Consider the following 56,481-nt stretch of genomic DNA (forward strand, 5'->3'; position numbering starts at 1 on the left):
TCGGCGCAGCTGCATTAGTTTTCCTGCGTTCCGTTAGTGTCTCTGTGAGACCACTGTTCGGATTCGTCGTAACTCTGAAAAAGGAGAAAGAGAATGAAGGGTATTCAGGCAATCAAGCTGGCTGGTGGCGCACTGATCGTCGCCGCTTCGGTCAGCGCATGGGCGCAGGGGAACGATACAGGCACGGCGCCTGCCACTTCGCAAACGTCGAAGCAGGCCAACCACGCATTGGAAAAGAAAGTGCGTGCCGCACTGGATCACGCGAAGGACATCAAGCCGGAAAATATTGTGATTCGCGCTCGCGGTGGCGTGGTGACGTTGGAAGGCACCGTTCCGGATTCCTCGCAGGTCGACAAGGCCGCTCAAGTCGCACAGGGCGTTGCCGGCGTGACCTCGGTCAAGAACGCATTGACCATCAAGGAAGTGGGTCAGTAACCCTGGCCTTTGGCGGGCCGCCCTTTCGTTTGCGCGAGGGTGCGGCTTCGCCGTTCCCCCGATATGGCCGCCCCACGGGCGGCTGCTGGCTGCTGTCCAGGATCAGTGGTCATCCGCGCCTTCGCGGCAGGCGGCACGTCCGGAGAACTCAGCTGGACGAAGCCGCGCGCGACGTCGACCATGTCAGTGTGAATCGGACGCTGCCGCGGGTGGGAACATAGAGCGCGCGAGTCCGCTCCACGCCGTCGAATGTGGCAACGACGCGGTAGTGGCCAGGGGGCAGCCGCGCGAACAGGTAGGGGCCGGCCGATGTGCCGGCAAAGACGACCTTCCCGTTGGACCCGAATATCTGCACGGCGACACCCGACAGGTACTCGCCCGATGCGGTGGTGAATGTTGCCCGCATGCTATAGCCGGGCGCGAGCCTGCGAAGCGTAGTGGCTTCATCCTCGCCCACGCCGCCCGTGACATAGGCGATACCGCGGTCGTGTCCGACCGGTATGTCGCTGGCTGGGATCTCCTGAACAGGCGTCTTGCTGGGCGGCGCCTCAGTGGGGGGCGTCTTGTGGTCGGGTGCCTGCCGCGCAGGCGCGACGGCATGTGCGTGGGGTCTGCTGATACCCGATTCGCAATCCAGTCCGGGTATGACGCCATTGGGGCCGCCGAACCCGTTCATCGGACGTCCTTCCAGCAACCAGCGCGGGAGGGAGAGATCTTGCGCTTTTGCGCGGGGAATGAGCGTACTGCGCATGCGCTCCACGACCATCCGACGTTCGTCGAGCGTCGACGCGCGGTGCATCTCTGCGCAGTACTCAATGCGTTCGTCGTCGCTCAGTAACAGGGAGGAAATCGATTCTGGGGGCACCTCTGGCTGCCTCGCGTGCCTGGCAAAGGCTGCTGTCGATGCAGTGCACACAGCCACAACCAGGACGGTTCTCGACAGGCGGGAAAATGTCGTGAACATGATGAACCTCCGGGCCAATCTCGGGAGTGCGGCACCGGGTCCCTCCCGGAGGCGCCTGCGAGAGCCTCGACCTGCTTCAGACATTTCAGACGCTTCAGACGTTTCAGACGGGCAACGGCGATTGACGTGTCTTTTACGCGGTGAAATGCGCCAGGCGCAAGTACCACCGCAGTGTAGCAAGTCGGACGCGCAGAAGCCGGCCGGGTGGTCCCATCGAGTACGCGAGCGGTCGTGTGAGGCTGGACTCGATCCTGCGGCGAACTCTCGCAGAAAGCCAAATCCTGTGAACCGCGCAACAGAAGAAAGTATTGTTTCGCTTAATTCATTCTTTACACTATAGCTCCACTGCCGCAGCGTTGAATAGCTTGCCTCGTGCTCAAAGCGGCGCGGCGCATCGAGGCCCAACAGCCAGGTCGTTTTCCCGAACATAGAGTTATCAGACGATTTGCACCTACCTATCCCGGCACAGCAGATAAACAACACCCTGTAACGAATAGCTGTGCGGCAATGAAATGACACGCTACGCTCCCGTTCACGGCCTTTTGGTTCGAGCGCGAAAAGACTTTCCCAGTTACCCATCAATTACTGTGGATTGCCAATGAAAAAAATACTTATTTTTAGTGCCACTGGCGCGCTGTTCGCTGCAGCGGCGTCGTCGGCATTCGCACAAAGCTCGGTCACGCTGTACGGCATCGTCGATGAAGCCATTCGGTATCAGACGAATGCTGGCCCGGGTGGCAATGATCAGGTTGCGATGACGTCCGGCCCGGAAACCCACAGCCGCTGGGGCTTGAGGGGCAGTGAGGATCTGGGCGACAGCTGGTCCGCAATCTTCCGCCTCGAGAACGGCTTCGAAGCGTTCAATGGGCAGCTACACGTGCCCGGCACACTGTTCAGTCGGCAAGCTTTCGTGGGTCTGTCCAACAAAACGTGGGGCTCGCTGACCTTTGGCAGGCAATATGCGCCGGCCTACGACACCTTGGGCGATATCTTCGACCCGCTGACCGTTGGCAACTATTGGCAAAACAGCTGGATGTATAACGGCATCGGCCCTTACCTGGAAGTCAACAACTCGGTCAAGTACAAGGGCAGCTTCGATGGCCTGGATATCAATGCCCTTTACGGCTTTGGCAACCAGCCGGGCGCGCTCGGTCTCGGCGCCACCTATGCCGTGGAACTGACTTACACATACGGCCCAGCCATGCTCAACGCAGGCTTCCAGCAGGTCTCCGTTCCGACGTCTGCGACTGGCTCTTCGGTTGGCACCAGTGTCGGCAGCTCGATCAATGGCGCCAAGACCAACTTCCTGCACATCAGCGGCGCGTTTCAGATCACCCACGACATCCGCCTGCTGGCCGGCTGGCTGCGGGGGCAGGACCGGACTGGTTTGACTGATAGCTATATGCAGCAATCTGGCGCGCCGACACTGAAGGGTAGCGGCAGCCCCAACCGTATCGACGACACCTGGTACATCGGTGCGAACTGGCACGCCATGCCTGCGCTGCTGTTCACGTTCGCCTACTACTACGGGCAGACGCGCAACGCAGAACTGCTCGACGGCACCCTCGGCAGGGGGATAAACCAATCGGCTACCGTTCTCGCCGAATACTCGTTCACGAAGCGCACGGAAGTCTACGGGATCACGGACTTCGCGCGCGGCACAGGCGCCTTCTCCGCCGACTACCCGGGCGGGGTCAACGGCGAGGGCATTCCGACCAACACCATTGGCCGCACCAATCAGGTGGGCGTGGCAGTCGGACTTCGCACGATATTCTAGAGACGCGTGCATACCCTCCGACACGGGCTCGGGCCGGCGTAGCAGCGTCGGTCCGCTGTCGAGCGCGCAGCTGACGCTCCACCGTTCGTGCGCAAGCCATCGTGGACGGCTCAGGTGGTCGTCTCTCGTACCGGTTTTTCCGGCAGGCCCTGCGCCTCATGCGGGCAAAAGTCCAGCTTTTCGATAGCTTTCGATGAGTGCGTCATAGAGAGAGATATCAGAACGGCTCTTCGCAATGAGCTGAGCGCCGGCGATGGCAGCAAAGATAGCGCGAGCGCGCTGTTTGCTCTCCCGGGAACCGACCACCGCCGCTGCGGACAGAACCTTGCTCAGCCACGCGACGTTCACGTCGGCAAAGGTCAGGACTTCATTCATCACGACATCCGGCAAGTCGTCAGTTTCGGCGGCCATGAAGCTGCAAAGGCATATGCGATTGCCGGTCTCAAGCGCCTTGCGGAATGTGTCTGGATAGTGACGCAGGCAGTGCAGCGGATCCTGCGATCTGGCCAGCATGTCATCGAGAGCCGCCGCGGAATCCTCCCAGTAACGCCTCGCTACCGCGGCGCCGAGATCAGCCTTGCTTTCGAAGTGGTGGTAGATGCTCGCGGCCTTGATACCAACCTCGTCCGCAAGATCACGATAGTTCAAACCGCCATAGCCGTGCGCCTGCGCGAGCCTCGTGGCGGCCGCCAGGATTCTCTCCCTCGAGTTTGAGCTCGCGTCATTTCTCACTGCTTCAGCCTCCGCAAACAGGAAATGGGTGTTGACACCGCTCATTGTACCTTCTATTGTTAACCTAACAAACGTTAGGTAGGGGCGTGAGTGACGTGTCTTTACAAGGCCCAATCCAATGCAACCGACTATGGAGCGAACCGGCAATGACTTCCAGTACCGTCAATTTCGAAGCAACCCAGGTGCCAGTGATGAAGATTTACGAGTTCCCGACAGGGCCGTATCCGACACGCGTCCGCATCGCGCTGGCTGAAAAGCAGCTGCAATCATGCGTCGAGTTCGTGATGGTCGACCTTTACAAGGGGGAGCACAAAAAGCCCGGCTTCATCGCCGCCAAGAACTATTCGGGGACGCTGCCGGTGCTCGAACTCGATGACGGAACCTGTATCGCCGAGTACACCGCCATTACCGAATACCTCGACGCGCTCGACGGCGCGCCTACGCTCACCGGCAGCACACCGCGCGAAAAGGGCGTGATCCACATGATGAGCAAGCGCGCCGAGCTGGAGCTGCTCGACGCCGTCAGCGTCTATTTCCATCACGGCACGCCGGGACTGGGCCCCGACGTCGAGACGTATCAAAACCCGGAGTGGGGGTTCCGTCAACGCGACAAGGCGTTGAGGGGTATGCGCTACTTTGATGCCGTTCTGAAAAGCCAACCCTATGTCGCCGGCGAGGCTTTCTCGATGGCCGACATCACCGTCATCGGCGGTTTGGTCTTTGCGAAACTTGTGAAGCTACCGGTGCCTGTGGAGTGTGATGCGCTTCAAGCCTGGTACGCAAGAATGCTGGAGCGTCAGAGCGTCATGAATCAGCCGGTATTCGCTGCCCTGACCCGGGCGTCACAACCGGCCGGGACGGACCAGTGACGCAACGAAAGCGGTGACCGGTTAGAACGGCCACGCGCACGAATGCAGTAAGAGGTTAGGCGGTCACTCCAACGCGCTCCCGCGCCACGGCGCTTCGCGCAGGGCATCACCCTGATAGAACGCGGGGAAGCGTTCGAGCTGGCGAAGGGCATCCGCCATGGACACGTCAGCGCTCAACACGGCGCTCGAAAACCCTGTTCGCTCCATCTGGAGCAACTGATCGACGAGCACTTCGCCCGTCGCTCGCAGGTCGCCTTCGAAGCCGAGCCGTCGCCGGATCAGGTAGGCCTGGCTATAGGCGCGCCCATCGGTGAACGACGGGAATTGAAGCTCCACGCGCGACGCAGCTGCAATTTCGATGGCGTAGGCAAGCGGATCGGCATCGTTCGCGAGGATCAAGGTGGATGCCGAAACATCGCCGGCATGAGCCTCAGCGTCCAGAAGACGTATGCGTGAGGCGGTTTTCATGCCGTGCCCTCCGTCGTGGCTCGAACCCCATCGGCGGCCGCCTTGAACGGTTCGAGCCCCACGCGGCGCACCGTCTCGATGAATGTCTCGTTGCATTCGCCGTGCGGCTCGCGCAGCGCGACGTAAGCACCGATCAAGGCTTCGATGACCTCTGGCACTTCCTGCGCGGAGAAAGACGGGCCGATCACCTTGCCAGGACGCGCATCGCCGCTGCGTGCCGACCCGTCCGAGCCGCCGAGCGTCACCTGGTACCACTCCGCGCCGTCCTTGTCGACGCCGAGTATGCCGATGTGCCCGCTATGGTGGTGGCCGCACGAGTTGATGCAGCCGCTGATATGCAGGTCGATCTCGCCGATGTCGTTCAGTTCGTCGAGGTCCTGGTAACGTTCCATGATGCTCTGCGCGACCGGCAGCGACCGCGCGTTGGCGAGTGCGCAAAAATCGCCGCCGGGGCAGGCGATCATGTCGGTGAGCAGGTGCACGTTCGCGCTCGCGAGGCCGGCCGCGTTCGCCGCTTGCCACAGGGTGAGCAGATCGTCGGCGTGAACCCACGGTAAAACGACGTTCTGCGTGTGCGTGACACGCGCCTCGCCCGCGGAGAAGCGATCGACGAGATCCGCCACGCGTTCGAGCTGGTCGGCGGACGCATCGCCGGGCGCCTGCAGCACGCGCTTGAACGAGAGCGTGACGATGCGCAGCGACGGGTCCCTGTGCGGCGCGACGTTGCGCTCGAGCCAGCGCTGCAGCTGTGGCGTGCTCGTGGCTGCAGCCTCGAGCATGGCGGGGGCATGCGTATCGACGACACGTGCCGTATCGAGCTTCGGCGGTTCGATAAAGCAACGGCGAACCCGCTCGAACTCGGCCTGCTCGATCGTATGCGGACCGCCGTCGATGTCGACGATCTGCCGGAACTCTTCCTCGACTTCGTCCACGAAGCGCTGGCCCTCGGCCTTCACGAGGATCTTGATGCGCGCCTTGTACTTGTTGTCGCGGCGGCCGTACTGGTTGTACACACGTACCACGGCCTCGATGTAGTTCATGATGTGCCGCCACGGCAGGAACTCACGCATCAGCGTGCCGATCATCGGCGTTCGACCCATGCCTCCGCCCACGGTCACACGAAAGCCCAGTTCACCCTGTTCGTCGCGCACGAGGCGCAGGCCGACGTCATGCCAGCCCGTCGCCGCACGGTCTTCCGTCGCGCCGGTGATCGCAATCTTGAACTTGCGCGGCAGGAAGGCGAACTCAGGATGCAGCGTGGTCCACTGCCGCATGATTTCGGCGAACGGGCGCGGGTCTGCGATCTCGTCGGGAGCGACACCCGCACGCTCGTCGCAAGAGATATTGCGGATGCAGTTGCCGCTCGTCTGGATGCCGTGCATGTCGACCGTCGCAAGCAGGTCCATCACGTCCGCCGCTTTCGAAAGCGGTATCCAGTTAAACTGAACGTTGGTGCGTGTCGTGAAGTGGGCGTGATGCGTGGGCAACCGCCTCGTACCGAGCTTGCGTTGCGCATCGAGCGCGCTGCGGTATACCTCGGCCTCAGGTTCGTCGTACTCGCGGGCCACGCGAGCGAGCACGCGAAGCTGTGCGCTCGACAGTTCGCCGTACGGGACAGCTACGCGCAGCATGGGTGCGTGCCGCTGCACATACCAGCCGTTTTGCAGACGCAGCGGGCGAAACGCATCCTCGCTCAGGCTGCCTTGCTGCCAACGCTCGATCTGATCGCGGAACTGCGCCGCGCGGCTCGCCACGAAGGCCTTGTCGAATTCGTTATAGCGATACATGGTGAGTGCGGAAATGCCGTGATACGGCGGACAGAGAAAGGACGACGTTATCGCGTCCGCATCGGTGTCTCAAGAAGCAGATGCCGTAGAAATGAGCGCAGCAGAAGCGTTCCATTGGCGAAGCCCCGCACGACACGACAGTTGTCGTGTTGTTGTTCGATCACTTGCTTGATTTCCCGCGCTGCCGTAGCGTCTACGCCGAGGCGATGTAGCAGCACGTGTCGGGTCACCAGTACGTCGCGTTCATCAACACCGCAGGCGGCGCATCGTCAACGGTGAATCAGGTCGCGGCAACGGTGGGCATTCGCACGCGGTTCCAACCCCCTTTGGGCGCAGCGGTCCCGGCGCCGTTCAGACATCGGCAGGTCCACATCACATCGTTGCGCCGCCGCTGCCAGTACCGCCGGTGCCGGAAGAGGGGGTGGACGTCGCGGTGAGCGGATGCGCGGCGCCCGCCGCCGACAGCAGCGAGATGGCGGCCGGATCTGGCATGCCATTCGCGTCTATCGCGCCTGCTGCCGCCAGCGTGACTAGATCGCTATCGACACCTGCGTGGCCAACCGTAAAGGATGTCGTGAGAAATGCCGGTACCGTCAGCGTGACAGCATAGTGCTGCTGCAGATTCGTGACGACTGCGGATTGTGCAGCCTGCACGTCGGACGCGTTACCCAGTACCTGCTGGTACTGTGAGTTGGTCGGGAATCCCGCGATCAAACCACTCTCGCTCGTGCCGAGTTGTGAAGCGAGGTAGACGAGCATCAACTCGGTCTCCGGCGTCGTATTGAAGGTGCCCCCGGCAAACGCCACCGAATGCAGACTCACGCCGCCGGAGCTTACGCTGAGGATGCAGGCAGGCGTGGCATTGAACGTGATTGCGTAGTGTCCACCGCCATCGGACAGGGTGGACCCCGAGCCCTGAGCGCAACTGAGGTTGACCGTTGCGCTGGCGATCGCTGTGCCGGTCGCGGCCGTGCCGGAGATGGTGACATTCGGCGTCACGCTTGTGCCGCCGCAGCCATCGAGGCCAATGCATGCGTTTCCTCCGCAGGCGGCAAGCGTTGCTAGCGAAGCCGCGTACATTGCAGCCCGTGCCGTGCGAACGAAATACGCGCGCTGAGCGTTCATGGTAGCCACCGGTTCCGTCATTCACGCTCCGGATGGCGTAGTCGCGAATGATGCCGGCCATAAGACATATAGATCAGCATGCCGATCAGCAGCCAGACGATCAACCGTACCCAGGTGATGAGCGGCAGTCCCACCATCAGCAACACGCAAAACGCGATGCCGAGAATGGGGACAATCGGCACGCCGGGCGCGCGGAATGGACGGCTCGCGTCAGAGTCGCTGCGCCTCAGGTACATGACTGCGCCGCACACGAGCACGAACGCGAACAGCGTGCCGATGCTGACCATCTCGCCTAGTACGCCGATCGGCGTGAGGGCCGCCACGATGGCGACGACCGCGCCGATCATCATCTGGCTTCGATGCGGCGTGTGCAGGCGCGGATGGACGGTGGAGAACAGATGGGGAAGCAGTCTGTCCTCCGACATCGTGAAGAAGATCCGGCTTTGCCCGTAGAGCAGCACGAGAATCACGGTGGTCAGCCCGGTGAGCGCGCCGATCTTGATCAGTATGGAGAACCAGGTGAAACCAATGACGTCGACGCCCTTGGCGATCGGGTCTGGCACGTTCAGTTGTGCGTATGGAACGAGTCCGGTGAGCACGGCAGCCACGAGGATATAGAGCAAGGTGCAGATGACCAGCGAACCGAGGATCCCGATCGGCATGTCGCGCTGTGGCCGTTTCGCCTCCTGAGCGGCGGTCGATACCGCATCGAAACCGATGAACGCAAAGAACACGACGGCGGAGCCACGCAGAATGCCGCTGGCCCCGAAGCTGCCGAACGCACCGGTGTTGGGCGGAACGAATGGATGCCAGTTGGCGGGATGCACGAAGAACGCGCCGATGGCGATGAAGGCCGCCACGACCGTCAGCTTGACTGCGACCATTACGTTGTTGATGCGTGCCGACTCGCGCGTGCCGAGCACCAGCATCGTCGTGAGAATCGCGATGATCAGCACGGCGGGGAGATTGATGATGCCGGCGACAGTCGAGCCGTCAGGCAACTGGACCGTCGTGCCGGGTGCGGCAGCAAGCGTAGGCGGGATGCTGATTCCGACGTTGCGCAACAGGCTGACGATATAACCTGACCAGCCGACGGCGACGGTCGCGGCACCCATGGCGTACTCGAGAATCAGGTCCCAGCCGATGATCCACGCAAACACTTCGCCGAGCGTCGCATAGGTATACGTGTAGGTGCTGCCGCATACGGGGAGCATGGCGGCCAGTTCGGAGTAGCAGAGACCGACGAACGCACAGGCAACGCCGCCCAGCACGAAGGACAGGATGATGCCCGGTCCGGCAAATTGTGCCGCCGCCGTGCCGGTGAGGACAAAAATGCCCGCGCCGATAATGGCGCCGATGCCCATCGCCGTGATGCTTGGCGCCCCCAGGGTCTTCGACAGCGCGCGGCCGCCTTCGGCTTCGGCGCTTCCCACTATGTCGGCGACGGACTTGCGCGCCATGTAGCTCGTGTCAGCCATGATAGGTTGCCCCATTCGACAGTGACCGGAAACGACTCGATTCGGCTTGCCTGACTTCTTTAGAATAGACACAGGCGCGAGCGGGCGATGGGTAAGTTTTCAGTTAACCGAACGACGACGACCGGCGTGCGGGGGGCAGAGATGTTTCGGAACGCTTCATGTGCATCTGCACGATGTGCGATCCGGGATATGCGCCACGCGTATCGCGGGATGCGTCGGCATCATTGATGGTCCGCTGTCCAGGCAAAGTCCACGCTCGCGCGGGCAGTTAAGCAGGACGGCGGCCAGGAGAAGTGGAATGGACAACGACAAACCGTCGCCGCAGCGCGCGACGTACCAGAAAGGGATCCGGATCGGCGAGTACGGATGGTTCGGCCGGCTGGCCGCCGTCGTCGTGAGCACAATCGTGCTGGTGGTGGCAGCGATGCTGTCGCTGGTGCTGCTTGCCGTGCTGTTCGGCGTGGGCGCGATTGTCGTCGGCTATCTCTGGTGGAAGATCCGCGCGCTGCGCAGGCAGGCGCGCGAGTTCGGCGACGACGGCCGGACCGTCGACGTCGAGGTCGTCTATAAGGACTCGCACGGCGACGATATCGCGAAGCGCTGACCTGTGATGCCTGCGCGAGCACCTCCAGCGTACGCGTAAACGACAGTTGGAATCGTGTTTGCGCGAGTTATAAATACACAAGGCCGCGCAAGATATATCAAACGATTTCGGCCAATCGTAAGCATTCGACTTCCGCCACGCCTGTTCACGCGTGTCGGTCCAGCATGCATGCGCGATGCTGGACCTTTCGCGTGAAAACCTTGCCTCTCTCGGGTTCGCCGTTCTTCAAGGGACACGGCGCGAGACTCCGCTTCCGCCATGTTCGCCACGGTTAGGAGATTCTACGATGAAGACTGGAAATATAGGAATGCTACTGATTGTCGGTGCGAGTGGCATGTTCGTCGGCGGAATCGCCCACAGCGATCCGCACGGCCCGCAACCTGGCCAGCGGGGCGCGGGCTTCATCAAGAGTTTTCAGATTATTGCTGCCGAACCGGCGTTTGGCGGTGCGACGCCTGCCGGCGCGGCTGGGCCATACGAGGTCATCACCGCCGTCGTGCACGGCGCCCTCGATCCGCGCTCTCCGCTCAATGCCGGTATTGTCAACATCAGGAACGCGCCGGTCGGCGTCGATGGTTACGTCGACTATTGGACCGATGTCGTGATCCTGCGTCCGCAAAGCGCGGCGAACGCCACGCGCGTGCTCTTCTACGACGTCGTGAATCGCGGCAACAAGCTCGCCGACGGGTCGTTCATTGGCGCAGGTGCGCTCGATACCGGGGCACCCCCGCCGTCCACATTTCCTTCGTTGCTGCGCCACGGTTATACGATTCTCTGGAGCGGCTGGCAAGGCGACATTCCGCTCAACGGGACGAGTACGCTGGCCGGCACGGGTCTGGTCGGCACGAGATTCCCCGTGGCCACCAACAAGGACGGTTCGCCGATGACTGCGCTATCGCGCGAGGAGTTCATTCCCGACTATGCGGGAGGCGACCCGACGACGATTCCGCTCACGTACCCGCCCGCCGATCTCAACGATACGGGCGGCGTGACCTTCACCGCGCGGCAATCGTGGCTATCGGCCTACGGCAGCATTCCGGGCGGCGTGCAAACCTATACGGCGCCTTCGACCAAGGTGACGGCGTGGAGCTATATCAGCACGCCGAACAATGTCTATGAAGGGAATTACTCGGTCAAGTTCACGCCGCCCGCGTCGGTGCCGGGTCCCAACGGCAGGACCGTCACGCCCGATGCGGGGACGATTTACAGCTTCGTCTACAAGGCCGCGGCGCCGACCATCGACGGCATCGGCTTTGCGGCGCTGCGCGATCTCGTCTCCTGGCTGCGCTACGACAGGGCCGATGCGCGGGGCGTCCAGAATCCGCTCAACGATCTGAAGGATGCGGCATGTGCAGCGTCGAAGTGCTCCCGGGATACGAACTTCGACGTCGCGATCGGGGAAGGCATTTCGCAGTCGGGCCGCTTCATCAAGGACTTTCTCTATCAGGGATTCAACGAGGACAAGCACGGAAGGATCGTTTTCGACGGACTGTTTCCGATCATTTCCGCTGCACGCCGCACGTGGACCAACGCCGCGTTCGCACAGCCGGGACGGTGGTCGAAACAGCATGAAGACCACTTCATGCCGGGGTTCCAGTTCCCCTTCACGTACGCGGTTACGACCGATCCGGTCAGCGGCGCGACCGATGGCCTGCTGAAGCGTTGCGAGGCCTCCGGTACGTGTCCGAAGATCATGCAACTCGACGGCGCATTCGAATGGTGGGGCGGGGCCGCGTCGCTGGTCGTCACCGATGGACGGGGCAACGACATCCACTTGCCGCCGAATGTGCGTTACTACCTCGTGCCGGGCACGCAGCACGGCGGCGGCAGCGGCGTGACCACGGGCAACTTCACGGTGCCAGCGACAGGCAGTCTGTGTCAGTTGCCGGGCTCGCCCGTGGAAGAAACGCCCGTCGAGCGCGCATTGATTCCCGCGCTGGTCGCATGGGCCGGCAAGGGCACCGAGCCGCCCGCTTCGCAATATCCGACCGTGGCATCGGGCAATCTGGTCGCGCCGACGCAAGCCGCGACGGGCTTCCCTGATCTCGAGAGCGTGACCGTGCCGAGCGGACCCGCCGCGACGCCGACAGCGCTCAGTCTCACGTTCAATGGCGAATACAATCAGGTCTTCGTGACCGACTACAGCAAGGCCGTGCCGGTCGTGAGCACTGCGCAGCCCTACACGATTCTCGTTCCCAAGGTCGACGCCAACGGCAACGAAACCACGGGCGTACTCGTGCCGGATGTGAGCGTACCGCTTGCAACCTACACCGGGTGGAACTATCGCGGTGCCGGCCACGCGATTGGCGAAGGCTGCATCTCCAACGGCGCGGCGATTCCGTTCGCGGTGAACGCGTCCGCGCAGTCGGGCGGCGTCGATAGCCGGGCCACGCTGAACGCGCTCTATGGCGGCAGCCGCTCACGCTACCAAGCGGCGGTTGCGGCCGCGGCAAACGCACTCGTCAAGCAAGGCTACTTGCTGCAGGACGATGCGACGAATGTCTTCATCAGCAACGCAGCGCAGATTTCGCCGACCCTGCTGCCGAATCCTTGAACTGCGAACGAGCGTCGTCGCGTCGCGCAAGCGAGTTGGAACAAGCGCGACGACGCATCGGCATCTGTCTCTACTGCACCGTAATGGTCGCCTTCATATACGGGTGAATCCCGCAGAACACCTTGTACACCCCCGGCTTGTCGAACTTGAACTGATACGTATCGTTCTGGTCGAGCGCGGCGGAGTGAAAGACGCCTGCATCGTTGACGACCGTATGCGGTTCGCCGTCCATATTTTTCCAGGTCACCGTGGTGCCCGCTTTCACGGTGAGAGCCATCGGCGAAAACATGAAATTCTTGATGTCGATCTCATTGGGCTCCTGCGCCTGGGCGGCAGGCACGCCAAGGGAGGCCCCGGCCATGAGCATCCCGATCCCGTAGAAGAGGGCGAACGCGCGACGATAGTGAATGGAGGGCATGGCTCGAATCCTTGTTCAGTGAGCGAGACGCGAGGTCAGGCGAGGGACGTGTCGGAAAGCGTCGCCGCGAGAGGATGGCGCGTGATCCGGATACTGGTGACGCCAAGCATTTTCGGCAGCTGATCGCTTGCCACCTTGAGCGGCCCGGGGCCGGGTCCGTCGCCGGCCGTCGGCTGCGGATAGGCGGTCGAGCGCGCCGTGTGGAACGTGATATTGCCCTCCACCTTGGAAACGATCTGATGTATGTGGCCATTGAGCACGGTCACCGAGCCGAAGCGCTTTAGATAGTCCATGGCCTGGCCCGCATCGCCGGTACCCCAGCCCCATGGTTCGTAGATCGTCCACATCGGCATGTGCGTAAACACGACGATCGGCGTGCTCGACGTGCGGCCCTTCAGATCGTTTTCCAGCCAGGCGAGTTGATCCTCGCCCAGGTTGCCCAGCCCGTTCGGCTTGAAATGCATTACGTTGACGAGCGCGATGAAGTGCACGCCATTGTGGTCGAAGCTGTAATAACCCCGGTTCTCCGACGCCTTGCCGAAGCGCTTGAAGTATTCGCCTTGCGGTCCATCTGTCACATCGTGTTCGCCAGGCGTGGTGTGCAACTCCGTAATGTCGAGACCGGAAAGTAGCTGCGCCGCCAGATCGAATTCCTCAGGTTTGGAGAGATGGGTGATATCGCCCGTGTGAATCGCCAGGGCGGGTTTGACGGGCATCGCGTTGACATAGTCGATGGTCTGTTTGAGCGTGCCCGCGACGTCGGGATTGGCTTCCTTGTTGAAGCCAATGTGCGAGTCGCTGATCTGCAAAAAGAGCGGAACGCCGGCGTTTTCTTTGCTGCTCGCCGCCAGTGCCAGTTCCATGGGCGTGAGGACGCCTCCGGCCAGAACGAACACGGTGCCGGCGCCACCGAAGGCGAGGCATTTCAGGGCGTTGCGGCGTGACGGTTGGGAAGGAAGATCTGACGACATGATGTCCTCTCGACGGGGTTCAGAAAGTCGACCGCCGGCGCAATTCGGAGCGCCTCCAGGGCGGGCTTCACGTGCAATACCGCGAGCGCCGCTGTTTTATTCCCGGTTTTTTTGCGAGTCGAGCACGGGAATAACCGGCGTGGGTTCGCGGTATGGCAGGCGTGGCACACGAAATGGCGGAAACCAATATGGACATCGTCGACGTGACCCGTCGCCGCGCCAGCGAAGCGAGGATCAACGTTCAATTCTTGCTGCGCCGGCTTCAACTCACGTCGGGCCTCGTGATGCTGACGTATCTCCTTCTGCATCTGGTCAATCACGCGCTCGGCATCTGGTCGATCGAGCTTGCCGGACACGGTCTCGTACTCGCGCTGCGGCTTTGGCGCAGCGCGCCCGGCACGATCGCGCTGTATGGCGCCGCGTCGGTGCATTTCGCGCTGGCGCTGCACACGATATATGGGCGGCGCCACTGGGCGCTTCCGCCTGCGGAATGGATCCGCCTGTGGGCGGGGCTCAGCCTGCCGCTCCTGCTGATCCGGCATGCGGTGACGACCCGGCTTGCTTCTTCGCTCTATGGTTTCGAACCGAACTACGAGCGCGTCATCGTCGTGCTGCTCACGAGCGGCACGCAGGGGCTGCAACTCGCGTTGCTAGCGCCTGGTTGGATACACGGATGCCTCGGGCTGTGGTTCCGGTTGCGCCACCGTGCGTGGGCGCGTCGCATGCGGCTCACGCTGCTGATCCTCTTCGTCCTGTTGCCGCTGCTTTCGGCAGCGGGCTTCATCCACATGATGCGAGCCGTCGAGGGGGCGGGCCACCTGCTTCCGCCTGTCGACGCCGCGCTCGTCGTCCATCAGGCCGCCCTCAACGGTGCACGTCACGTTCTCGTCACGCTCTATCTCGCGCTGATTGCCGGCACGCTGATCCTGGGTCAGTTGCGCAACGCGCTGGAGCGCCGCAGGCTGCGCAGAGAGTCGGTGGGCGTCCGTTTGCTGGCCCGCAGTGCATCGTGCGAACAGGATGTTCAGGAATGACTTGCGATGTCTGAGCGGGTCAAATGGCGTCCGCTCCTGCTGCCAGGACGTTCACGATTTATCATTCGTGACGTGAGATGCCAAAATACACAGATAACCCGTAACGAGGCGGTGACTCGCCGGCCGCGCGGGATGATCCGCCCCTCTTTGCCGGGCCGCACGCCCGCACATCGAAAACGGCCGGACACCCTTGAGACCAGGACGCCGAATCCCATTTACCTGTCGTGAACCAGCGTATCCGTCCCCCCTTGCCGCCCGAATGGCCGTTTCCGCCGTATCGCGACGTGTCCGGCCGCGCCTTCGGCGATCTCGTCGCGCTTCAATATCGCGGCGCGGGCATGTGGCTCTGGCGGTGCCGCTGCGGCGCGCACGTCACGGCCGCGCTGGATGCGGTGGAGGGCGGCCAGACGAGGGATTGCGGCTGCGGCGAGCAGCGCCGCGTGTGGCGGTCCCGGCCGGGCTCGCCTGCGCTGAAAGGCGGCGAGGTGTTCGGCCAGCTGACGACGGATCGCTATGCCGGCGATGGCAAGTGGGTTTGCCGGTGCGATTGCGGCAATGAGGTGACCGTGAGCGCCGGGCGTCTGCGACTGGGCCAGGCGCGTTCGTGCGGCCGTTGCCTGGGCGCGTTAGCCGGCTGAGCGATGCGCACGCATCACGACTTGACCGGAACCCCGTATGAAAGCGCTTCATGATGGGCTCCGTGATTGTTCGGCACATCGTAAGCCGCGCGCAGCCGTATGAACAGTTCAGCAGCCGTTCTGGTATGCGGACTACTCGTCATGCTCCCGCCAGGCGAGCCAGGGTTTCGCCCTCGCTTTCGCGCTCCAGAAAACCCGCCACGGCCGAAGCCTCCATCGGGCGCGAACAATAGTAGCCCTGAATGAGCGTTGCCCCGAGCGCTGCGACCGTTTGCAGTTCGGCCGCCGTTTCCACCCCTTCCACAATGCAGTCGAGCGACATCTGCCGGCTGAGATTGAGCAGCGTGCGAACCACTGTGAACGCCGTCGTGCGCTCCTTGAGACCGCTCACGAACATCCTGTCGATCTTCAGGCGCGTGAGTGGAAGTTTGCACAGGTACGAGAGGCTCGAATAACCGGTGCCGAAATCGTCGACTGACAAACCGCAGCCCAGCGCGCGCAGGACCTTGGCCGCTTTCTGGACCTGGTCGAAGTCCTTGGCCATCGCGGTTTCGGTGATCTCGAAGTCGAGCCGGGCCGGGTCGATGCCGCTGCCGGCGATGCACCGGGCCAACTCTTTCACCGCGGACTCACTGGCGAAATCATGCGCGGAAAGATTAAAGGACAAGCGAATATGCGCCGGCCATTGCTTCGCGCAGGCCAGGGCCAGGGTAAACAGCGCGAGGGTCAAGCCGTTGATGACGCCGTTGCGCTCCGCGGCAGGAATGAATTCACCGGGCGGGACCGTGCCGAGCAACGCGCTTCGCCAGCGCGCCAGGGCTTCGAAACCGACGGTGCGCCGGCGTTCGAGCGAGTAGATCGGCTGGAACGCAAGGTCGAGTTCGCCGGCGAGATCGGGGGAGCGTAGCGCCTGGGCAATCTGCGACTCGCGAATGATGGCGTTGCGGTGCGTCTCCGAAAAGATCGTCACCGAGCCGCGCGAGCGGTGCTTGCCTTCGTAAAGCGCGTAGTCGGCTGTTTCGAACAAATCCGCCTTGTTGCGTGAAATGTGCGGATAGGTGGAGAAGCCGATCGTCGCTCCGAGGCGAACCGAAATCTCGCCGACCAGTATGGGACATTGGAAAACATCGCAGATAGTACGGCCGAGTTGCGAGAGGCCAGCGTCCGTGCAGTCGTCCGTGACGATGATGCCGAATTCGTCGCCGCCCAGCCTCGCAAGCGTGATCGTGCCGCGCGCCGCGTTGGCGAGGCGCGACGCGACTTCGGCCAGCACGTGGTCGCCCAGCGAGTGGCCGTGAATATCGTTGACGGACTTGAAGCCATCGAGATCGACGAGGCCCACCGCGAGCCGCCCGCCCGATGCCATGGCGGCATCGAAATGCTTGTCGAGCGAGGTGAAAAAGGCCCGCCGGTTAGGGAGATTCGTGAGACTGTCGATATTCGCGAGCCGTTTGTTTTCGGCTTGTGTGGCAACGAGATCCGAGAAGTTCTTGAATTGTGTGAAGGCGACGATCAGCATCGCCAGCGAAACCAGCGACGTATCGATCGCGATCGCCTCGAATACGCCGTTTCCCGAACTCAGGAACGTGACGACGAGCGCGCCGTTGACAATGGCGGTGACGGTGAACGCCGCCTTGATGACGTTCATCAGGCAGAAGATGACGCCGATGACCGTGATGGCCATGTAAAACGCGACATGAAGCTTGAATGCCGCGCCGCCATGAGGCAGCAGGGACAGCGACCATGCCGTGAACGAGATGGAGAAGACCCAGGCGAGCCTGCCGGAATTGCGCAGGATCGTAGCCGCGTCTTCCGCACTCACATGGAGTCTCGAAAGCCGCAACCACGAGAGCACGCGTACGAAACACAATGCTGTGAGCACGAGCGGACAGATTACGCCCTGCCAGGCGGGAATCACGTTCTCGTGGGGCAGCACCATGCCCCACGTGTTGACGACCAGCAGCCCATACATCATGGGAAGCTGATAGATCATCACGCGCAACTGCGCCAGCTTCAGGGCCGAGCTGTTTCCGGCGAGGAAAGTGCGCCGAATCGTTCCCCAATACTGGGCCAGAACGTTGAACATGGTCTTGCGAGTCGGAGCGGTCCCGTTGCAACCGCCGGGAACGAAATGTAATACCCCCGTTTACCACCGCTCGCGTTATTTCTGGAGGCAACGCGCGGGCTTTTCATCGTCGACGCGCGCCTCATTCTTCGGGGCTTTCAACGTGCCCTTAAACCGGTCTTCCCCGCACCAGGGCGGTCAATCGCAATGCAATGATTTCGGCGCAAACGTTTGGCGTCCTCAACTATATGGACGTGCCGCCGTTCGCTTCGTGGGCCGGCCTAAAGTTCGCGTAGCCGTTGCCGAAATACCGTCCATGGCGCGCAAACATCCCGACTATCCCGACAAACCTCCCATCTGGGCAGAGGCGCGCGCGCTCGAGGCAAGCATTCGCGCCATCCGCCGTGCGCAAGGCAAGAAGAACCCCGAGGACTTCCCGGCGGGAAGTCCTGAATGCACGGCTGCCATGGATGAATTCGTGCGCGACGTCTGCCGCGCCCTCGAGATCGATATCAACACGCTCGGCAAGGACTCCGGCGACTTTTAAGGTGCTGGGGCCATTCGTTCCCTTCTCGCGCGGGAATGCGATTTGCGAGCTTCGCAAGATCGATGACGAGTTCACGAGGTTGCGCGTGAAAACGACTTTTATGCTCGCGTTGTCGTCATGTCTCGGCGTGGCGTTGCTCACGACGCAGCCCGCACATGGCGCAGATCCTACCCTCACGCCCACGCCTGACGCCGCGCCGCCGTGCGGCAAGCTAGTAGGAACAAACGCCGCCGGCGGCTTCGCACTGCGCAGCGGCGAACCGGTCGATTTCGTGTCGGAGGGACAGGCCACGCATGGCACGCTGCTCGTCTTCAGCGATGGACCCGTATTTCGCGCGTACTGGCAACCCCAAGGCAGCGAAGAGAAGTACGCACTAGCCAACGCCGGTCCAGACAGCGTGCGCCTCGTTTCGACGCCTCCGCAGGGCACACCGACCGGTGGCGCCCAGCCCGGGGTCGCGACACAGCCGCTGCAAGTGCTCTCGTGTCCGAGGCTTTAATTCCGCTGTCATGCCGTTTGCGGTCGATGTCCCACCATGTGAACCACCCTTTCGTATCGCGTTGCGAGCGACTAGTCTTTAACGATTCCAAACGGACGAACGGTCCGGCCCGTGATTGGCGCACCGCGCAGCGGAGCCGGCCTCGAAGGAGACAGAAATGGAGCTTGAAAACCGCACCATGGCGCGCGTAATGGCAAGGCTCGTGCCGTTCCTGATCCTTTGCTATTTCGTGGCGTATCTCGATCGGGTCAACGTCGGTTTTGCTGCATTGCAGATGAACAAGGCACTCGATCTTTCCGCGAGCGCGTTCGGCTTTGGCGCAGGGATCTTCTTCATTGCCTATTTCTTCTTCGAGGTGCCGTCGAACCTGCTGCTCGAACGTTTCGGCGCAAGGCGCTGGATCGCGCGCATCATGTTCACGTGGGGCATCATCGCGGGCGCGATGGCGTTCATTCCGGACCTCGCCCGCTTCACCGGCATGTCGAACGCGCACGTATTCTATGGACTGCGTATCTTGCTCGGTATCGCCGAGGCGGGTTTCTTCCCCGGCATTATCTTTCTGCTGACGCTGTGGTTTCCCGCCAAATACCGCGCGCGCGTGGTGGGCTATTTCATGGCGGCTATTCCGTTGTCGACGGTGATTGGCGGCCCGATATCCGGATCGCTGCTTTCGCTGGACGGTAGAGGGGGGCTGGCGGGCTGGCAGTGGGTCTATCTGATCGAGGCAATCCCTGCGGTCGTGCTCTCCGTGGCCGTGCTGTTCTATCTGACCGACAAACCCGCCGACGCCGGCTGGCTAGCCGACGACGAGCGCCGCTGGCTCGTCGATCGCCAGGCGCAGGAGCGCCGTCATCGGGAGAAGGTGCGCTCGTTCAGCGTGCTGGAGGCGCTGATCAATCCGCGCGTGCTGGCGGTGGCGCTGATCTATTTCGGTGCGAATGCAACCAATTACGGCCTGAGCTTTTTTCTGCCGCAGATCGTCAAGGCGTTCGGGCTCTCGAACGTGCAGACAGGCTTCGTCACTGCGCTGCCCTACGCGGTGGGCGTCGTTTCTATGGTGCTGTGGGGTCGGCATTCCGACCGTCGGCTGGAACGCAAGCGTCACGTCGCATTTGCGCTGGCCGTCGCGGCCGCCGGTATTGCGGCTGCCGCGGGACTCGATAATCCGGTGCTCAAGATGCTCGCGCTTTCGATTGCGGGCTTCGGTATTTTCGGGTGCCTGCCAGTGATCTGGACGCTGCCGGCCGCGTTCCTTTCAGGCGCGGCCGCGGCCGGCGGCATTGCCGCCGTCAATTCGCTCGGCAATCTGGCGGGCTTTTTCGGCCCCTACGCAATGGGCTGGATCAAGGACAGCACGGGCGGCTTCGGCGCAGGCCTGCTATGTCTTGCGGGAGCCGGGCTCGTGGGCGCGGGCGCGGCGCTCGTCCTCCCTCACAACCCGGCGCTGGAAAAGCTCGACGATTCGCCGCAACGCGAAACACACGGGGAGGGCGGTGCGGTGAGGCCGTGAGCGGCGCCTATGCATTGCACGCTACTCATCTCAGGCGCGCCATCACAAGGGTCGTGAGTTTTCGATAGACGCGCCTCGCCTGGGCCCACGACAACGCCAGCTCGATGAGCCGCCCGCGTGCGTTGAGCACGACGATGCGCGATTCGTGCTTTGTTTCGCGATCCGCCCAACGCACCTTGTAGTCGCCGTGCAGCGGCCGAAAGTCGAAATCGCGGCCATGGGCCTGGGCCCATTGCGCGATGGATTCGATCAGCAGGTTTCCCACCGAAAACACGCTGAACGCCTCGTCATAAGTGGTGATCAAATACTCGACGCTGCGCGCGCCAACGAGATTGACGGATGCCGCCACCGGCTGCCCATCGACCTGCACGTAGGCGACGAGCGGCTGGGTGGTCAGATCGGTTCGCCTGGCAAGCTCGATGAAGAAATCGCGTACGCGGTCGTCCATCAAATAGGGCGACTCAATTCCACGCTTGAGCGCCCATTGGCGCTTGTTGGCGAATAGCCACCTCAATACGCGCTCGGTGTCCTCGGCGTTGCTGCACCATCCAAAACTGACCTCGCCTTCGCGCCGTAGCCGCTTCGCACTCGAACGCAGCGCGGCGCGCAGCGTCGAGTGCCGCGTGGCGAGGAAATCGTTCCATGTGGGCGCGGCGCGCAGGTTGATCGAATAGCCGGGCATCACGCGCCAGCGCTGCGGCAGCGCACGCTGCACCCAGGACTGCGGCGCGGCGTCGAGCGCATGTTGCAGCGCGCTGCCGTTTTCGAGCATCGGAATGTGGAGCACGTCGGCGTGAATCCGCAAAACGGCACGGACTGCCGCATCGTAAAGTTCCGCGCGCCGGGTGTCGGCGATCAGCGGGCCGCCGTATTCCTCGCCGCATCCGCAGCCCAGCGCCCGGGCCGTTCGCCACGCGCCTTCGCGCGTAATGACAACGGGCCATAGCGCCAGAAGGTCACGCGCGTCGTGCACCGTCGCGACTTCGACCTTTGCGCCGCTCTTCAGTGCCGCCGCGACGGCTGTCTCGCAGTAGGCAAAGCTGATGAATGGCGAGTGCGCCTCGGTTCCGGATATAAGCGCACGCCATTGGGGCTCGAATGCACGAAACGCATCGACGGTCTCGCACGTGCGCAACGCGTACCGGAAGGAAGCAGCCGGCGACGACTCGTATATCGCCACGACGGAGGTCGGCACTTGCGTCTCCTGAATGAATTCGTGGTGCTTGTGATTCAGCCTTCAATGGAAGTGCTGAGGCGGTCTTTAGTCGTAATGCGGCGATTGCGGTCGGCGAATGTGTCAGGGCGTGCGCCGCGCACGCTTTGCCAGACGACGACGTTCTCGTGGTCCTCAGGTCCGAAGCCGACTTCGTCGCGATCGTACGGAAATACGCCGGCGAACCAGCGCTTCAACTGGCGGGAGCCGTCGAAGACTTCGCCGCACACGGGGTTATCGTAGACGATGAAAAGATGCTCGATGGTGCCGCTCGCAAGGCCCGCTTCGAGTTTCTCGAGCAACGACGCCATCAGCTCGGGCCCGAATGGATTGAACAGAAAGACGACCACGTTGCCCGACGGCACCTGCAGATCGGCGACATTGGCGTGCAGCGCGCGAATGGGCGGCCGTTGTGGGAAGCGCCGCGCCACGACGGTCGCGTTCGCGTTCGCCGTTCGCACGAGGTCCGCGCTGATGTCGTAGCCCAGCGCCAAAGCAAACGGATACTCGGAGGCGACGATCATCGGCCGGCCTTTACCGCAACCGATGTCCATGAACGTATAACCGGTGATATCGCCCAGGGTGTCGAGCGCGCGGCGGATGATGGTCGGCTGCGAGCCCATGTAAGGCCTGAGTTGGGCGGCAAGATCGCAGTCGCGCTGCAGCGCGTTGGAATCGACCAGTCCGCTCGTGTTCGTGCCGTACAGGAGATCGATGGGGTGGCGCCGCAGACAGCCGGAATATACTGCGCGCAATACCGGGACGCGAATGCAGATGCGCCGTATCGGCGGAATGAACATCGCGCGCTGCACGCTGTCGGGCAACCGGGCCACGACATTCAGCAACGGTTGCTTCAGTGCGCGTCCGAGCGCGAATCGGGGGCCGCCGTGTGTCGTTGTTCGCATGGATCGATACGTTGTGAACCTTCTGGAAAGGGGTTGCCGATCCACCATCATCTCGCAGCGCGTCGCCAGGTCGCCGCCATTCACCGGTTGTATTTCGACAAAAGGCTCGAATTCGTGGCTTACTAACGAGTGTCATATGGTCGGCGTAATGTGGTGAGTGGTGAGCAGAGAGCCAGATCGTCATGGGTGCCGTGCCCTTTTTCCCGTTGTCCGGCGAAAGCGCTTTCATGGCGACTGCGTCCATACTCTCCCTGATGTTTCCGCCATTATTTCCGTGCCTTAATGAGTGTTCTCGCCTGGTTCGGCGGGAGTCATGCTCCGGCTTCGCAAGGTATCGGTGCAGGCGGGTCTCCAGGTTTTGTCTACGCAATACTCAATCGGAAGAGGCGAGACGATGAACGCGCGAGTAGATGCTGAAGCGCGCCGTAAGCGGTATGCAATGCACCGCCTTGGCCTGGCAATGAAGCGGCTGATGAACGCCGAAGCAGAACCCGATAAATTGATGGCGACGCGCTGGGTGAATGCCTGGAGCGCTTCCGTCGGCGAGCGGTGGTTCGCGGCAAGCCCCTATGGCAGGCTGAGTCAGGCGGCGTTAATGCGTGCCCCGTTAAAAGGCGCGACAGGTTCCCGTAATGTGCGGAAATCGGGAAAGCAATCGTCAATATGAAACAAAACGCATATTTAATTGACCAATGGGGCCGCGAAACGATATTGTCATAATTTAGACATTTCCGCGTTTACCTTGGCTCTTGCAGAATACGAAACCACCCATCCTTTGAGCGTTGAACTGGATGGCGTGAACTACGCGGGTACTTACCGCGTCATGGCCGGAAGCGTCATTGTCTACTTCGAAAGCGAAATCAAGTTCGCGCAGTACGGGACGAATCGCCCCGAGATCATCGCGCGCTGGGTGTTGACGGACCTCTGCCGTAAATCCGATTCCCGCAGGCGCAAAGCAGGCAAGCGTTGATTCGCGCACGCCGTCACAGAACTTCGCCCACGTTTTTCATCTACCCAGGCAACGCGCTTGTTGACGCTACTGCGCGCTAGCGTCCTTCGGTGCGACGTCGTCGCTCTTGCCGTCGTGCCATTGCGCGCGGATTTTCGTCACGACTACGGCCGGCAGCGGAATATAGTCCAGTGCCTGGATCGTCGGCTCGCCGTGCGTGAGCGCCCAGTCGAAGAATTTCAGCGTTTCAGCGTTGCGCGCAGAGTGATCCGGTGTCGCCTGCAACAGCACGTAGGTCGCGCCCATCACGGGCCATGCGTCCTTGCCCGGCTGATTGGTCAGCACCTGAAAGAGCGAGCTTGACCAGTCCGCATTCGCGGCCGCTGCGCTGAATGTGTCGATGCCCGGCTCCACGACCACGCCCGCCGCGTTGGTCATCGCCGTGTAGGTCAGACGATTCTGCTTCGTGAAGTCCCAGGCGACATAGCCAATCGCGCCGGGCAGGTAGCCCACGAACGTGGCGACGCCTTCATTCCCTTTCCCGCCTATCCCCAATGGCCAGTGAACAGTGGTGCCTTCGCCGACCTTGCGTTTCCATTCGGGGCTCACCTGCGAGAGATAGTGCGTCCAGATCAGCGTCGTGCCCGAACCATCGAGACGCCGCACGACTGCGATCGGCGTGTTGGGCATCTTGATCTTGGGATTGAGCCGCACGATGGCCGGGTCGTCCCAGAACAGGATCTTGCCGAGAAAGATCTGGCCCAACACCTCGCCGTTCAGCATCAACTGCCCGGCCTTGATGCCCGGGAGATTCACCACCGGCACCACGCCGCCGATCGCGGTAGGAAACTGCCGCAATCCGTCCTTGCTCAATTGCTCGCTCGTGAGCGGGGCGTCGGAGCCGGCGAAATCGACCGTGTGCGCGACGATCTCCTTGATGCCGTCCGTGGAGCCTGTGCTGCGGTAGATCACCTTACCGCCGCCGGATTTCTGGTAGGCGGTGGCCCAGTGGGAGTAGAGGGGGGCGGCGAGCGTGCTGCCGCATCCGGTCACGTCTTCGGCGCTGGCCGACAACGTGCAAATGCCGCAAACGAGCGCGGCAATCAGGGGGCGCAATGGTCTCACGAGCCTCTCCCGTTATTCATGTTTTCTGGGAAGTCGCGGAGTCTGTCTGGTCCGCGTACTGTCAATTACAGGATGGTGACAAGCAGGATTCAAATTGAATCCTGCTATCGTGCGGCGGTTTTATGACGAAGCGTTACGTGCGTGCGCACGAACAGATGATGAGGATAACAAACGAAATTAGTCCGCATCGGAAAACAGGCTGAGCCGTTCGATTTCCGCAGAGGAAATCGCGTGAACAAAGCCGCATTGCCTGCAACGAATCTTTCACAAAATTTCGCTACGGTAAGCAGGATTGACCCCGCGTTCGTCCTGACAAAACGCTTGTAATTCCTTTCGGAGACGCCACAGATGGCCATCAATACCCTTCGCCCAGTAGTTCGCGGCCCTTGTTTTGCCGCACGTCCTTCCCGACTTGCTATTGCCGCTGCCCTGGTTTGCGCCAGTGCAGGCGCGTCCGCTTCCGCGCAAGATACCGACGCATTTTTCGGCGGTTCGGGCCTGCTCGTCGTGAGCCGCAGTGTCTACGACAATGTGTCGAGCAACGTCACCCCGGGCATGACGCTGCCGCCCAATTGCAATAGCGCGCAGGCGAGCTGCCCCACGGGCGGCGCGCCCACTGACGGCACGTATCCGGCCGTCTGGAACAACGCGCTCTACGATCCGAGCTTCGGCATCACGGCGCGCATTTTCCTCGATACCATTACGCCAGGCGGCCAGGTCGTCCACACGCTGGAAGTGCCCAACAGTCTGCATCCGGGCCATGGCCACGACCAGCTCGTAACGAGCTTCAGCTCCAAGTCCGAACTCGGGCTCAACCTCTCGCGCGACGGCCGTTACCTGACTTTCATGGGCTACGTTGCGCCGGTCAATACGATCGACGTATCGAACTCGAATACGCCGGGCGCGATCGATCCGACGAATCCGGATGGTCAGGCGTTCTATCGCGCCGTCGCGCGGCTCGATGCCGAAGGGCACTTCTCTTTTACGGAGACGAATGCATACAGCGGCAATAACGGCCGCGCCGCATTGCTCAACAACGGCAACGACAACGGCGAAGGCAATGGCGTTTACTTCACGGTGGGCAACGCAGGCAACGGTTCGAATCCGCAGCCGGCAGGTGTGATTCTCGGTGCAGGTGCGCAATTCATCGAGGCGACGCATCAGCATGAGGCGCAGCAAACGCCGGGCACGCCCACGCCGCTCGCGAGCTTTTCGGTCACGCAACTCGGTGCGAAGGCCGACAAGGTCGGCAAGGACGACAACTTCCGCGGGCTCACCGTCTTCAACAACGTGGTGTACTTCACGAAGGGCAGCGGCGGCAACGGCGTGAACACAGTGTACTTCGTCGACACCACGGGCAAGGCGTGCCCTTCGGGCGGCGTAGGCGTGCCGGTGGCGGGCGCGAAACTGCCGTCCAACCCGCTCGCGTACGACGCCTCCACGTTGACGACCAGCGGCTTGCCGAGCAACGTATGCGTGCTCGCGGGTTTCCCGGCTACGCCGAACAAGACGGCGACGACGCTCTCGTATCCGTTCGGCCTGTGGTTCGCCAACGCCAATACGCTCTATGTGGCCGACGAGGGCGATGGCTATTCGGGCGGCACGGACCTCTACACGCACGCCGCGCAGCAGACCGGTGCAGGCCTGCAGAAGTGGGTGTACAACGCCGGAACGAAGTCGTGGAAGCTCGCCTACACGATCCAGAACGGTCTGAATCTGGGGACGTCGTACACCGTGGCCGGTTATCCGGTGGGCACGAACAGCGCGACCGGCCTGCCGTGGTCGCCCGCCACCGACGGCTTGCGTAACATCACGGGCCACGTCGAGCAGGACGGCACGGTCACGATCTGGGCGATCACCTCGACGGTGAGCGGCAACGGCGACCAGGGCGCGGACCCGAATCGCCTCGTCGCCGTGCGCGACGTGCTGCGCAACACCACGGCTTCGGGTGCGGCGAACGAGCGTTTCGTGACGCTGCGCAACGCGGGCTTCGGTGAAGTGCTGCGCGGGGTGTCGCTTGCGCCGGGCGGCCAGTTCGGCAAGTGGTTCTGATCGCCGCGCAGTCATGCACTAAAGGCCGGGCGTGCGTAGCGCCCGGCTTTTTTGTCACTGCGGCGTGCACGCTATTGGCTCTGGAATTTCGCAACGAGCGGCCCGAACACGTCGCTTAACGCAGTCATGCCGAAGCGCCGCTCGCTGCGGCTCGCTTCCACGTCGATGCGGCCGGTGTTGTAAACGTCGTGCAGATCGGTGATGAGCCGGCCGTGCTTCTCGCTGAGTCCGGCTTTGAGAAGCATCGGTGCCCACGATTCGCGCGGCAGCGCATGAGGCGTGATCGTGCGGCCGCTCGCAATGCTCAATGCCGTCGCGATGTCGTTCACGCTGACCCTCTGCGGTCCTTCAACGCTCACGATTCTCGGCGTGCCGGACTGATGCGATTCGAGCAGCAGTTCGGCGCTCGCCGCGCCAACGTCCTGTGCGGCAACCGTGGGAAAGCGGCGCTCCAAAGGCAGATGGAGGCTCGGCAGCGCACCGGTTGCGAGCGCGCCGGGCAAGAACGCCGCCCAGTTCTGCATATGTTCCGCCGAGCGCAGCAACACCAATTGCGTGGCAATGGGTTTCAGCTGCTTTTCCAGGTAGTGATAGAGCCGCGTGATGCCGGTATTCAACGCCAGCTCCGCGCCATAGTCGGAAATGGCGAGCAGCGTGGCGGGCGGGTTTTCGCGCAGGGCATCGGTGGCGACGTCGATCGTCGTGCGCATGGTCGCTTCGGGATCCGTATCACCGGATGGAACGGGACATAGCAGCTGGACGGCGTGTGCGCCCTTGATCGCGGCCGCGACCGAGTGCGCGTCTGTCAGGTCGGCGAGTGCGATTTCGCAGCCCAGCGCCGCGAGACTCTCGCCCTGACGAGCGTGGCGCACCACGGCGCGCACGGGCTTGCCCGCGCGGCGCAACGCGGCGGCGGTGACGCGCCCGGCTTTTCCCGCTGCTCCAAAAATCACGAACATGATCGCTTTCTCCTTGCGTGGTCTGCATCATCGTAGGCAGACGAACGCCGTATGGCGCGCAGGAACGGATGGCCTTGGACAGAAACGGATGATTGAATACGTCCACCATGGCGCGGTGCGCGAGCGTGGCCCGAATCCAGTAAACTGGCCGCAAACATCGCACGAATTCCCGCACGGCTTGAGCGTCGAAAAGGATTGCCATGAGCGCACTGACTGCAGATCCGCACCGGCACGCTGGAACAAGCGTCAGCCTGCGTTCGAGCGCCGGATTGGGCTGGCAGGGCGGTGGCGCCGAACTGCTGCGTGTGAGTGCGGGGCAGCATCGCTTTCCCGCCATGGCGTACCACCGCCTAGGCATTCATGTCGGCATGCCGGTGCGTGCGCGATGCGCCTGCGACGGCCGCCGTCAATCGCGGCTCCAGGCGCACGGCGACGCGGATGTGGTGCCTGCCGGGGTCGAAGGCGAATGGACCGATGATGCGGACTGCATGATTCTGCGCGTGTGGTTCGACGACCGCTTCGTGCGATCGATTGCGGAGCAGATGGAGAACCCGTGGGGTAAGCGCGAGATCCGGCCGCATCTGCAGTTGCGCGACCCGCGCATCAATTCGCTGGCTGGCGCGCTGCTGGCCGAGATCGATGCGGGAACGGCTTGCGATCCGCTATTTGCCGAGAGCATTTCCACGGCAATGGTCGTGCGGCTGCTCGGCGGCACGGGCGCATCAGAAGGCCGGGGCGCAACCATGCTTGCGACACACAAAGCGGCGCGCGTGACCGATTACATCGAGAGCCATCTCGATCGACGCCTCACGCTCGGCGAACTCGCGGCACTCGTCGACCTGAGCGTGCCACATTTCAAGGTCCTGTTTCGCGAAACGCTGGGGATGCCGGTGCATCAATACGTCGTGCGGCGGCGCGTCGAACGCGCGAGGGCGCTGCTCATCGAAGGCAAACTCAGCCTGAGCCAGGTGGCGCTCGAAGCAGGCTTCGCGCATCAGAGCCATATGGCGCACTGGATGACGCGGCTTCTCGGCGTTACGCCGCGCGCGTTCGCGAATCGTTCGTGAACGCGGCGACATCGTGAATCGTCGAATCGCCGCGGCTGCGCACGTTACCGGTTGACGTCCACCACGAGCCGCCCGCGCACATGTCCGGCGAGCAGATCGCTTGCGGCGGCAATGGCCTCGGCCAGGCCGATTTCTCGCGTAATCATGTCGAGCTGCTTCAGATCGAGCGTCTCTCCCAACGCGTGCCAGGCTTGCTGCCGCTGCGCAAACGGACGCGTGACGCTATTGATGCCGAGGAGGCTCACGCCGCGCAGAATGAATGGCGCGACCGTCGCGGGAAGATCCATGCCTTGTGCCAGGCCACAGGCAGCCACCGCTCCATCGGCGCACAGGCTTGCGCAGACATTTGCCAACGTGTGGCCGCCAACCGAATCGATCGCGGCGGCCCAGCGCTCTTTCTGCAGCGGGCGGCCCGGCTCCGATAGCGAGGCGCGGTCGATGACTTCGACGGCGCCAAGTTGCTTCAGATACTCCGCCTCTTGCAGCCTGCCGGTCGACGCCACCACGCGATAGCCTCGGCGCGTGAGCAGTGCGATGGCAAAACTGCCCACGCCACCGCTCGCGCCCGTGACGAGCACGTCGCCGTGCGCGGGCGTGATACCGTACCGTTCCAGCGCAAGAATGCAGAGCATGGCCGTGTATCCGGCCGTGCCGACCGCCATCGATTGCCGCGGCGTAAAGCCCGCCGGCAGCGGAATGAGCCAGTCGCCCTTGACGCGCGCCTTCTGCGCGAGCCCGCCCCAATGTTGTTCACCAACGCCCCACCCGTTGAGCACGACCGCGTCGCCCACCGCGTAGGCAGGGTTCGCGCTTTGCGCGACCGTCCCCGCGAAATCGATACCCGGAACCATGGGGAAGCTGCGAACGACCGGGCCTTTGCCCGTGATTGCGAGGCCGTCCTTGTAGTTCAGCGTGCTATAGCCGACATCGACGAGCACGTCGCCTTCCGGCAGGCGCGCTTCGTCGAGTTCGGCAACGAGCGCTTCATACGATCCGGATTCCTTATCAATGACGATGGCCTTGAACATGATGCATCTTGCTCCTGAAACGGTGAACGGTTGGCGTTGCCGCGGCTCACGCGCTCACGCGCGAGGCAACCCCGCGATGAAACCCCTAAAAAATGTCTCGAGTGGAGCCGCGCTGCGCACGAGCCTGGCGCGCAGCACGGCGCCTTCCCAGCCTATCCAGAAGAAAGCGGCGAGTGACGCAAGGTCGATTCGCTTTGCGAGTACGCCTTCGCGCTGGGCCTCGTGCAGGCATGCCACGATGCGCGCTTGCCAGCCCTGCAGAATGCGTTCGAGCGTGTCGCGGAAGTCGTCGGGCAGGATGTCCACCTCGACGCCGAGGTTGCCCACGAGGCAGCCGCGTGTATAGCGGTGGCGGGCCATGCCTTTGCTGGCGTCGTCTACGAAGGCGCCGAGCCGCTCGAGAGCAGGGCGCGTGTCGTCCTGCAGCCAGCGGTCGAGCTTCGCGCAGAAGTATGCATCGTACGCGCTCATCAACTCGCGCCCGAATGCTTCCTTGCTGTCGAAGTAGTGATAGAACGAGCCCTTGGGAATGTTCACCCGCTTGAGCAGGGCATCCAGCCCCGTGGCCGCGAAGCTCTGTTCGGTCAGCATTTCCATGCCGGCGCGAATGAGCGTGTCGCGTGTGTCGGCGTGCGCGCGCGGATCTTTCGGCGGCCTGCCGCGGCGCGGTTTGGCGATGATCGGTTCCATGTCGCCGATATTAGACCGATCGTCTATAAAATTCAAGCACGCAGTTGTGTTCGAGCTGCTAGCGGGCCAGCGCTTCCAGTTCTCCCCGCAGCACGCCCCATAATGTGCGGCCGGCCAGCAGGAACAGCAGCGGCGTGACCGTCGCGAGCAGAAAGATCGCGATGCCGTGCGTGAAGGGGCTCGGAGCATGGTCGGCGTAACGCTCGGCGCAACTCACCGAGCCCGCGAGCGGAAAGCTCACGGCCCACCACGAGAGCCGGAAGGGGCAGGTGATCGCGAGATAGCGCAACCGGCCGACGAGCACAGTGAGCAGGAACAGCGTGAGCATGTAGAGCGCATCGGCGAAGCGGTCCACTTCGCCCGTCACGGTCACATAGGCCGAAAAGCCCACGGCGAACGGCGCGAGCAGAATGAGGAGCGTCGGCTGCAGATTGTTGGCCATGGGCTCCTCGAACATGAGGCGCGAAAAAATCAGCGTGAAGAGCGGCACAGCGAAAAAGAGCCCCACGGCGAGCGCGAGCATCAAGACGCCGTTCACGCCCGTGATCTGGATGGCGGGCGTGGCGAGCGGGATGTCGATGAGCCCTACGACGGGCACGATCCACGCGGGTGTGGCATGGGACGGATGCTGACGCTGACTGAGCCAGCGCATGATCACGAACCACGCAAACACGATCATGCCGATGGCGCCGACGATCCACACCGCGCGCGCGAACGGCACGCTCACGTCGGCAAGCGGGATGGGCAGCAGTAACAGGCTGATGAACAGCGTCCCGAAGAGATTGCTCGCAATGGGATGATTGAATTCGGCTTTCACGGCATCGGGGCCGGTGACCCATTTCACGGCGTACCCGAAGCCGATCATCAGGAACGCCAGCACGGCGAGCACGCCGATCAACTGCGCGATCCACAGCGGCACGCCGTACATGCGGTGCGCGAGCCGCCACGCCGACGAGAGCCCGGCAAGCCCCATGACCGAGCCGAACAGCGCGACGGGCAGGTAACCGAGTCGTCCGGCTTGCGCGGTCGCCTTGGGGCTGCCAAATGATGCCGGCGTATCGAGATCGCTCATGCGTGGCTCCTGTGCCGCTTGAAAACACGCCAATAGATGTTTTCAAATATATGCAATGCGAAATATTTGTGGCGATTTCACACCACACGCGAATCATAGCGGCCTGATCGCGTTGGTGCGCTTACGCGAGTTCGCGTGCCTTAATCGTGTCGCTGGCGCGCACGAAATTGCCGGCCCCCAGATGGTGGATCGTGTGCAGGTCCGCGTTGCTGCTGTCGAGTTCCCAGTGGCCATTGCGGAAGACACGCGGCTCGGCCGCGGCAGCGATCACTTCGGCGAAGCACGTATCGTAGGCGTCTTCGGTGTGCCGTTCGGGAATCAGGCGGCATTCCATCCACGCGCAGCAGCCTGCTTCGAGCAGGGGCAAGCCGAGCTTCGGGCCCGTAATGGCGGCGATATCGAAACGCTGGAACTTGTCGGTCTCGCGGCCGCTGACGCTGCCCACGGCGTAGGTCAGATCGATTGCGGCGGCGCCCGGAATGATCACGCCGAACTTGCCGCTCGCGTTGATGAGTTCGCGCGTGAACGTGCGCTTGTCGATCACGATGGCGATGCGCGGCGGTGTGAATTCTACGGGCATCGACCACGCGGCCGCCATGACGTTGCGGCGCTTGCCGTCGCTGCTGGTGACGAGCACGGTGGGGCCGTGATTGATGAGGCGGCTCGCGTGTTCGAGCGCTACGGGCGTAAAAGTCGAGAGGGTTTGCATCGGGTGCCGGATTCGAGGTGAGTCGGAACCCGAGCGACTTTACCTCAGAAAGCGCAGGCGTGCGGCGAGACGCCGTCACGCCAAGCGAAAGACCGTAGATGCCGCGTAATTCGGGTACTTTGTTGATCGAATCAGGATACCCGAGCGCGGTTTGCGTTGGCGGCACGACGGCCGAAAGCCTGGCGGACCCAGCTTTGAGCGTTCACCACCAGCAGGCCGATCAGCACGAGCGCCGAGCCAAACAGGAACGCGGGCTCTACGCGCTCGTGCAGCAGCGCGACGCCGAACGCCACGCCGAACAGCGGCGTCATGAACGACAGTATGCCGAGGCGCGCGGCCAGATAGCGGCGCAGCAGCCAGAACCACACGAGATAGCTCACGAACGAGACGAGCAAGGTCTGGAATGCGAGGGAGGCCAGGGCGAGCGGCGTGCCGTGAAAATGCGCCTGGCCGGTCAGGAACGAGAACGGCACCAGCGCGACGAAAGCACCCGCCAGTTGATAGAAGAGCGTTTGCGTGGCGGGCGCCTCGCTCAGGCGGCTCGTGCGCACGACGACAGTGGTGAGCCCCCACGCCGCGCCCGCGCAAAGACCCATGAAGTCTCCGAGCAGCCACAACGGCGAGCCCGGGATGTCGGCGCCCAGCAGCGCGGGCCCGAGGAACGTGATGGCGATGCCCGCGAAGGCGATCGCAATGCCGCCCCATTGCAGCCGCGCGAGGCGTTCGTCGGGCAGGCGCAGATGCAGGCCGATTGCCGCGAACATCGGCGCGGTATAGAGAAACACGGCCATGTGCGAGGCATTGGTCCAGCGCAGGCCCATGGCCACGAACACGAATTCGAGCGCGAACAAGCCGCCTGTGACGAGCCCCGCGCCGCGCGCCACGCCCGGCAGCCAGCGCTCGCGCGAAACGAGCTGGTTGAAGAGCCACACGAGTGCCGCCGCCACGCCCGAACGCAGCCCGATCTGCAGCATGGGCGGGATGTCCCCGGCCACCGCCTTGATCGCGACCTGTTGCAGACCCCATGCGAGGCAGAGCGCCACCATGATGGCCACGGCCGTTGCGTCGACTTGCTTTCTCATTGCGGGCTCACTGATTTGAAGGATTCGGCTGAAGTTTGTTGGCAGTGGGCGTAGTATTGATGCGACGGGATGCGCGCATATAGCGCAAAACTGACAATCGATAGCCCCAGACCGCCATGCCCAAAACACCTGCCCGTGCTCGCCCGGCGCGCTACCTGCGCCTGCCGCCCTTCACCGACGTGCTGCCCACGCCCGTGTTCTTCCGCATGGAGCACATGCCTTCGCATGCCACCTATCCGCAGATGTGCCACCCGTGGGGCGAGTTCGTCTACGCGTTCAGCGGCACGACCGAGGTGAAGGCGGGGGACGAGCACTACATCACGCCGCCGCATCTCGGGCTCTGGATCGCGCCGGGCACCGAGCACGTGGGCTTCAACGAGCAGGAGACCGTGCATTGCTCGGTCTACATCAGCCGCGACCTGTGCACGCGCATGCCGGCAACGAGCTGCGCGGTGATGGTGTCGCCGCTCGTGCGCGCGATCCTCGAGCATCTGCGTGTGACGCCAGCGGAGGAAGAGGGCGAAGCGCAGCGCGCGCGTCTGTTGCGCGTGCTCGTGGATCAGCTGTCGACCTGCGCGACCACGGGCAGCTTCGTGCCGCATACCGACGACGCCGATCTCAACGCTATCCTCCAGGTGCTACGGCAGAATCCCGCCGACAATCGCTCGCTTGCAGAGCTTGCCGATGCATTTCACATGAGCGAGCGCACGCTCATGCGCCGCGCGCAAAACGAGCTCGGCATGTCGCTGACGGAATGGCGCCAGCGCATCCGGCTCGTCAACGCGCTGCCGATGCTGCATGCCGGGCGCAGCGTCGAGGCCGTGGCGCTGGATCTGGGGTACGCCACGTCGTCGGCTTTCATCGCAATGTTCCGACGATTGACGGGCACGAGTCCCGGACAGTTCGTGGCCCGTACGCGTTGAACATAGGGCTGCGCGTAACGTCGATTACGAAGCCTTACGAAACCCCACAAAACCCTAAAGATTCCCTGTGCGCGCGCCGTTAGAGCAGGCATGAAAGCCCTACTCACCCAAACCGACGCACGCTTCATCCTGTCGATCGCCCTCGAGCTGGCCGAGAGCCAGGCCGCCGCGGCCGGGGTTCAGCTCGAATCGGCGGCAGGATCGGCGATTACCGACGACGTGATCGTCGCCACGCTCTCGCAGTTCGCACCGACCGTGACGATCGACGAGTTTTACGGCCTGCTGGACCGGCCGGAGGTGCTGCACTGAGCGGCGCCGCGGCCGGCAAAGGCAAGCGGGCGCTCATGGCGTGAGCACCCGCAATTTCGTTGCGCAAGCAACGAAACTTCGGAGTATTAGAACTTCTGACGCAAGCCCACGCTCACGATGGCTTGCGACCGCGTGGCCGACGAGTGGCCGTTGCCCTTGTCGGACACCGAAGCGGTTGCCGCGACCGGATTGCCGGCTGCGTCGAGCGTCATGCCTCCTGCATGCTGGTAGCCCGCGAGCAGATACACCGTCGAGCGCGTCGAGAGATCATAGGTCGCGCCCACCGAAACGTTGTGGTACTGCGCGTCTTCATCCACACCTTCCACGGCGCTGCCGCGCGTGTAGCTGTAGCCCGCGAACAGATGCGTGCGCGGCTGCACGTTCCACTGCGTGAAAATGCCCGCAATATTGAAGATCGCATTGCCCGAGAACAGAGAATTCGCGCCCGAGCGATATTGCACGTTGCTGTAGTTCACGCCGACCACGGCGGGACCGAAGTCCCACGTTGCGCCCGCCGCCACCACCTGCTGCGATTGCGCGCTCGCATAGCCTTCGTTGATCGACGAGTTGAACGTACCGTCGTACGTGCCTTGCCACTTGCCGTAGGTGGGATCGTCGAGGCCGGTCTTGCTGTTGTCCGAGTGTTCATAACCCACGCCCATGCGCAGCGGGCCGTTTGCGTAGCCCGCGCCCACGCTCCAGGTGTTCTTGCGCTTCATGCTGCCCGCCTGGCCGCCGAAACCGTACAGCGCACCGAACGTGAAGCCCCCGTAGTTCGCGCTCGTGTACTTGATCGAGTTGTCGACGCGCGTGGTCTGGTCGAGGTCGTCGATGTCGCCCGGATGCGCGCCGAAGCCGCCGATGTAGTTCACGGGCGCGACCGGCCCGACGAAGTCGTCGAGCGAGGTGTACTGGCGGCCCATGGTGAGCGAGCCGTAACGCTGATCCGAGAGGCCCACGAAGGCCTGACGGCCGAACAGGCGCCCGCTCTGGCCCGAGGTGCCGTTCGTGATGTCGAAGCCGTCTTCGAGCAGGAAGATGGCCGCGAGCCCGTTGCCCAGGTCTTCCTTGCCCTTGATGCCCCAGCGGCTGCCCGAGAGGTTGCCGGTGGAGAGGCCCACGTTCGAATGGCCCGTGTAAGCGCCGGTGGTGCCGGTGCGCTCGTTGCTGCGATACGTGATGCCGGCGTCGGCAATGCCATACAGCGTGACCGAGCCTTGCGCCGATGCGATGCCGGCGAGCGAGAACAGGACTGGTGCGGCGAGCAGGTGTTTTCTCATCATTTGTTGTATCAACGTCTAAAGATCGCCTGTTGAGCGATTTCTGGTTTTGCGCGCACACGCCTGCGGTCTCGCGAACGAGACCGCAGGCATGAAACGCGGGGAGGGAAAAGTGCTACGCGGGGCGCGTTAGTGCTTGAGCGTTGCGCCAGGCGGCAGCCCCGGCGTGCTCACGGTGATGGTCTTGCGGACCCTCCCGACGTCTTCGGCGCTCACTGGCGCGCCGGTGTTGCCCCAGCTCGCACGCACGAAGGTGGACACGTCGGCCACTTCCTGGTCGGACAGACGCCAGCCGAACGGCGGCATCGTGAACGACGAGGGCGCGGATTGCGTGCCTTCGAGCGCGCTGCCTGCGAGCAGCACGTGAATCAGCGAAGTGGGGTCCTTGCCCTGCACGACCGGGTTGCCGCCGAGCGCCGGGAACACGCGCGTGTAGCCGCGTCCGTCGCTGCGGTGGCAGGCCATGCAGTTGTCGCGATAGACCGCTGCGCCGCGTGCGCTCGCGTCGCCGTTTTGCAGCTTGTGCGCGGCGGCGGGATCGTAGGCATACGCGGTTTCCTTCGGGTCACTGGAGGGCAGCGTCTTGAGGTAGCGCGCGATGGCGAGCAGGTCCGCGTCGTTCATGTGCTGCATGCTGTGCTGAACCACGTCGGTCATGCCGCCGAACGCCGCAGTATGCAGATTGCGTCCCGACTTGAGGAACTGCACGATGTCGTCCTCGCTCCAGTTGCCCAGGCCCGTGCGCGGGTTGCCGCGCAGGCTGGAGGGGACCCAGCCGTCGATCGGGGCGCCGCCCGCGAGGAAGTCGTCGCCTTCGAGGTCGGTGAGCGCAAGCTCCTGCATCGTGCGTGCGCGCGGCGTGTGGCACGCGCCGCAGTGGCCGAGGCCCTGCACGAGATAGGCGCCACGCGCGACGATCGCATCGTTGTAATGCGAGCCGTCGAACGCCTGCACCTTCGGCGCGAACAGCACGCGCCAGGCGCCGAGCGGCCAGCGCATCGAGAGCGGCCAGGGAATGTCCACCGCGCGGTTCTGCGCCTGCACGGGCCCGACGCCGTGCATGAAGTACGCGTAGAGCGCCTTCATGTCGTCGTCGGAGAGGCGTGCGTACGACGGGTAGGGCATCGCCGGGTAAAGCGTGTCGCCGTTCGGCCGCACGCCCTGGCGCACGGCCCTGGCGAAGTCGTCAAAGCTCCACTTGCCGATGCCCGTATTCGAGTCGGGTGTGATGTTGGTCGAGTAGATCGCGCCGATCGGCGTGTCGAACTTCAGGCCGCCCGCGAAGGGCCTTCCGCCCTGTGTGGTGTGGCAGGCAATGCAGTCGCCGGCGCGTGCGAGGTATTCGCCGTGCGCGACGAGCGCGGCATTCGGTTGCTCAGCCGCGTGTGCCGAAAATGCCATGAACGCCGCACACGCGAAAGTTGCGCGCGCAACGTTCGCGCCGATGGAAAAAATGTTCTTCTTCATGCGACTCTTCACACGCTCACCAGGGGACCGGGATTCTTCAGATACTGGTTGCGAATGGCCTTCGCGCTCCAGTAAGCGAGGGCGGCGACGAGGCCGGTCGGGTTGTAGCCGATCCCCTGCGGGAACGCGGAGGCACCCATCACGAACACGTTGGGCACATCCCAGCTCTGCAGATAGCGGTTGATGACGCTGGTGTTCGGATCGGTGCCCATCACGGCCCCGCCCACGAGGTGAGTGGTCTGGTAGCGGCGCGAGTCGAAGTGCGCGCCGAACTCGCGCGTGTAGACGTTGATGGCCTTCGGGCCCATCGCCTCGGCAATCTTCTGCATCTGGCCCGTCACGTACCGCGCCATCTTGATGTCGTTGTCCTTCCAGTCGAAGGTCATGCGCAGAAGCGGCTGGCCGTATGAATCGCGATAGGTCGGATCGAGGTCGAGGTACACGTCGCGGTACGACATGTTGGAGCCGTGCGCGTCCATCGAAATGGTGTGCGCGTAGTGGTCCTTCACGGCCTTCTTCCAGCCTGCGCCCCAGTTCGGCGTGCCCGCGGGCGTGGCGATGCCGCTGATCGGCTTCACGCCCGCCTGGTTCACCCAGAGCGGCGAGCCGCCCACGAAGCCGGGCGGACCGTGGTCGAAGTTGTCGGCGTTGAAGTCGTCCACGGCCACGCCGTTGCCGCCCGCACCGATGAACGGGTTCGTCCACGTGTCCTTGTCGAAGAACGCCGTGATGGTCGAGAGGTTCTGGTACGCGAAGTTGCGGCCCACCACGCCTTCGCCCGACACCGGGTCATAGGGCTTGCCGATGCCCGAGAGCAGCAGCAGGTGCACGTTGTGATACTGGAACGCCGAGACGATAACGAGGTCCGCGGGCTGGAACACTTCCTGGCCCGCCGGATCGATATACGTCACGCCCGTGGCGCGCTTTCTGGTGCCGTCGAGTTCGACGCGCAGCACGTGGCATTTCGAGCGCAGTTCGAAGTGCTTTTCCTGCTTGAGCGCGGGCAGGATGTTGAGATTCGGCGAAGCCTTCGAGTACATGTAGCACGCGTAGCCGCTGCAGAAGCCGCAGAAGTTGCACGGGCCCATCTGCACGCCATAGGGGTTCGTGTACGGCCCCGACGTGTTCGCCGAAGGCAGGCGGTAGGGATGCAGGCCGAGCGACTTCGACGCATCGAAGAAACGCTGCGCCGAGTACGTATTCAGTTGCGCGGGCAACGGGAAATTGTCGCTGCGCGCGGCTTCGAACACATTGCCGTCGCCGACCACGTTGCCCTTCACCTTGTACGCCTGGCCCGAGGTGCCGAACACCTTTTCCGCGAAGTCGAAGTGCGGCTCCAGTTCGTCGTAGGTGACGCCGTAGTCCTGGATCGTCATGCCTGCGGGGATGAACTTCTTGCCGTAACGCTCTTCGTAGTGGCTCTTCAGGCGCAGCTCTTCGGGCGTGATGCGGAAATGCACGCCCGACCAGTGCAGGCCCGCGCCGCCCACGCCTTCGCCGGGCAGAAACGCGGCGAGCTGGCGGTAGGGCAGGGCCGTGTCGTTCACGCCGTGGCGGATCGAGACGGTGGTCTTCGAAAGATCGAGAAAGAGCTTCTTGCGGATGTTGTACGTGAGCTCGTCGATGGTGTTGGGGTATGCACCGTCCGGGTAGGTGTCGCGATACTCGCCGCGCTCGAGCGCCACCACCTTCAGACCCGCTTCGGTCAGTTCCTTCGAGAGGATCGCGCCGGTCCAGCCGAAGCCGACCACGACGGCATCGACATGAGGTTTTTTGATCGCCATTTACGTACGCTCCCCGTTGATCGAGACCGGGCCGTACGGATAGGGCTTGCCGTTCTGGTTCACGAAATCCATGAAGTCGGCGCGTGCGCCGGGAAAGCCGATCATCTTCCACGCGGCCATGTTGCGGTTGCCGCCGTGGATCGGGTCGCAGAAGTAGCCTTCGCGCGTGTTCTGCAGCAACTGCCCGAAGAACACGGAGGCCGGCACGCCATCCAGCTCGACCTTGCCCGCCTCGAGCGCGCTGAGCACGCTGTCGCGCGTGCTGGCGTCGAGAGCGTCGAAGTCCTTGCCGTAGGCCTTCGCGCAGTACGCGTTCACGGCCTTGATGCCGAGCCGGTAGATGTCGCGCGGCACGAGCTTCAGCTGGTAGCCGAGTTCAGGCACGCCTTGCTGGAACGGCCCCTGCATGTACCAGAGCGCGCCGTGCGCGTAGGGCGTGTCCATCTGCCGGTCGATGAATTCGGGCACGCCGGCTTGCAGCGCGCCGGGGCCTTCGGAGTCGGCGGGAATCAGACGGTCGGTGGCGGCTTCGACAAAGGCCCACTCGCGCGCGTCGAAGAAGCGCGGCTTATAGGCGACGGCCTGACCGGCTTCAGGCCTGGCGTTGGGCGCAGAGGCGGCGCTGCCCGCCGCGGCGGTTTCGCTCGACGGCTGCTTGCCGCCCTCGCAGCCCGCCAGTGCGCTGGCGGGTACGAGCACCGCTGCCGTGCGCAGGAAGCCGCGGCGTGTCGTGAGAGGAGATTCAGACATGGTGGGATTCTGTATGAGTTCGGCGCGGTGTGGTTCGACCGTGTCCGCGTAGCCATCCTGAGTTGTTGCGCGTGACATCCGCCGCGGCTGCCACGGAACGGAATGTTAAATGGAACCGGTTCCACGATTGGAGCGCAATTCTACAATATACCTTTACGGGGCCGGTCCCGACCGCGCAAGGGCGAGCGGACCACGGTTGTCATACCCTCCGAACAAACCCCAACAAATGCAACAAGTTGTTTGACAACTACGGTGGGCCGGTGCTACTGTGCCCGGTATTGACAACCCACCATCCCAGCACGAGGCCTCATGAACGTGTCCCCGATTGTCGAGAGCGAATTCGCCTCGACTGTGATGGCAGTGCCGCCGCTCGCACGCCGCCCCGACTTCTCCCTCGACGTCGAACAGAACCGCCAGCTGATCCGCCATATGGAAGCGGGCGGTATTCGCACGCTGCTGTACGGCGGCAATGCGAATCTGTACCACGTCGCCGTGAGCGAATTCCGCGAGTTGCTTGACATGCTCGCCGGCCTCACCGCGCCCGAAACGCGCGTGATTCCGGCCATCGGCCCTGACTACGGCAAGATGCTCGACCAGGCGCGCATCCTCGCGCAAACGCAATACAAGACGGCCATGGTGCTGCCGCTCTCCGGTTTCACCACGCCCGCAGGCGTCGAAGCCGGTCTCGCGCGCATCGCCGACACCGCCGGCATTCCGCTCACGCTCTATATCAAGAGCGAAGACTATGTCGACGTCGACACGCTCGTGCGCCTGATCGACCGCGGCACGCTCATTGCGGTGAAGTACGCCATCGTGCGCAAGGACCCGGCGAACGATCCGTATCTGCGCCGCCTGCTGGAACGCGTGCCGGCCTCGAAGGTCGTCTCGGGCATGGGCGAGCGTCCGGCGCTGGTCCACGTGCGCGACTTCGGTCTGGCTGCCTGGACCACGGGCTCGGGCTGTATCGCTTCGAGCGCCATCATGGCGCTCCTGAAGGCCGCGAAGGAGGGCCGTGCGGAAGAAGCCCAGCGCCTCTACGATGCCTTCATGCCGCTCGAAACGCTGCGCGACAACATCTCGCTCATCCGCGTGCTGCATGACGCCGTGACGCTCTCGGGCATTGCCGACATGGGTCCGATCCTGCCGCTGCTCTCGCAGTCGCCCGCTGAGGCGCTGCCGGCGATCGGCGACGCGGCCAGGGCGCTGCTCGCGTTCGAGCAGAAGCTGGCCGCAACGGCCCAGACCGCCAGCGCATAAATGGCAGATAGCATTTGAACGGAGCGAACATGCAGATTACTGGAGCCATGTTGTTGGGCGCGCAAGCGGTGCGCGGCGAGGCGGGCGAGATGCGCGCCTTCGCGCCCGCGCTCGGCCAGGAGATCGAGCCGTCGTTCGGCCTCGGCGGCAAGGCCGAAGTCGCGCGCGCCTGTGAACTCGCGGCGCAGGCGTTCGACGCCTTCCGCGCCGCGCCGCACGAAACGCGTGCGCGCCTGCTCGAAGCGATCGCCGAGCGCATTCTCGGCACCGGCGACGCGCTGATCGAGCGCGCGCATCTCGAATCGGCGCTGCCCAAGGCGCGCCTCGAAGGCGAGCGCGGCCGCACGGTCGGGCAGCTGCGCCTTTTCGCGTCGCTCGTGCGCGACGGCCGCTGGTGCGGCGCCGTGCTCGACTCGGCGCTGCCCGAGCGCAAGCCGCTGCCGCGCTCGGACCTGCGCGCGCATCGCATCCCGCTCGGCCCGGTGGCCGTGTTCGGCGCGAGCAACTTCCCGCTGGCGTTTTCGGTGGCGGGCGGCGACACGGCTTCGGCGCTGGCTGCCGGCTGCCCGGTCGTCGTGAAGGCGCACCTCGCGCATCCGGGCACCTCGGAACTCGTGGGCCGCGCGATCCAGCAGGCCGTGGCTGACGTCGGCCTGCCCGAAGGCGTGTTCTCGCTCGTGTTCGGCGGCGGCAACGAAGCGGGCGAAACGCTCGTGGCGCACGCGGCTATCAAGGCCGTGGGCTTCACGGGCTCGCGCCGCGGCGGTCTCGCGCTTTCGCACATCGCGGCCGCGCGTCCCGAGCCGATTCCGGTCTACGCCGAAATGAGCAGCATCAACCCGATGTTCGTGCTGCCCGCGGCGCTGGCCGCCCGCGGCGATGCGCTCGCGCAAGGCTTTGTCGATTCGCTCACGCTGGGCGTGGGCCAGTTCTGCACGAACCCAGGCCTCGTGTTCGCGATCGACTCGCCGGAACTCGACCGCTTCGTGAAGGCGGCGAGCGCCGCGCTCACGCAGAAGCCCTCGCAGAGCATGCTGACTCCCGGCATCGCCTCGACGTATGGCGAAGCGATTGCGGCGCGCAAGCAGCTGCCGGGCATCGAGAATCTCGCCGAAGGCACGAAGACAGAAGCGCATTGCGACGCGCTGCCGGTCCTCTTCAAGGCGAGCGCCGAGCAGTTCCTCGCCCAGCACGCGTTGTCGGACGAGATCTTCGGGCCGACCTCGGTCGTCGTGGCGTGCCGCGACGAAGCCGAACTCGCGCGCGTGGCGGAGCACCTCGAAGGCCAGCTCACGGCGACGCTGCACATCGACCGCGACGACTACGCGATGGCCGCGCGCCTCTTGCCGATTCTCGAGCGCAAGGCCGGCCGCATTCTCGCCAACGGCTTCCCGACGGGTGTCGAAGTCTCGTATGCGATGGTTCACGGCGGCCCGTTCCCGGCCACTTCGGACGCGCGCTCGACTTCGGTGGGCGCGATGGCGATCGAGCGCTTCCTGCGTCCGGTCTGCTACCAGGACCTGCCGGCCGAACTTTTGCCGGTCACACTGCAGAACGACAATCCGCTCGCGCTGTGGCGTTTGCGCGACGGCGAGCTGGTGAAGCAGTAATCCCGCGAAAGCGGTCAGAAAAGCGCCTGCAGAAGCCTTGCAGGCGCTTTCTCCAAAAGGAGCCCGACAAGAGGCTCACAGTAGTCTCACAAAGAGCCTGACGTTGCTTGACAACTTGATGCGTGGTTCGGCATCCTGTGTCCGGCTTTGAAAATACAAGAATCGACGGGTCGCGTAGAACAAATTCCATAAACAGAGATGTGAGGAGATGCGATGTTCGATGGACGTTTGAAGGCCAGGGTGCTGGCCGTGTGTGTGGCGGCCGCCGCGGCGCTCGGCATGAGCGCGGCAAAGGCCGATCCCGTTTCGCTGAACATAGTCGACGTGGCCGGTAACCTGCAGCTCACGCAGAAGGCTTTCGAAGCGTTCAAGGCGAAAAACCCGAATCTCGTCTCCAACATCACTTACACCAACGCGCCCGCACCGCAGTTGCCTGGCAAGATCAAGGCCATGCAGGCCGCCGGTCGCGCCGACATCGATCTCGTGCTGACGGGGACCGACGCGCTCGCCGCCGGCATCGAACAGAATCTCTGGATGAAGCTGCTGCCCGACCAGCAGGCCGCGCTGCCGGGCGTGCTCGACAAGTACGCGCCGGGCGCGCGCAAGATGCAGGACCTGGCGCAAGGCTACGGCCTCGAAGTGGCGTACATGCCGGCCGGTCCGCTGATCGAATACAACCCGGCCAAGGTCGCCAGGCCGCCGCAAACGCCGCAGGAACTGCTGACGTGGTGCAAGGCGAACCCCGGCAAGCTGATCTATGCGCGTCCGGCCAACTCGGGGCCGGGCCGCACGTTCCTGATGGGCCTGCCTTACCTGCTCGGCGACAAGAACCCGCAAGACCCGATCAACGGCTGGGACAAGACCTGGGCGTTCCTGAAGGAGCTGAACTCGTGCGTGCCGTACTACCCGGGCGGCACCTCGGCGGTGATGAAGGAATTGGGCGAAGGCACGCGCGACATGACCGTGACGGTGACGGGCTGGGACATCAACCCGCGCGCGCTCGGCATCGTGCCGGCGGACTTCAAGGTGCAAGCGTTCAACAACATGACGTGGGTGAACGACGCCCACTACATGGTCGTGCCGAAGGGCGTTTCGAAAGAGAAGCTCGCGGTGCTGCTCAAGCTCATGAACTTCATGCTCGAGCCGCAGCAGCAGGCCATGACGTATGACGACGGCTACTTCTATCCGGGCCCGGCAGTGAAGGACGTCACGCTGCAGATGGCGCCGAAGGAAAGCCAGGACGTGATCGCGAAATACGGCCGCCCCGAGTACGCGAAGTGGCTCACGGCCTATCCGCATGTCCAGCCGCTTTCGGCGCAGGCGATGGTCGCGGCGTTCCAGAAATGGGACCGCGAAGTCGGTTCGCAGAAGTCGCAGTAACGAGAGGAAGAATCAGCAATGGACGGACGGTATTCGAGTCGCTCATTCGGGTTGAGTGCCGTCCGCGTTCCATTCGTACGTAGTTGATCTTGTTGATCAGGAACGTGTCATGAAGCATTCTTTCGATCGCCTGCGCCTCGACTCGGTGTGTCGTAGCTTCACTAGCGCAGAGGGGACGCAGCTCGCCGCGCTGCGCGGTCTCGACCTCGACGTTCGCCGCGGCGAATTCATCGCGCTGCTAGGGCCGTCGGGCTGCGGCAAATCCACGGCGCTCAATTGCATCGCCGGTCTGCAGCCGCTCACGAGCGGCAGCATCTGGCTTGACGACCAGCGCATCGACGTGTTGCCGCCCGAGAAACGCGGCTTCGGCATGGTGTTCCAGAATTACGCGTTGTTCCCGCACATGACGGTGCTGGAAAACGTCGGCTTCGGCCTGAAAATGCAGGGCGTGCCGCGCGAAGAGGCGAAGCGCCGCGCGCGCGAGGCGCTGCAGCTCGTGCAGCTCGTCGGCCATGAAAACAAGCTGCCGGGCCAGCTTTCGGGCGGCCAGCAGCAGCGCGTGGCGATTGCCCGCGCCATCGTCATCGAGCCGCCGCTCGTGCTGATGGACGAGCCGCTCTCTAACCTCGACACCAAGCTGCGCATCGAAATGCGCGCGGAAATCCGCCGCATTCACGGGCAGCTCGAACGCGCCACGATTTACGTGACACACGATCAGGACGAAGCGCTTTCGATGGCGGACCGCATCGTCGTGATGAAAGAGGGCGTCGTGCAGCAGGTCGCGACGCCGAAGGAAGTGTATAGCCGCCCCTCGAATCTGCACGTTGCGCGCTTCATGGGCTTTCGCAATGTGCTGCCGTTCGCCATGACGGGCGAGCAGGGCGCGCATGTTGCGATGTCGTCTTCGGGCATCACGCTCACAGGCGTGCCGATGGGCGAGCTGAACGGCGGCGAAATTTCCGTGGCCATGCGCCCCGAGGATTTCGAGCGCGCCAACGCGGGCGATGCGAACGCCTTCGACGTCGAAGTGGAAATGGTCGAATACGGCGGCCGCGATTCGCTGCTGCTCGCCAACGCGCCGTTCGGCAAGCTGTGGGCGCGCGTGGAAGGCGAATTCGAAGCGGGCGAGCGCGCCACGCTGCGCGTCGCGCCTTCGCACGTGCTGGCCTACGCGGAGCGTGCGTCATGAGCACGCTCCTTCCGTCGCTGGTCAAGGCGCCGCGCGATTCTCGCGGCTGGCTCATCACGCCCGCGCTCGGCTTCATCATCGCGATGTTCCTCTATCCGTTCGCCTACGGTCTCGTCCTGTCGTTCAGGCCGATGAACGGCGGGGGCATGTTCGCGAATTACCTGCAGTTCGTTCACGACCTTTCACTCTGGCCCACGGTGTTCGTCACGCTCAAGCTGGCGGTGCCCGCGACGATCATCAATGTCGGGCTCTCCCTGCCGGTGGCCTTCGCGCTGCGCCGCAAGTCGCCGTACCAGAAGCTCGTGACCACGCTGCTCGTGATTCCCGTCACGCTCGGCACTGTGCTGATCGCCGACGGCATGCTCAGCTACTTCGGCCCGAACGGCTGGTTCCCGCAGGCGCTGCACGCACTGCATCTGTATACGAACGAAGAGATCCGGCTCACGCACAACTATTGGGGCGTGCTGATTTCGCTGATCGTTTCGGGTTTCCCGTTCGCGTTTCTGCTCACGCTCTCGTACGTCACCGGCATCGACCCGACGCTCGCGCGGGCGGCGGCCACGCTTGGCGCAGGCCCGTGGCAGCAGTTCCGGCAAATCTATTTGCCGCTGCTCGCGCCCGGTCTCACGATGGCCGCGTGCCTGTCGTTCGTGCAGGCGTATTCGGTGTTTCCTTCGGCGGTGCTGCTCGGTGCGCCCGCGGGTCCCACGCGCGTGATCTCCATTGCGGCAGCGGAGGCGGCGTTCGAGAGCTATGACTACTCGCTCGCCTCGACCATCGCCATCGTGATGGGCTTCGTGCAGTTGATCGTCGTGGCCGCGATGTTGAGCGCCAAGCGCTTCTTCTACTCGGGCCCGGTGAGCGGGGGGAAAGGCTGATGAGCGCCCATCAACGTAACGCGGCCGGCCTCGGCGCGGGTGCGCAGGCGGGCGAGGAGCGTAGCGCTCCTGCCGCTAACGTTGCGCAGGCGAGGGCCGCTTCGCGCCTGCCCGACGTGCTCTGGAAAGTGTTCGTCTGGGGCGGCGTGGTGTTCTTCCTGCTCAACGTGGTGCTGCTGATCGCCACGGTGGGCGTGAACTCGATCGCCACGCGCTGGTTCGGCACGCCGCTGCCGCAGGGCTTCACGCTGCACTGGTATGCGCAGGCGTGGCGCGACTTCCAGCTTTCGAGCGTGCTGTGGGTGACGTTCGAAGTGGTCGGCTCGGTCGTGCTGCTCTCCATCGCGCTGGGCGTGCCCGCGGCCTACGCTCTGGCGCGCGCGCAGTTCCCAGGCAAGCGCATTGCCATGCTCGTGTTCCTGCTGCCGCTCATGGTGCCGCCCGTCACGTACGGTATTCCGATGGCGACCGCCATGTACCAGATCGGCCTCGCGGGCACATTGCCCGGCGTGATCCTCGCGAACCTGGTGCCCGCGCTGCCGTTCGTGATCCTCGTGATGACGCCGTTCATCGAGCAGATCGATCCGAACCTCGAGTCGGCCGCGCGCATTTTCGGCGCGAACACGCTGCGCTATTTCCGTTATGTATTGCTGCCGCTCCTCGTGCCGGGGATGCTGGCGGCCGGGCTGCTCGTGCTGGTGCGCACGATCGGCATGTTCGAACTCACTTTCTTTACCGCCGGGCCCGACACGCAGACGCTGGTGGTTGCGCTGTACTACGCCGTCTTCTCGACGGGCGTGCGTGCGCCGCAATCCATCGACGCGATGGCCATGATCTACATGGCCATCACGCTCGCGTGGGTGCTGGTGGCACTGCAGTTCGTCAGCCCGACACAGCTCGTGTCGCGCGTGAAGGAGCAGCGCTAGGGCCGGCGGCTTTACTGGAAACACCTGGAGCAACGCAAGATGAGCAAGAAGCGAAAGACCCCCGAAGAACTGCGCAGCCACCGCTGGTATGGCGTGAACGACCTGCGGTCGTTCGGCCATCGCTCGCGCACCGCGCAGATGGGCTACAGCCGCGAGGAGTACGCGGGCAAACCGGTGATCGCCATCCTCAATACGTGGAGCGAGATCAACCCTTGCCATACGCACTTCAAGCAGCGCGTGGAAGAGGTCAAGCGCGGCATCTGGCAGGCGGGTGGTTTCCCGATCGAACTGCCGGTGCAGACGCTTTCCGAGCCGTTCCAGAAGCCCACCACGATGCTCTATCGCAACTTCCTCGCCATGGAGGCGGAAGAGACGATCCGTTCGTACCCGGCCGACGGCGTCGTGCTGATGGGCGGCTGCGACAAGACCACGCCCGCGCTGCTGATGGGCGCGATCTCGATGGATCTGCCGACTATTTTCCTGCCCGCGGGTCCGATGCTCAACGGCAACTGGAACGGCGTGACGCTCGGTTCGGGTTCGGACACCTGGAAGTACTGGGCCGACCTGCGCGCGGGCAAGATCACCGAAGAGGACTGGAAGGGCGTGGAAGGCGGCATTGCACGCTCGCCGGGCCACTGCATGACGATGGGCACGGCATCGACGATGACGAGCGCCGCGGAAGCCTTGGGCTTCACGCTGCCGGGCTTCGCCTCGATTCCCGCGCCGGACTCGCGCCACGCGCAGATGTCGGCGAAGACGGGCATGCGCATCGTCGAGATGGTGTGGGAAGACCTGAAGCCGTCGGACATCATCACGCGCAAGTCGGTCGACAACGCCGTGACCACGTGTCTCGCGCTTTCGGGCTCGACCAACGCGATCGTCCACATGATCGCGCTTGCGCGCCGCGCCGGTGTCGATCTCACGCTCGCGCAGTACGATGAAATCGCGCGCCGCACGCCGGTGCTCGCGAACATCCGCCCGACCGGCAAGTACCTCATGGAGGACTTCTACTACGCCGGCGGCCTGCGCGCGATGCTCAAGGAACTCGGCGAGCTGATCGACGGCACGCAGATGACCGTGAACGGCAAGACGCTCGGCGAAAACATCGCCGACGCGCAAATCTACAGCGAAGAGGTAATCTATCGCCGCGCGAAGCCGCTCATGCCGGATACGGGCCTCGCCGTGCTGCGCGGCAATCTCGCACCGGACGGCGCCGTCATCAAGCCCGGTGCGGCGGAAAAGCGCCTGCACGTGCACACGGGCAAGGCCGTAGTGTTCAAGGATTACAACGACATGGCTGCGCGCATCGACAGTGAAGAGCTCGACTGCGACGAGAACAGCGTGATCGTGCTCCAGCACGCGGGTCCTGTCGGCGCGCCGGGCATGCCGGAGTGGGGCCAGCTGCCGATTCCGCAAAAGATTCTGCAGAAGGGCGTGCGCGACATGTTGCGTATTTCCGACGCGCGCATGAGCGGCACGAGCTACGGCGCATGCGTTTTGCACGTGGCGCCGGAATCGTTCATCGGCGGTCCGCTCGCCCTCGTGCAGGACGGCGACCTGATCGAGCTGAACGTGCCGGAGCGCCGCCTGAACGTGCTGATTTCGGACGAGGAAATGGCGCGCCGCAAGGCCGCGTGGGTCGCACCGGAACCGCGCTTCAGGCGCGGATATGGCGCGATGTACCAGATGCACGTCATGCAGGCCAACAACGGCTGCGAGTTCGACTTCATGCAGCGTGACGGCGTGGGCGGCTCGTGCGCCAGCGCCGGCGGCGAACCCGAGATTCACTAAGGAGACGAATTCGGCCGGGAGCGCTTCAGGGGTGATGCGCTCCTTGCCGGACAGGAGGCAATGTAGCAACCAGGGTTTTAACGAGTATCAAACCACAACGACTAAAGATAGGACGACTGATGAAAAAGACTATCCTCGCTTCCGCGCTTGGACTCGCCGCGCTGGGCGCTCACGCGCAAAGCAGCGTCACGCTGTACGGTATCGTCGATAACGGTATTGGTTATCAAAGCAGCTCCACCTCGCTGGGCAAGACTTCTGGCGGACGTTCGCTCGTCAAGATGGCGCAGGGCATCTGGGCCGGTTCGCGCTTCGGCTTGAAGGGCGGCGAAGATCTGGGCGGCGGCACGCGCGCGATCTTCACCCTTGAAGAAGGCTTCAATTCGGCAACGGGCGCACAGCAAACCACGAACCTGATGTTCAGCCGCCAGGCGTTCGTGGGTGTCACGAACGCGAACTACGGCACGCTGACGGCCGGCCGCCAGTACGCCCCGTACTACACGCTGCTTTCGCCGTACAGCCCGACCACGTGGCTGACCGGCGCATACGGCGCGCACCCGGGCGACATCGACTCGATGGACACCATCTATCGCATCAACAACGCGCTGGTCTATACCTCGCCGAACATCGCGGGCCTGACCGTGAGCGGCATGTATGCACTGGGCGGCGTGGCGGGCAGCACCGGCGCAGGCCAGACGTGGAGCCTTGCCGCGCAATACCTGCACGGTCCGGCAGGCATCGCCGTAGGCTTCGAGCGCCTGCACAACGCGACGCCTAACGGCGGCGCATGGAGCGCGAACTCGACGGCTTACAGCAACGGCGAGCCGGGCGTGTCGGCTCTCACGAACGGCTTCCAGACGACACAGTCGCAGCAGCGCCTGGCTGTGACAGCTGGCTACCAGTTCACCTCGCAGTGGGACATTTCGGTGGCTTACTCGAACGTCCAGTACATTCCGGGCACGGGTTCGTCCTTCCACGACACGCAGATCTGGAACACGGGCGGCGTCGTGCTGCACTACAAGCCGATCACCGTGCTCGACCTCGCGGCTGGGTTCTCCTACACGCGCGCGACCAAGGCCAACGGCATCCAGAGCTCGGCTTCGTACGCACAGTACAACCTGTCGCAGTACTACACGCTGTCGAAGCGCACGGGTCTGTACTTCGTCGAGGCGTACCAGCGCGCAGGCGGTCAGACGCTTGGCACGAACGGCGCGGGCAACATCATCAACGCGACTGCCGACATCGGCGATGGCCAGAACAGCGCGCCGTCCTCGTCGCGCAGCCAGGTGGCGGGCGCGATCGGTATCATTCACCGCTTCTAAGTCTTCACGCTCCGAAAGCAGTATGTTCGGCGGTGCCGGGTCGATAACCGGCGCCGCCGTTTTTTTTGCGGGCAGAGGTAGTAGAACATCTAATCTTCGAATATCCGGCCGAATCGATAAGATCCTGCGATGTTTCACGGAGAATCGGCATGACATTCACGACTTCCGCGCTTCATCTCTCCAACGTCAGGCTGGCCGACGGCCAGCGCGTTGGCGTCGCGCTCGCCGATGGCCGCATCGAGGCAATCGGACCCCACGTCGCGGCACAGCCGGGCGTACCAGTCGTCGACGGCGGCGCAGGGCTGTTGCTGCCCGGATTCGTCGAAGGCCACACGCACCTCGACAAGAGCAACTGGGGCCGCCCGTGGTATCGCAACGAGGTAGGGTCGCTGCTCACCGACCGCATCGCCAACGAGCGCGAATGGCGCAGGACCTCGGGCCACGATGCCGCCGCCCAGTCGCTCGCGCTGGCGCGTGCATTCGTGCAGGCCGGTACGACGCGCCTGCGGACCCACGTCGACATCGACACCGACGCGCGGTTGCGCTACCTCGAAGGCGTGCTCGCCACGCGGCAGACGCTGCGCGATGTCCTCGACCTGCAGATCGTCGCGTTTCCGCAGTCGGGCATGCTGATCCGGCCCGGTACGGTCGAACTGCTCGACAGCGCACTGGCGGCCGGCGCCGACGTGCTCGGCGCGCTCGACCCGGCGCTGATCGACGGCGATCCCGTGGCCTCGCTCGATGCCACGTTCGCACTGGCGGAGCGCCATCGCAAGCCGATCGATATTCATCTGCACGAACCCGGCGAGGTCGGGGCGTTCACGCTGAAACTGCTGCTCGATCGCGTGCAGGCGCTCGGCATGCAAGGCCAGGTGGTCGTGAGTCACGCGTTTTGTCTGGGCGCGTTGCCGGAGCGTGTGCGCGACGCATTGATCGACCGTATTGCGCAACTGCGCGTGGCGCTGCTGACGAGCGCGCCGCCTTCGTGCCCGGTTCCGCCGCTCAAGGTCTGCCGCGACAGGGGCGTGACGGTGTTCGGGGGCAACGACGGCATTCGCGACACGTGGTCGCCGTATGGCGTGCCCGACATGCTCGAGCGTGCCATGTTGATCGGCTTGCGCTACGACTTGCGGCGCGACGACGATATCGCTATCGCATTCGACTGCGTGAGCGTGGCCGCCGCGCGTGGCTGCGGTTTCGCCGACTACGGTCTGCAGGTTGGGGCGCGGGCGGACCTCGTCGTCGTGGACGCGGAGAGCGTCGCGCAGGCCGTCGTCGCGCGGCCCAAGCGCAAGCTGGTTGTCGCGAATGGATGTGTCGTCGTGCGTGATGGGGAGTGGATCGTGTAAGTGATCGGTGGGACATGCAGCACGGCGGCGCGTTCGGTCCGCCAAAAAGCGCTTCGCAGATTGCCAGGTCAGGGCTCGGTTCGACCCTTCTCTGTCGTTCCACTTAGAACAGCGGATGCAACTTCTGCGTGTTCTTCATCGGCCGCAGTGGCATCGTTAGATGCCACCGTGCGCGGCGATGAACATGGCGACGGCCGACCGGCAATAGGATTCGATTTCGTTGTCGTCCTCTGCTCTCGCCTCGTCGAAGCGGGCGATGAGCAGGAGATCGGATCCTTTGAAAAGCGCGGCAAACAAGCGGGCCGACTGGAGAGCGTCGGGTACGTTCAGAATCGCTTTCGCGTGCAACTGACTCAACACGGCCTCGATTTGGGCGATGACATGCGCGGGCCCGGCATCGTAATGGAGCTTGCTTAACGACGGTTGATTCGTCTTGTCGGCCAACACCATGGCTTCGACACTGCGGACGTCCGGGCTCAACAGCGTGCGAAGCAGGGATGATCCCACCGCCATGAGCTGATCTTCGGCCGAACCGTCGACGCCTTCAGAAAGGGCCTGCGGTGCAAACTGATCGCAGCGGGCCACCATGGCCGCGCTGAACAGCGCCTCCTTGTTCTCGAAGTGCCGATAGATGCTGAGCTTGGATATCTTCGCGCGCTGGGCGACCTTGTCCATGGTCGTCGCTTGAAAACCCAATTCCACAAAGAGTTCGCAGGCGGCGTCGACGATCGTTTGGCGAAGCGCCTCGTTGGCGGGCCGGCCGCGCCGGCCCTGGCTGTTTTCGGTCACGTCAATTCCAGTACTTGACAGTATTCAAATTCGCGTATTACGATACCATTAAGTATCGCAATGTGCAAGCCAGGGGTGGTTTCACCGGTTGTCCAAATCAGGGTTCCCCGGGGCGCCCAGCGACATCGAATGGGGCATTGTCCGGCCGGTCACCTACTCGCTGACCCTCTCAAGCGCGTATCGCCCGCCGATATTGCACACCACGCCCAGCCGACCCCTCCATCCACAACACGGAGCCCAACACCATGAATGACGTCATCATCATCGGCGGCAGCTTTGCCGGCCTCGCCGCCGCCCTGCAGCTCGGCCGTGCCCGCCGCAAGGTCACCGTTCTCGATACCGGCAGGCCGCGCAATCGCTTTGCCGGCCACTCGCATGGCCTGCTCGGCCACGATCACAAGCCGCCGCTGGACATCCTGGTCGAGGCGCGGCAGCAGCTGGTGCGCTATCCAACGATCAGGCTGGTCGATGCGCGGGCCGAGAGCGTGTCTGGCGCCATCGACGATTTCTGCGTCGTCACTGACGATCACGAAAGCCTGAGGGCGCGACGCCTGATCCTGAGCTATGGCGTCGCCGACCAGATGCCTGATGTTCCGGGCTTTGCCGAAAGCTGGGGCACGTCCATCGTGCCCTGCCCCTATTGCGACGGCTTTGAAGTCGCCGGCCAGCATTGGGGCCTCGTCTGGTCCAGCCCGCAATCGCACCAGTCTGCCAGGCTGTTCCGCGATTGGACTGACAAGTTGACTGTCTTCGCCGATGGTCATGACATTGCGGCCGATATCCAGGCCGATCTGGCGCGCCGCAACATACCTCTCGTCGATGGCCGGATCGTCGAGATCGCCCATCACATGGGCGATATCGCCACCGTCAATCTCGATACCGGCCGCAATGTCGCGGTCGATATCCTGTTCGCCCAACCGCGCAACAGGCCGTCCGCAAGCCTGCATGAATCGCTGGGCCTCGCCACGGTCGATACGCCCACCGGCATCGTCCTAAAGGTCGACGAGCGCCGCCAAACCAGCATGCCCGGCATCTACGCCGCCGGCGACCTCGCCACGCCCTTCTTGCCCTCGGTCACCCAGGCATCATCGCAGGGCGCGATGGCGGGTATCTTCGCCCAGCAGTCGATGGTTGTTTGAGAGCACAGATTCCTTTCTCCCGTTGCGTCGTCGCCTTCGAAAAGGGCGGCGTAGATCGGCGCGGTGAAGGACGGATCGTCGAGTCAAGGAGATGACATGGCAGAGCAAAGTGCCGATCGGGCCGGTGACTGGAAAGGTCAAAGCGGGGAGCGCTGGGTCGCGAACCAGGCCCGGCTCGACGCTATGGTGGCGGTCTTTGGCCAGGCCGCGATAGAAGCCGCCGCGCCCGCGACGGGTGAGCGCGTGCTGGACATCGGCTGCGGCGCGGGCGCGTCGAGTCTGGCTCTCGCAGCCCGCGTCGGCGCAGGGGGCCAAGTGCTGGGCGTGGACATATCCGAACCGCTGATCGGCCGGGCGCGCGCGCTTGCGCAACGGGATACGCCGGCCCTATTTCTGGTGGCCGACGCCAGCAGCGCAGAGCTGCCCGAGGGCGCGTTCGACATCCTGTTCTCGCGTTTCGGTGTGATGTTCTTCGACAATCCGATAGCGGCGTTCGCCCACATGCGACGCGCGCTCCGGCCCGGCGGCCGGGTCGCTTTCGTCTGCTGGCGCGGCGCGGCCGAGAACGATTGGGTGCGCCTGCCGATGGGCGCGCTCAAGGGCATCGTCCCGCCGAGCGCACTGCCCGATCCCGAAGCGCCCGGCCCGTTTTCGTTCGGCGACCGGGGGCGCGTGGCACGCATCCTGACGGCGGCCGGCTTCACCGATATTGCTATCGCCCCCTTCGACGCTTCCGTCCCGTTCGGCGAGGGCGGGACGCGGGACGCTGCGATCGACGACGCGGTGAAGGTGACACTCGAGGTCGGCCCGTTGTCGCGTGCGCTCGCTGATCAGCCCGACGACATCCGCGCCCGCGCCTCGGCCGCAGTTCGTGCCGCCTTCGCGGGCCTCCCCGGCGAGCGGTCGGTGATGATCAACGGCGCGGCGTGGATCGTCATGGCACGCAATCCGGTAAGCTGACAGGTGACGTCGACCGATGTGTCAGAACCGGTCATTCCTCGTGTCTCGGGGAGGGCCTACCTTGAGCGCCGAACGGCCGGAACGCGACGCTGATTGGCCATCGAGGGCGAAGAGCATTGGCTCTTGATGGCCGACTGCTGCGCGACACGGTGCGGACGGCGACCCGAACTGGCCACGTAGTTTAGCGACAGGGCACGCCGCGCTCAGAGGAAGTTCCTGATTAGCATCGTCACCCACCGCCAGGCACCGCCGCAGCCGACGGCCCGGCAGCGCGCATCGGGATCCGCCAGAAGGCGGCCATTGGCGTCGCTCACCGAACTTGAGTTGCTCAGGAAGTACGCCACGCTGTCTTGCAAGGGATCGAGCCCGTCCTCAGGGATATCTATCCACAGGCCGTTTTCGGTATTCAAGCGGGCCGACAGCGAATCGAAATTGAAACTGCCAAGATAATATCGATGGCCGTCGATGAGGACCAGCTTGGCGTGCATCATGCGGTTCTCTCGGTCGGAATATTCGCGCACCTCAATCCCCGCATTCACCAGGCCGGGCAGATCGTCGGCATAGGCGCGCCCGACCGCGGGGAATTCCTGCGTGATGCTCGCCAGCGAGGCGCTCACCAGGATCACGTGGACACCTTCGCGCTGCCTGCGCTCAAGCGCCTCGCGCAGTTCCGGCACCAGGATCAGGTAGGGGTTGATGATCAGGATTTCGTGCTGCGCCTTATCGAATGCTTCTAGCATGTCTTGCAACGTGCCTGGCGAGCGCTTGTCGGGCCAGTCGTGGACATAGTGCAGTCGCTCGCAGGCGATCGGCATCCAGGCGGGATCAAAATACGCCCCGCGAGCGGGCGGAGCGGCGGGATCATTGGGCGTATCGGAGGCAGTGGGTGTATCGGTAGCGGCCAGGTCTGTCGCCAGGGCAGCAGCATCGAGCGGAGCCTGCAGCCATTCGCGCCAATAATGGATGCGAGCCGGGTCCAGCGTCGGATAACCCTGCGAGTCTCGATAAGGACTTTCGACGTTGAGGAATTTTTCCGGCTCGGGGCGAACCACTTCCGGGCTATTCCAGAACAAGGCGAAATGCTGGTACATGGCGCGCAGGGAGGAAGCCTCCTGGCCGGCGTCGCCCGACACCATCAAATCGCGCTCGCTGAGCCAGTTGCGGAAGCTCTCATCCCAGATCGAGGTACTGCCGATCACGGCCGTGTCGCCAACCAGGAACAGTTTGTCGTGCATGCGATGCGAAATCTCGACGAGATCGGATCGTGGATGGAAGATTCGGAGTTCAATGCCGGGCGCCACCTCGTGCAGGGCGACGATGAGTTCGTCCTCGAACGGGTAGTGCGGCTCGGGGCCGATGCCGTCGATCAGCAGCTTGACCGGCACGCCTCGGTGCGCAGCCTCGACCAGATGACGCAAAAGCAGGCCGCCGGTCTGATCGATTTCGAAGATGTAGGCGAGGATGCGGATCTGTTCGGTAGGCGTGGCACGGTCGACCAGCGCAATCCGCGACTGCATCAACTGACCGTCATCAAGACTGGCGACCAGGTCGACACATTGCGCGTGACCTTGCTGGGAAGAGGCAAACACGCACGCCAGAATGAGCGCCAGGCTTCTTGTTGTGGTCATGATGTGGCAAACGGGTTCGATGTGTTTCCGGCCCTATGTCCTTGAAGGTCTGCAAGGCTTTGTCGCGTAAGCGCGGTCAAGTCGCTCGCTGTTACTTCGGGAAGGTGAACAGAGATCGACCCACTGCCGTCGTTCGATCATCTGCTGCGTGGAAGACCCTTCTCGAGGGTACAGCGGCCATTGCCATAACGCTGCGATCGTTGAACCATCCAGACGCCTTTCACACCTTACCTGTAGTCATTCCCCAGAGATTCGGCTAACGCATATCGGGTCTTTACCCATGCCCTTTGGAGTGGTTGCCGACTTCCTGTCATATCCATCCGCGCAAGAATGACATGACCGTCGCCGACGGGGGGCCGTGAAGTTGTCATGCCCGTCACTGATTCGCGGCAAGACCAGGCTCCCGCCATCGGGCTACTGTCCTATC

Annotated in this window: 51 protein-coding genes and 1 pseudogene; 28 read left to right on the forward strand and 24 right to left on the reverse strand. The window is 63.6% G+C overall.

Going from position 1 to position 56,481, the window contains the following annotated elements:
* Positions 1–93: 93 nt before the first annotated feature.
* The gene (locus AB3X99_RS24585) at positions 94–435 is read left to right on the forward strand and encodes a BON domain-containing protein (protein WP_368618424.1); all 342 of its coding nucleotides are present in this window, start codon (positions 94–96) and stop codon (positions 433–435) included.
* A gap of 148 nt (positions 436–583) precedes the next feature.
* Here the strand turns inward: AB3X99_RS24585 and AB3X99_RS24590 are convergent, their stop codons facing one another.
* The gene (locus AB3X99_RS24590) at positions 584–1,399 is read right to left on the reverse strand and encodes a hypothetical protein (RefSeq protein WP_368618425.1); all 816 of its coding nucleotides are present in this window, start codon (positions 1,397–1,399) and stop codon (positions 584–586) included.
* Between the two features lie 598 nt (positions 1,400–1,997).
* On the opposite strand from AB3X99_RS24590, the gene AB3X99_RS24595 reads away from it, so the two are divergent.
* Positions 1,998–3,176: a porin gene (locus AB3X99_RS24595; protein ID WP_368618426.1), complete on the forward strand. Its 1,179-nt coding sequence runs from the start codon at positions 1,998–2,000 to the stop codon at positions 3,174–3,176.
* 156 nt (positions 3,177–3,332) lie between these two features.
* On the opposite strand, the gene AB3X99_RS24600 is transcribed toward AB3X99_RS24595, so the two are convergent.
* Positions 3,333–3,908 carry a TetR/AcrR family transcriptional regulator gene (locus AB3X99_RS24600; protein ID WP_176732930.1) on the reverse strand — a complete coding sequence of 192 codons (576 nt, stop codon included), beginning with the start codon at positions 3,906–3,908 and terminating at the stop codon, positions 3,333–3,335.
* A gap of 146 nt (positions 3,909–4,054) precedes the next feature.
* On the opposite strand from AB3X99_RS24600, the gene AB3X99_RS24605 reads away from it, so the two are divergent.
* On the forward strand, positions 4,055–4,777 hold the full coding sequence (locus tag AB3X99_RS24605) for a glutathione S-transferase (RefSeq protein ID WP_368618427.1): 723 nt from the start codon (positions 4,055–4,057) through the stop codon (positions 4,775–4,777).
* A gap of 63 nt (positions 4,778–4,840) precedes the next feature.
* Here the strand turns inward: AB3X99_RS24605 and AB3X99_RS24610 are convergent, their stop codons facing one another.
* Together AB3X99_RS24610 and AB3X99_RS24615 are read right to left on the reverse strand one after the other, a co-directional pair.
* On the reverse strand, positions 4,841–5,245 hold the full coding sequence (locus AB3X99_RS24610; protein WP_368618428.1) for a DUF934 domain-containing protein: 405 nt from the start codon (positions 5,243–5,245) through the stop codon (positions 4,841–4,843).
* Complete coding sequence (locus AB3X99_RS24615; RefSeq protein WP_368618429.1) at positions 5,242–7,032, reverse strand: nitrite/sulfite reductase; 1,791 nt, start codon at positions 7,030–7,032, stop codon at positions 5,242–5,244. Before AB3X99_RS24615 ends, AB3X99_RS24610 begins: the two co-directional genes overlap by 4 nt.
* A gap of 191 nt (positions 7,033–7,223) precedes the next feature.
* Between AB3X99_RS24615 and AB3X99_RS24620 the strand changes: the two are divergent.
* Positions 7,224–7,349, forward strand: a pseudogene (locus tag AB3X99_RS24620) (porin); the annotation flags it as partial.
* A gap of 55 nt (positions 7,350–7,404) precedes the next feature.
* On the opposite strand, the gene AB3X99_RS24625 reads toward AB3X99_RS24620, so the two are convergent.
* Positions 7,405–8,157 carry a hypothetical protein gene (locus AB3X99_RS24625; RefSeq protein WP_368618430.1) on the reverse strand — a complete coding sequence of 251 codons (753 nt, stop codon included), beginning with the start codon at positions 8,155–8,157 and terminating at the stop codon, positions 7,405–7,407.
* A gap of 17 nt (positions 8,158–8,174) precedes the next feature.
* The gene (locus tag AB3X99_RS24630; RefSeq protein ID WP_368618431.1) at positions 8,175–9,635 is read right to left on the reverse strand and encodes an amino acid permease; all 1,461 of its coding nucleotides are present in this window, start codon (positions 9,633–9,635) and stop codon (positions 8,175–8,177) included.
* 298 nt (positions 9,636–9,933) lie between these two features.
* Between AB3X99_RS24630 and AB3X99_RS24635 the strand changes: the two genes are divergently transcribed.
* Both AB3X99_RS24635 and AB3X99_RS24640 read left to right on the forward strand, forming a co-directional pair.
* Entirely contained in the window at positions 9,934–10,239 is a 306-nt protein-coding gene (locus AB3X99_RS24635; protein WP_342946378.1) for a hypothetical protein, read from the forward strand.
* A gap of 307 nt (positions 10,240–10,546) precedes the next feature.
* Positions 10,547–12,793, forward strand: a complete 2,247-nt coding sequence (locus AB3X99_RS24640; protein ID WP_368618432.1) for an alpha/beta hydrolase domain-containing protein — start codon at positions 10,547–10,549, stop codon at positions 12,791–12,793.
* A 70-nt stretch (positions 12,794–12,863) separates the two neighbouring features.
* On the opposite strand, the gene AB3X99_RS24645 is transcribed toward AB3X99_RS24640, so the two are convergent.
* Positions 12,864–13,160, reverse strand: a complete 297-nt coding sequence (locus AB3X99_RS24645) for a cupredoxin family copper-binding protein (protein ID WP_069266367.1) — start codon at positions 13,158–13,160, stop codon at positions 12,864–12,866.
* Between the two features lie 86 nt (positions 13,161–13,246).
* Positions 13,247–14,182: a metallophosphoesterase gene (locus tag AB3X99_RS24650; RefSeq protein WP_368618433.1), complete on the reverse strand. Its 936-nt coding sequence runs from the start codon at positions 14,180–14,182 to the stop codon at positions 13,247–13,249.
* Between the two features lie 284 nt (positions 14,183–14,466).
* Here AB3X99_RS24650 and AB3X99_RS24655 point away from each other — a divergent pair, with 284 nt between their 5' ends.
* The gene (locus AB3X99_RS24655) at positions 14,467–15,216 is read left to right on the forward strand and encodes a hypothetical protein (RefSeq protein ID WP_368618494.1); all 750 of its coding nucleotides are present in this window, start codon (positions 14,467–14,469) and stop codon (positions 15,214–15,216) included.
* 224 nt (positions 15,217–15,440) lie between these two features.
* Positions 15,441–15,854, forward strand: a complete 414-nt coding sequence (locus AB3X99_RS24660; RefSeq protein WP_342946376.1) for a hypothetical protein — start codon at positions 15,441–15,443, stop codon at positions 15,852–15,854.
* A 139-nt stretch (positions 15,855–15,993) separates the two neighbouring features.
* On the opposite strand, the gene AB3X99_RS24665 is transcribed toward AB3X99_RS24660, so the two are convergent.
* Positions 15,994–17,940: a putative bifunctional diguanylate cyclase/phosphodiesterase gene (locus AB3X99_RS24665; RefSeq protein ID WP_368618434.1), complete on the reverse strand. Its 1,947-nt coding sequence runs from the start codon at positions 17,938–17,940 to the stop codon at positions 15,994–15,996.
* A gap of 295 nt (positions 17,941–18,235) precedes the next feature.
* Between AB3X99_RS24665 and AB3X99_RS24670 the strand changes: the two genes are divergently transcribed.
* From AB3X99_RS24670 to AB3X99_RS24680, 3 genes are all read left to right on the forward strand, one after another.
* The gene (locus AB3X99_RS24670; RefSeq protein WP_069266332.1) at positions 18,236–18,466 is read left to right on the forward strand and encodes a hypothetical protein; all 231 of its coding nucleotides are present in this window, start codon (positions 18,236–18,238) and stop codon (positions 18,464–18,466) included.
* 85 nt (positions 18,467–18,551) lie between these two features.
* On the forward strand, positions 18,552–18,965 hold the full coding sequence (locus tag AB3X99_RS24675) for a hypothetical protein (RefSeq protein WP_368603030.1): 414 nt from the start codon (positions 18,552–18,554) through the stop codon (positions 18,963–18,965).
* A 157-nt stretch (positions 18,966–19,122) separates the two neighbouring features.
* A complete protein-coding gene (locus AB3X99_RS24680; RefSeq protein WP_368618435.1) occupies positions 19,123–20,475 on the forward strand; it encodes an MFS transporter in 1,353 nt (450 codons plus the stop codon).
* Positions 20,476–20,500: 25 nt separating this feature from the next.
* Here the strand turns inward: AB3X99_RS24680 and AB3X99_RS24685 are convergent, their stop codons facing one another.
* Complete coding sequence (locus AB3X99_RS24685) at positions 20,501–21,670, reverse strand: GNAT family N-acetyltransferase (protein ID WP_368618436.1); 1,170 nt, start codon at positions 21,668–21,670, stop codon at positions 20,501–20,503.
* A 35-nt stretch (positions 21,671–21,705) separates the two neighbouring features.
* Positions 21,706–22,593, reverse strand: a complete 888-nt coding sequence (locus AB3X99_RS24690; protein WP_141710754.1) for a class I SAM-dependent methyltransferase — start codon at positions 22,591–22,593, stop codon at positions 21,706–21,708.
* Positions 22,594–22,987: 394 nt separating this feature from the next.
* Between AB3X99_RS24690 and AB3X99_RS24695 the strand changes: the two genes are divergently transcribed.
* Both AB3X99_RS24695 and AB3X99_RS24700 read left to right on the forward strand, forming a co-directional pair.
* Positions 22,988–23,260 carry a hypothetical protein gene (locus AB3X99_RS24695; protein WP_368618437.1) on the forward strand — a complete coding sequence of 91 codons (273 nt, stop codon included), beginning with the start codon at positions 22,988–22,990 and terminating at the stop codon, positions 23,258–23,260.
* An 18-nt stretch (positions 23,261–23,278) separates the two neighbouring features.
* Positions 23,279–23,563 carry a hypothetical protein gene (locus tag AB3X99_RS24700; protein WP_141710756.1) on the forward strand — a complete coding sequence of 95 codons (285 nt, stop codon included), beginning with the start codon at positions 23,279–23,281 and terminating at the stop codon, positions 23,561–23,563.
* A 66-nt stretch (positions 23,564–23,629) separates the two neighbouring features.
* On the opposite strand, the gene pstS is transcribed toward AB3X99_RS24700, so the two are convergent.
* Entirely contained in the window at positions 23,630–24,667 is a 1,038-nt protein-coding gene (gene pstS / locus AB3X99_RS24705; protein WP_368618438.1) for a phosphate ABC transporter substrate-binding protein PstS, read from the reverse strand.
* 507 nt (positions 24,668–25,174) lie between these two features.
* Between pstS and AB3X99_RS24710 the strand changes: the two genes are divergently transcribed.
* A complete protein-coding gene (locus tag AB3X99_RS24710) occupies positions 25,175–26,719 on the forward strand; it encodes a hypothetical protein (RefSeq protein ID WP_256094846.1) in 1,545 nt (514 codons plus the stop codon).
* Between the two features lie 71 nt (positions 26,720–26,790).
* Here the strand turns inward: AB3X99_RS24710 and AB3X99_RS24715 are convergent, their stop codons facing one another.
* A complete protein-coding gene (locus AB3X99_RS24715; protein ID WP_368618439.1) occupies positions 26,791–27,678 on the reverse strand; it encodes an NAD(P)H-binding protein in 888 nt (295 codons plus the stop codon).
* Between the two features lie 200 nt (positions 27,679–27,878).
* Between AB3X99_RS24715 and AB3X99_RS24720 the strand changes: the two genes are divergently transcribed.
* Complete coding sequence (locus AB3X99_RS24720; RefSeq protein ID WP_368618440.1) at positions 27,879–28,745, forward strand: helix-turn-helix domain-containing protein; 867 nt, start codon at positions 27,879–27,881, stop codon at positions 28,743–28,745.
* Positions 28,746–28,789: 44 nt separating this feature from the next.
* On the opposite strand, the gene AB3X99_RS24725 is transcribed toward AB3X99_RS24720, so the two are convergent.
* The 5 genes from AB3X99_RS24725 to AB3X99_RS24745 form a co-directional block, all read right to left on the reverse strand.
* Positions 28,790–29,773 (reverse strand): MDR family oxidoreductase, encoded by a 984-nt coding sequence (locus tag AB3X99_RS24725; RefSeq protein ID WP_368618441.1) that lies wholly within the window; start codon positions 29,771–29,773, stop codon positions 28,790–28,792.
* 54 nt (positions 29,774–29,827) lie between these two features.
* Complete coding sequence (locus AB3X99_RS24730) at positions 29,828–30,463, reverse strand: TetR/AcrR family transcriptional regulator (protein WP_069266342.1); 636 nt, start codon at positions 30,461–30,463, stop codon at positions 29,828–29,830.
* 58 nt (positions 30,464–30,521) lie between these two features.
* Positions 30,522–31,535 (reverse strand): SLAC1 anion channel family protein, encoded by a 1,014-nt coding sequence (locus AB3X99_RS24735; RefSeq protein ID WP_368618442.1) that lies wholly within the window; start codon positions 31,533–31,535, stop codon positions 30,522–30,524.
* Between the two features lie 121 nt (positions 31,536–31,656).
* On the reverse strand, positions 31,657–32,244 hold the full coding sequence (locus AB3X99_RS24740; protein WP_342946366.1) for a flavin reductase family protein: 588 nt from the start codon (positions 32,242–32,244) through the stop codon (positions 31,657–31,659).
* Positions 32,245–32,375: 131 nt separating this feature from the next.
* On the reverse strand, positions 32,376–33,326 hold the full coding sequence (locus AB3X99_RS24745) for a DMT family transporter (RefSeq protein ID WP_368618443.1): 951 nt from the start codon (positions 33,324–33,326) through the stop codon (positions 32,376–32,378).
* A 116-nt stretch (positions 33,327–33,442) separates the two neighbouring features.
* On the opposite strand from AB3X99_RS24745, the gene AB3X99_RS24750 reads away from it, so the two are divergent.
* Both AB3X99_RS24750 and AB3X99_RS24755 read left to right on the forward strand, forming a co-directional pair.
* Complete coding sequence (locus tag AB3X99_RS24750) at positions 33,443–34,249, forward strand: helix-turn-helix domain-containing protein (RefSeq protein ID WP_368618444.1); 807 nt, start codon at positions 33,443–33,445, stop codon at positions 34,247–34,249.
* 90 nt (positions 34,250–34,339) lie between these two features.
* Positions 34,340–34,558 (forward strand): hypothetical protein, encoded by a 219-nt coding sequence (locus AB3X99_RS24755; protein WP_028207581.1) that lies wholly within the window; start codon positions 34,340–34,342, stop codon positions 34,556–34,558.
* Between the two features lie 86 nt (positions 34,559–34,644).
* Here AB3X99_RS24755 and AB3X99_RS24760 read toward each other — a convergent pair whose 3' ends face one another.
* The 4 genes from AB3X99_RS24760 to AB3X99_RS24775 form a co-directional block, all read right to left on the reverse strand.
* Positions 34,645–35,838 carry a porin gene (locus tag AB3X99_RS24760; RefSeq protein WP_368618495.1) on the reverse strand — a complete coding sequence of 398 codons (1,194 nt, stop codon included), beginning with the start codon at positions 35,836–35,838 and terminating at the stop codon, positions 34,645–34,647.
* A 129-nt stretch (positions 35,839–35,967) separates the two neighbouring features.
* A complete protein-coding gene (locus tag AB3X99_RS24765; protein ID WP_368618496.1) occupies positions 35,968–37,239 on the reverse strand; it encodes a c-type cytochrome in 1,272 nt (423 codons plus the stop codon).
* 74 nt (positions 37,240–37,313) lie between these two features.
* Complete coding sequence (locus tag AB3X99_RS24770; protein ID WP_368618445.1) at positions 37,314–39,089, reverse strand: GMC family oxidoreductase; 1,776 nt, start codon at positions 39,087–39,089, stop codon at positions 37,314–37,316.
* Positions 39,090–39,839, reverse strand: coding sequence for a gluconate 2-dehydrogenase subunit 3 family protein (locus tag AB3X99_RS24775; RefSeq protein WP_368618446.1), 750 nt, complete (start codon positions 39,837–39,839; stop codon positions 39,090–39,092). It lies immediately after the preceding gene.
* A 309-nt stretch (positions 39,840–40,148) separates the two neighbouring features.
* Between AB3X99_RS24775 and AB3X99_RS24780 the strand changes: the two genes are divergently transcribed.
* The 9 genes from AB3X99_RS24780 (at position 40,149) to AB3X99_RS24820 (ending at position 51,538) form a co-directional block, all read left to right on the forward strand.
* Complete coding sequence (locus tag AB3X99_RS24780; RefSeq protein ID WP_368618447.1) at positions 40,149–41,096, forward strand: dihydrodipicolinate synthase family protein; 948 nt, start codon at positions 40,149–40,151, stop codon at positions 41,094–41,096.
* A gap of 29 nt (positions 41,097–41,125) precedes the next feature.
* Positions 41,126–42,706 (forward strand): aldehyde dehydrogenase (NADP(+)), encoded by a 1,581-nt coding sequence (locus AB3X99_RS24785; protein WP_368618448.1) that lies wholly within the window; start codon positions 41,126–41,128, stop codon positions 42,704–42,706.
* 279 nt (positions 42,707–42,985) lie between these two features.
* A complete protein-coding gene (locus AB3X99_RS24790) occupies positions 42,986–44,086 on the forward strand; it encodes an ABC transporter substrate-binding protein (protein ID WP_368603067.1) in 1,101 nt (366 codons plus the stop codon).
* Between the two features lie 109 nt (positions 44,087–44,195).
* Positions 44,196–45,275 carry an ABC transporter ATP-binding protein gene (locus tag AB3X99_RS24795; RefSeq protein WP_368618449.1) on the forward strand — a complete coding sequence of 360 codons (1,080 nt, stop codon included), beginning with the start codon at positions 44,196–44,198 and terminating at the stop codon, positions 45,273–45,275.
* Positions 45,272–46,153 (forward strand): ABC transporter permease, encoded by an 882-nt coding sequence (locus AB3X99_RS24800; RefSeq protein WP_368603045.1) that lies wholly within the window; start codon positions 45,272–45,274, stop codon positions 46,151–46,153. The genes AB3X99_RS24795 and AB3X99_RS24800 overlap by 4 nt, the downstream gene beginning before the upstream one ends.
* Positions 46,153–47,079, forward strand: a complete 927-nt coding sequence (locus AB3X99_RS24805) for an ABC transporter permease (protein ID WP_368618450.1) — start codon at positions 46,153–46,155, stop codon at positions 47,077–47,079. Before AB3X99_RS24800 ends, AB3X99_RS24805 begins: the two co-directional genes overlap by 1 nt.
* Before the next feature lie 39 nt (positions 47,080–47,118).
* The gene (araD, locus tag AB3X99_RS24810) at positions 47,119–48,870 is read left to right on the forward strand and encodes an L-arabinonate dehydratase (protein ID WP_342946357.1); all 1,752 of its coding nucleotides are present in this window, start codon (positions 47,119–47,121) and stop codon (positions 48,868–48,870) included.
* 119 nt (positions 48,871–48,989) lie between these two features.
* Positions 48,990–50,189 carry a porin gene (locus AB3X99_RS24815; RefSeq protein ID WP_069267329.1) on the forward strand — a complete coding sequence of 400 codons (1,200 nt, stop codon included), beginning with the start codon at positions 48,990–48,992 and terminating at the stop codon, positions 50,187–50,189.
* A 149-nt stretch (positions 50,190–50,338) separates the two neighbouring features.
* Complete coding sequence (locus tag AB3X99_RS24820) at positions 50,339–51,538, forward strand: amidohydrolase family protein (protein WP_368618451.1); 1,200 nt, start codon at positions 50,339–50,341, stop codon at positions 51,536–51,538.
* A gap of 156 nt (positions 51,539–51,694) precedes the next feature.
* Here the strand turns inward: AB3X99_RS24820 and AB3X99_RS24825 are convergent, their stop codons facing one another.
* Positions 51,695–52,327, reverse strand: a complete 633-nt coding sequence (locus AB3X99_RS24825) for a TetR/AcrR family transcriptional regulator (protein ID WP_342946355.1) — start codon at positions 52,325–52,327, stop codon at positions 51,695–51,697.
* A 245-nt stretch (positions 52,328–52,572) separates the two neighbouring features.
* Between AB3X99_RS24825 and AB3X99_RS24830 the strand changes: the two genes are divergently transcribed.
* Positions 52,573–53,466, forward strand: coding sequence for an NAD(P)/FAD-dependent oxidoreductase (locus AB3X99_RS24830; RefSeq protein ID WP_069267332.1), 894 nt, complete (start codon positions 52,573–52,575; stop codon positions 53,464–53,466).
* A gap of 96 nt (positions 53,467–53,562) precedes the next feature.
* Complete coding sequence (locus tag AB3X99_RS24835; protein WP_368618452.1) at positions 53,563–54,426, forward strand: class I SAM-dependent methyltransferase; 864 nt, start codon at positions 53,563–53,565, stop codon at positions 54,424–54,426.
* 203 nt (positions 54,427–54,629) lie between these two features.
* Here AB3X99_RS24835 and AB3X99_RS24840 read toward each other — a convergent pair whose 3' ends face one another.
* Positions 54,630–56,054, reverse strand: a complete 1,425-nt coding sequence (locus tag AB3X99_RS24840; RefSeq protein WP_368618453.1) for a phosphatidylserine/phosphatidylglycerophosphate/cardiolipin synthase family protein — start codon at positions 56,052–56,054, stop codon at positions 54,630–54,632.
* Positions 56,055–56,481: the final 427 nt, after the last annotated feature.

It is taken from the genome of Paraburkholderia sp. BR10882, assembly GCF_040948855.1.
GTDB classification, from domain to species: Bacteria; Pseudomonadota; Gammaproteobacteria; order Burkholderiales; family Burkholderiaceae; genus Paraburkholderia; species Paraburkholderia nodosa_A.

What these genes read in the sequence shown, in the direction of transcription:
- AB3X99_RS24585 (WP_368618424.1), top strand. Translation starts at nt 94, where the DNA reads ATGAAGGGTATTCAGGCAATCAAGCTGGCTGGTGGCGCACTGATCGTC.
- AB3X99_RS24590 (WP_368618425.1), bottom strand. Translation starts at nt 1,399, where the DNA reads ATGTTCACGACATTTTCCCGCCTGTCGAGAACCGTCCTGGTTGTGGCT.
- AB3X99_RS24595 (WP_368618426.1), top strand. Translation starts at nt 1,998, where the DNA reads ATGAAAAAAATACTTATTTTTAGTGCCACTGGCGCGCTGTTCGCTGCA.
- AB3X99_RS24605 (WP_368618427.1), top strand. Translation starts at nt 4,055, where the DNA reads ATGACTTCCAGTACCGTCAATTTCGAAGCAACCCAGGTGCCAGTGATG.
- AB3X99_RS24610 (WP_368618428.1), bottom strand. Translation starts at nt 5,245, where the DNA reads ATGAAAACCGCCTCACGCATACGTCTTCTGGACGCTGAGGCTCATGCC.
- AB3X99_RS24615 (WP_368618429.1), bottom strand. Translation starts at nt 7,032, where the DNA reads ATGTATCGCTATAACGAATTCGACAAGGCCTTCGTGGCGAGCCGCGCG.
- AB3X99_RS24625 (WP_368618430.1), bottom strand. Translation starts at nt 8,157, where the DNA reads ATGAACGCTCAGCGCGCGTATTTCGTTCGCACGGCACGGGCTGCAATG.
- AB3X99_RS24630 (WP_368618431.1), bottom strand. Translation starts at nt 9,635, where the DNA reads ATGGCTGACACGAGCTACATGGCGCGCAAGTCCGTCGCCGACATAGTG.
- AB3X99_RS24635 (WP_342946378.1), top strand. Translation starts at nt 9,934, where the DNA reads ATGGACAACGACAAACCGTCGCCGCAGCGCGCGACGTACCAGAAAGGG.
- AB3X99_RS24640 (WP_368618432.1), top strand. Translation starts at nt 10,547, where the DNA reads ATGCTACTGATTGTCGGTGCGAGTGGCATGTTCGTCGGCGGAATCGCC.
- AB3X99_RS24645 (WP_069266367.1), bottom strand. Translation starts at nt 13,160, where the DNA reads ATGCTCATGGCCGGGGCCTCCCTTGGCGTGCCTGCCGCCCAGGCGCAG.
- AB3X99_RS24650 (WP_368618433.1), bottom strand. Translation starts at nt 14,182, where the DNA reads ATGTCGTCAGATCTTCCTTCCCAACCGTCACGCCGCAACGCCCTGAAA.
- AB3X99_RS24655 (WP_368618494.1), top strand. Translation starts at nt 14,467, where the DNA reads ATGCTGACGTATCTCCTTCTGCATCTGGTCAATCACGCGCTCGGCATC.
- AB3X99_RS24665 (WP_368618434.1), bottom strand. Translation starts at nt 17,940, where the DNA reads ATGTTCAACGTTCTGGCCCAGTATTGGGGAACGATTCGGCGCACTTTC.
- AB3X99_RS24670 (WP_069266332.1), top strand. Translation starts at nt 18,236, where the DNA reads ATGGCGCGCAAACATCCCGACTATCCCGACAAACCTCCCATCTGGGCA.
- AB3X99_RS24680 (WP_368618435.1), top strand. Translation starts at nt 19,123, where the DNA reads ATGGAGCTTGAAAACCGCACCATGGCGCGCGTAATGGCAAGGCTCGTG.
- AB3X99_RS24690 (WP_141710754.1), bottom strand. Translation starts at nt 22,593, where the DNA reads ATGCGAACAACGACACACGGCGGCCCCCGATTCGCGCTCGGACGCGCA.
- AB3X99_RS24695 (WP_368618437.1), top strand. Translation starts at nt 22,988, where the DNA reads ATGAACGCGCGAGTAGATGCTGAAGCGCGCCGTAAGCGGTATGCAATG.
- AB3X99_RS24715 (WP_368618439.1), bottom strand. Translation starts at nt 27,678, where the DNA reads ATGTTCGTGATTTTTGGAGCAGCGGGAAAAGCCGGGCGCGTCACCGCC.
- AB3X99_RS24720 (WP_368618440.1), top strand. Translation starts at nt 27,879, where the DNA reads ATGAGCGCACTGACTGCAGATCCGCACCGGCACGCTGGAACAAGCGTC.
- AB3X99_RS24725 (WP_368618441.1), bottom strand. Translation starts at nt 29,773, where the DNA reads ATGTTCAAGGCCATCGTCATTGATAAGGAATCCGGATCGTATGAAGCG.
- AB3X99_RS24730 (WP_069266342.1), bottom strand. Translation starts at nt 30,463, where the DNA reads ATGGAACCGATCATCGCCAAACCGCGCCGCGGCAGGCCGCCGAAAGAT.
- AB3X99_RS24735 (WP_368618442.1), bottom strand. Translation starts at nt 31,535, where the DNA reads ATGAGCGATCTCGATACGCCGGCATCATTTGGCAGCCCCAAGGCGACC.
- AB3X99_RS24740 (WP_342946366.1), bottom strand. Translation starts at nt 32,244, where the DNA reads ATGCAAACCCTCTCGACTTTTACGCCCGTAGCGCTCGAACACGCGAGC.
- AB3X99_RS24745 (WP_368618443.1), bottom strand. Translation starts at nt 33,326, where the DNA reads ATGAGAAAGCAAGTCGACGCAACGGCCGTGGCCATCATGGTGGCGCTC.
- AB3X99_RS24750 (WP_368618444.1), top strand. Translation starts at nt 33,443, where the DNA reads ATGCCCAAAACACCTGCCCGTGCTCGCCCGGCGCGCTACCTGCGCCTG.
- AB3X99_RS24755 (WP_028207581.1), top strand. Translation starts at nt 34,340, where the DNA reads ATGAAAGCCCTACTCACCCAAACCGACGCACGCTTCATCCTGTCGATC.
- AB3X99_RS24760 (WP_368618495.1), bottom strand. Translation starts at nt 35,838, where the DNA reads ATGAGAAAACACCTGCTCGCCGCACCAGTCCTGTTCTCGCTCGCCGGC.
- AB3X99_RS24765 (WP_368618496.1), bottom strand. Translation starts at nt 37,239, where the DNA reads ATGGCATTTTCGGCACACGCGGCTGAGCAACCGAATGCCGCGCTCGTC.
- AB3X99_RS24770 (WP_368618445.1), bottom strand. Translation starts at nt 39,089, where the DNA reads ATGGCGATCAAAAAACCTCATGTCGATGCCGTCGTGGTCGGCTTCGGC.
- AB3X99_RS24775 (WP_368618446.1), bottom strand. Translation starts at nt 39,839, where the DNA reads ATGTCTGAATCTCCTCTCACGACACGCCGCGGCTTCCTGCGCACGGCA.
- AB3X99_RS24780 (WP_368618447.1), top strand. Translation starts at nt 40,149, where the DNA reads ATGAACGTGTCCCCGATTGTCGAGAGCGAATTCGCCTCGACTGTGATG.
- AB3X99_RS24785 (WP_368618448.1), top strand. Translation starts at nt 41,126, where the DNA reads ATGCAGATTACTGGAGCCATGTTGTTGGGCGCGCAAGCGGTGCGCGGC.
- AB3X99_RS24790 (WP_368603067.1), top strand. Translation starts at nt 42,986, where the DNA reads ATGAGCGCGGCAAAGGCCGATCCCGTTTCGCTGAACATAGTCGACGTG.
- AB3X99_RS24795 (WP_368618449.1), top strand. Translation starts at nt 44,196, where the DNA reads ATGAAGCATTCTTTCGATCGCCTGCGCCTCGACTCGGTGTGTCGTAGC.
- AB3X99_RS24800 (WP_368603045.1), top strand. Translation starts at nt 45,272, where the DNA reads ATGAGCACGCTCCTTCCGTCGCTGGTCAAGGCGCCGCGCGATTCTCGC.
- AB3X99_RS24805 (WP_368618450.1), top strand. Translation starts at nt 46,153, where the DNA reads ATGAGCGCCCATCAACGTAACGCGGCCGGCCTCGGCGCGGGTGCGCAG.
- araD (WP_342946357.1), top strand. Translation starts at nt 47,119, where the DNA reads ATGAGCAAGAAGCGAAAGACCCCCGAAGAACTGCGCAGCCACCGCTGG.
- AB3X99_RS24815 (WP_069267329.1), top strand. Translation starts at nt 48,990, where the DNA reads ATGAAAAAGACTATCCTCGCTTCCGCGCTTGGACTCGCCGCGCTGGGC.
- AB3X99_RS24820 (WP_368618451.1), top strand. Translation starts at nt 50,339, where the DNA reads ATGACATTCACGACTTCCGCGCTTCATCTCTCCAACGTCAGGCTGGCC.
- AB3X99_RS24830 (WP_069267332.1), top strand. Translation starts at nt 52,573, where the DNA reads ATGAATGACGTCATCATCATCGGCGGCAGCTTTGCCGGCCTCGCCGCC.
- AB3X99_RS24835 (WP_368618452.1), top strand. Translation starts at nt 53,563, where the DNA reads ATGGCAGAGCAAAGTGCCGATCGGGCCGGTGACTGGAAAGGTCAAAGC.
- AB3X99_RS24840 (WP_368618453.1), bottom strand. Translation starts at nt 56,054, where the DNA reads ATGACCACAACAAGAAGCCTGGCGCTCATTCTGGCGTGCGTGTTTGCC.